This window comes from Polynucleobacter sp. AP-Elch-400A-B2 (assembly GCF_018688355.1).
GTDB lineage: Bacteria > Pseudomonadota > Gammaproteobacteria > Burkholderiales > Burkholderiaceae > Polynucleobacter.
In genome coordinates this window covers 283,273-340,943 of record NZ_CP061317.1, presented here as the reverse complement: position 1 = coordinate 340,943, position 57,671 = coordinate 283,273, and the positions used below count along the sequence as shown (strand labels likewise).

Genomic DNA, 57,671 nt, shown 5'->3' with positions numbered 1-57,671 from the left:
CGACATCGGGCCAGAGCGCTTAAGCACGTACTCCATACCAATTAATAGCTTGCCAAGCAAGGAGTTCGCTTTGGTATTGAGAGTCTTGATACCATTCACTTTGTAGATCATGCGCAATTGCAAATGGTCTTGTAAATTTTCACCAACACCTGGTAAATCTGCAATGACGGGGATACCCAGTTTATTCAGATGCGCAGCTGATCCAACGCCCGAGCGTTCTAGAACCTGCACACTACCAATGGCACCTGCACTCAAAATCACTTCACCTTGATTGGCGGTACCAAGAGCAGTGCAATGCACATCGATGGTTTTGCCATCTTGAATATATTGAACGCCGTAGCAATTTTTAGAGTTTGGATCAATCAATAATTTATTGACCATCGCTTGAGTAACTACAGTGAGGTTAGATCGCTTAGCAGCATCACGTAAGAAGGCTTTGGAAGTATTGAGACGCCAACCTTTGCGCTGACTCACATCAAAGTAACCCACTCCAAAATTATCACCTTGGTTAAAGTCATCTGATGCCGGAATACCCGCCTCTACTGCAGCTTCTTTGAAAACATCCATGATGGGCCAACGCAAACGCTGCTGAGACACAGTCCACTCACCACCTTTGCCATGCCACTGATTAGCGGCACCGTGATAGTCCTCAAATGATTTGTAGCGACGCAATGCGTTTTGCCAAGACCAAGAGTCATCACCAGTTGCTTTCACCCAAGAGGCGTAATCGCCCTCTTGGCCGCGCATATAGATCATGCCGTTGATAGATGAGCAGCCACCCAAAACACGGCCGCGTGGATAGAGCAGTGAGCGTCCGTTTAAACCTTTTTCAGCAGCAGTCTTAAAACGCCAATCCGCTCTTGGGTTATCGATGCAATATAGGTAGCCAACTGGTATGTGTATCCAGATGTAGTTATCGTTTTTACCGGCCTCAATCAAAAGCACTCGTTTAGCCGGATTTTCAGTCAAGCGCTTGGCAAGCATGCAGCCTGCGCTGCCAGCGCCGATGATGATGTAGTCGTAGGTGTTTTGATGGCTTGTTGTGCTCATATCTCTAGTTATATAGACGCCCTTTTATAAACTCTATTATTTACCAAATCTTCCAATAAGAAGAAATTGGGCGATTCAGCTAGAAACGGCAAATACCCGTCTAAAATACGCCCATGCATGTCAATGAAAAGAACCGCACTCCCAAGAAAGATGATCTTGATGAGGGGCCCAGCAAATCCGAGCTAAAGCGCTTGATGACTCAGCGCCAGAAACTGGCCGAAGTTTTAGCAGCGCTTAGTAGCGATGCCTTGAAGACCATTCCAATGGATGAGGCTATTAAGGTCTCTATTGCTGAAACCAACAAGATTAAGAGTTTTGAGGCGATTCGTCGTCATAAGCAATACCTTGGCAAACTAATGCGCTTTTTAGATGAGGAAGAATTGGATGCCATTCAGAAACGTTTAGATGCTATTCAAGGCGTTAGCAAGGCAGAGACTGCAAAGCTGCATCATCTGGAGTCGTATCGCGATCGCCTGATTGCCAATGATGAAACCTTTACGAAGATGATTGAGCAATATCCCGATATGGATATTCAGAATATGCGCACCCTCATTCGGAATGCACGTAAAGAAAAGGAAACCAATAAACCTCCTAAGGCTTATCGTGAAATCTTTCGTGTCTTAAAAGAAATGGGGCTTTAAAATTTAATTCTTCTAGATGGTAGCTCTACCCATCGATAGAGATAATTGGCGGCCTGCCAACTTGCCATAATAGAAATAAATATTAGGACGATCGCCATTGCGCCATCATGGTGTTGACTCATGCCCCAGCTGATATAAATCGTATTAGCCAGCAAAATAAAACAGAAGTGCATTAAAAAAACGCAGTACGACCTTCTGCTGCTCCATAAGATGGCATTCACCAACTTGTGCATTTGTGAATTTTTCTTTTCACGCCATCGATCAAGGTACGCCCAATCACCCCAAAAGATCAGCGTAATCGCAACAACATACGCCAAAAGATTGCGAAACCAAATCTGCTGGAAACTACTAATCACAATAGCTGCCCCAATTACTATTATCAGCGTGCTGGCGAGGCGGTTAATCAATCGATCGGGATAATTTTTGCAAAGCTGCGCCAAAACGCCTAAGCCATAAGGACCCATGAAGTAAATAAAATAATTTTCATATTCACTATGTCTATTAAAGTACAGCAAAGATAAAACGCAGAACACAGCCAAAATCCAGATTGCGGATCTAAAGACAGGAAACATTCCTAAGAGGATCGCCAAGATGGCATATAGCTGCCAATCTATTCCCACATACCAGATGCCAGCAGAAATTGAATCTAAACCTAAAATACCCTGAAGGAAAAATAAATGCGCTAGAAATTGCCCCAATGTTTCTGATTCTCCAACAAATTCATCTTGAACCCAAAAACGTGCAAGCCATGCGCAAATGATGGTAATAATTAATGCCACTACATAAGGAGCGAATAATCGTATGTAACGATTGAAAATTGTCCTGAAGAGAATGTGTGGATTTTTTAAATCTTTTGCACGCGTGATTGACTTAGCCGCCAAATAACCACCCAGTACCAAAAAAATCTGCACAGCAAAACGACCATATTCAAACAACCAAGTCAGCATTATTGGAAGAAAGTTTCGAGCATCCTCAGCCAACTGACCATAGTTCAAAAAATGGTGAAGAACAATCGCAAAAGCTGCGAAAGTCTTTAAGAAATCAACTAAAAGATAATGATTTTTGGATTGCAATGCGGCGATCTATTTTGACTTTGTCTTAGTCTTGCCCATCAAAGAGGCGAGCATAGGATTGCTACTAGCAAGCTCCTTTTTGGTTTTAGCAATGCCCTCTGCCGTACCTGGCTTTGGCGTCTTAGCAGCATTTTTCATGCGCTGTGCAGTTGCCAGAGCTAGGTTTTTATAAAGATCTGTTTTTTTCATTGGCATAGCGCTTTAGTGTTTACATACATTCCTACAAAGTATTATCCACTGTATCAATAAAGTCCCTAATGGTGCGGTTAAATGCCTCTGGTTGCTCAATATTAGATAAGTGCGCTGCATCTTCCAATATGACTAACTTTGAGCCATCAATCATGCGATTGAGCACAATGGCTTGGTCCACGGTACAGGCCGGATCCTGACGCCCTGTCAGAATCAATGTTGGGGCCTTAATTTTTAAGAGCATAGTAGTTTGCGCCATATCCCTTACTGCACTTGCGCACCCCAGATAACCCTCAACCCCAGTGCCCAAAATCATCTCGCGCACTTTGGCTATGTCTTGAGGCGCGCGAGAAATAAATGGGGCGGTAAACCAACGCTTAATCGTGCCATCTACCAAGCCGGCAATGCCTTCTTTGCGCGCAAGTTCAAAACGCTCCTCCCACAAACTACGTGGAGGCATTTCACTGGCCGTGTCGCAGAGGGATAGAGAATAAACACGTTCCGGAAAGCGAGCACCTAACTGCTGACCAATCATGCCTCCCATCGACAATCCAATGAAATGTACTTTATCAATCTTTAAGGCATCCAATAAGGCAACCGCATCATCCGCCAATTGAGGAATGCTATAGGGCGCTGGAGTTGTTTCAGAGTCACCGTGCCCACGCTTATCAAAGCGGAGAACTCGATAACGATCACTTAATGCAGGCACGTTCCAATCCCACATACTGCAATCCGACATGAGGCTATTGGCCATCATCACCACATGACCATCACTAGGACCATCAAAACGATAGGCAATATTGACCCCATTGACCTTGATGATCTGTTTTTCTAGTTTTTGGCTCATTTGTCTCTGCTTTCTGGCTGATTTAGCAATTTGTATATATCCCATCTTGATCATGGAGATCTTGAAAGGAGCATGGTAGATTATCCAATGAAACTATAAAAATACTCAGGAGACATGATGCAACAGACATTGCAATCCCCTCGTTTACTTAAGCGCAACTGGATGTTGAGCTTATTCATCAGCTTAGGGCTTAGCCTCAACCTGATTTCTACAACTGCAAACGCGCAAAGCTATCCTAATCGGACCGTAAAGATGATTGTGCCTCTCACTACTGGGTCTGGTGCTGACATTGCGGGACGTATTACTGCCAAAAGCCTTTCTGAAACCTGGAAACAATCCGTCATTATTGAAAATCGTCCTGGTGCTGGTGGCTTAATCGGCACTGGTGCAGTGGTGGGTGCCGAACCTGATGGCTATACCCTGCTCGTGCAATCCGCTTCATACGCGGCCAATCCAGCCATTTATAAAAAGCTGCCTTACGATCCACTCAAGAGCTTAGTGGATGTCGATATTCTTGGGCAAACACCTTATGTCTTAATTACTTCCGCAGACGGTCCGTACCAGTCTGTTCGTGATTTAGTCATTGCGGCCAAGTCTAAACCTGGTGAAGTGACTTTTGCATCTGCAGGTGTTGGCAGCTCGACTCACCTTGCTGCCGAGTACTTCAATCAAATGATGGCCATCAAGCTTATTCATGTTCCTTACAAAGGATCACCAGAAGCCATTCAAGATACGATGGCTGGACGTACCGCTTTTTATATGGCGCCACTCGATACTGCTATCGGGCAACTCAAGGGTGGCAAAGTGAGAGCGCTTGGGGTTACTAGCAAAGCGCGTAATGCTGCCGTGCCAGATATTCCGAGCATTGCCGAGCTGGGTTATGCCAACTTTGAAATTGGTCTGTGGTTTGGTGTTTGGGCGCCGGCTGGCACACCAGCAGCGATTGTGAAAAAGATTAATCAAGATATTAATTTGGCAATGCAATCTCCTGAAGTGAAGACTGCTTATGAGGCTAAAGGTATTAAAGCAACTCCCATGAGCCCGCAAGAGTTCGGTAAGTTTGTGCGCGAAGAAATGGCGAAGTATCAGAAGATTGCTAAAGACGCCAACATTGAACCTCAGTAACTAACTAAAGTAAATTGAACTCCACTCACGCTGCACCACTTTGCCAAGCCCCAGATTCGGAAATTCGATCTCCGAAGATTCAATTTCCTGCTGGGGCGGTAGATTGTCATGCCCATATATGTGGGCCAGCTCTAGATTTTCCTTATGCTGATGAGCGCATCTACACTCCGCCTGATGCCACACTGAGCCAATTTCAATCTTTATTGAGCATGCTGAGTGTTGATCGCGCCGTCTTAGTTCAGCCCAGCGTGTATGGCACAGATAATCGGGCCATGCTCGCAGCACTCTCTACAAACTCCAACAAATTTCGTGGGGTTGCAGTGATCGACCCCAAGATCTCGGATGCGCAATTGGAAACCATGCATCACGCTGGTGTTCGTGGCATTCGTTGCAATGTCGTAGATGTTGCCGATAAATCAAAAGGTTTACCGATTGACGAGTTCACTGCAATCGCCAAACGCATCAAACCCTTTGGGTGGCACTTAGAGCTACTCGCCCACGTCAATGAATACCCCGATCTCGCCACAACATTTGCAAACTTTCCAGTGGACTTGGTATTTGGACACTTTGGCTATTCCCACTCAAGACATGGTGTGAATGACCCCGGATTTCAAGGCTTACTAGAACTACTACGAGAGCAAAAGGCCTGGGTCAAAATGACTGGTCCCTACCGCATTTGTGATGGGGACTTGCCCTATGCGGATATGCGAGCATTCAATGATGAGGTAATCAAGGCCAATAGCAATCGATTAATCTGGGGTAGCGATTGGCCGCATGTCATGGTCAAAAAGCAAATGCCGCACGATGCTGATCTCTGTGATCTATTGGGGTCTTGGGTATCTGATCAAGAACTTAGAAAAACGATTCTCTCGGACAATCCCTGTATGCTATATGACTATCCAACCTTCACCGGCACTCAATAGACATTAGCAAGAAAGAATACAAACCCCATGGATAACACTCTTACTATTATTCTTGGCATTGTTGCCATGCTACTTCCACTGGTGGTGGGTCGCCTGGTATGGAAACGCTTTGACCAATACTTTGGTCGTAATGATGAAGCTTATATGGATACCCTAGAATACTTTCTCAAGAAGCTTGGCTTGACGATCTTGATTGCTTTTATTCTCTTGTGGATTGGTATCAGCCTTGTGTTTAGCGGTAGTGCCAATCCCTAAATATTTCACCAACAAAGACTGCCTGCTGTGAATGATCAATTCAAAACCTTTTTCAATAAAGCGAAACTGAACTTTGCAGTACTTGCCAGCATATTGATGCTGGCCGTCTTAGGAAAGATGACCAACCCTGAGCTCACCAATCAAATTTTTCAGACTGCAGATGAACTGGTTTCTGAACTCATCCTGCTATTTATTGCCATCACGCTTGGCGCTTTTATCCCCAACTTCAAACTAGTAGTCTTCGGAGCGATTGCAGCCTTTATTGCGGCAGCAATAGCCATTCAAACAGATACGTTTACATACCTGACGACTGAATACCTTTTTGCTGCTCTGATCGTGGTTCTAGGCTTCGCATCGATTGCCAATCTGTATCGACACTACAGAGAAGTTCAGTTTTAAGCTTCTGAAGCCTGATGCTTGCAATCAGGAGGCTAAGAATTTTTAGTTATGGGATCTCAGCCAGGCAGCCAACTCAATTTCTGTTTTTCTGTCTGTAGCAACTTCGATAATCCAATCGCCTAAGGCCAGCCCAGAAAACTTTATCGAAATACCGTTACTTTTTAATATCAGAAACAAAATGGTGGCAGCAGTTCTTTTATTGGCATCATTGAAACAGTGCCCCTTAGCTATAAAAACTGCATAGCATGCAGCCAAATCACAGTAGTCAGATATAAATCCATATTGCAAACGATTGTGAACCCTGGCTAATACTGCGTCTAAGGACTTATCTTTTGCCAAGCCCTGCAACTCGTTTGCGCCGATGATAGAGTCATGAATAGCGATCACTTGCGTCGTACTGAGAACGTTGAACTGAGTCATCTCTTTACTTATCCTTCAGATACTCCAGTACATGACTGATTTCATGTAAATCATTCTGCAGGAATGCACTTACCTGCTCATCGCTAATTTGCTTGAGCTCAATGTCCGAAACAGCACTTTTAGGTACAAAGTATCCAATGGCCTCATTGCGATTGAGAATTGCAACGGGACTATTTCCGGCCCTAGCAATTACCTTATTTGGCTCCCGTAACTCAGTCAAAGAAGCCGTTAAGGATGTTAGTAAGATTTCCATGATCTCTCCACGATTAAATATATATTTAATTATATATTTAAGTATTCATAATTACAAATTAAGTAGGATTTAGCCATAAAAATCCTTAAATTAGGGGGTCACCCACCCCCCCCTCCCTCTAAATCACCACCAGCTGTAATTCGCATCATGCCGATGGTATACCTCAAAAACTGGGTCAAATTCCGGATCCTGAAGCCACTTTCTCATTTGTCGGTCATTTCGGGTACGTAGTCGATGATCATATGCCTTGCGATACGAGCGCGGTGCAGTACTACCCATCGTTACCTGACTGTCAGAGTGATAGCGTGCAATCGCTTTTTGACCTAAGGCTGATCTTGAATCATGGCGTGGATATTGCACTCCCGGGATACGAGATCTCCAGTCAATTAAGACCCAACCATAATCATGCTGCTGATTTTTTCTTCTTAATGTACGTGACATAACAAACTCCTTTTTGATAGTTACGTCATGTCAATCTCCTTAATTAGATGCGGTACAAAATACTGATAGCGAAATTTTAGTTCTTAGCAAAAACCATTAAATAGAAAAGGTTGGTAGCGACTCAGCAATCCCGAAGCTGACCATTGTCATAAAAAGTAAATATTAATTAGGGTATCTACTCATCAATACTGAAAAGATGATGCTGCCGAGGGATTTGTTGCGCCTTACCTAATTACAGATGTGCCAAATCTTCCACAATCATTTAAAGTGATTCAAAACAGTAGAGGAGATCCTTATGCAGCTATCAGTTAATGGCAAGATTCACAATATTGATGTCGAGCCAACTATGCCCTTGCTATGGGCTATTCGCGAAGTAGTTGGCCTTACCGGAACGAAGTATGGATGTGGCGTGGCTCAGTGTGGTGCTTGTACGGTTTACCTCAATGGTGAACCCGTGCGCTCTTGCTCATTACCTGTCTCTGCAGTGGGTATAGCAAAAATTACGACCATTGAGGCGCTCTCTAAAAACAATACGCATCCCGTGCAACAAGCCTGGATTGCTCTTGACGTACCCCAGTGCGGTTATTGCCAATCTGGACAGGTGATGGCTGCTGCCGCTCTACTAAAAAGAATTCCGAAACCTACTGATGCTGATATTGATAGTGCCATGGGCAATCTCTGTCGCTGCGGTACCTATCAAAAGATTCGCGATGGAATTCATGTTGCCTCTGGTCAGAAGAAATTGGCAGAAGTACTGGCTCAGTACGACGCATCTCCTTCAACACGCGGCTAAGGAAATCGATATGACACTCAATACATTAGACACTCCATTAGTTAATATCTCACGTCGCGACTTCATTATTAAAGGCACCCTAGTAGGTGGAGGCTTAATGCTAGGCGTAGGCGTCCTACCTGAGGCATTTGCGCAAGCTGGCGCTAGCTATGATCCCAATACCCCTACCCAATTTGGTGATGCAGAGGTAAATGCATGGGTCAGCATTAAACCCGATGACACTGTGTTCATTCGGGTTGCTCGCTCTGAGATGGGACAAGGCACACGCACTGGCTTAGCTCAACTGGTGACAGAGGAGCTGGAGTGCAATTGGAGAAAAGTAAAAACACAATCCGCAACCCCGGGGCAGAGTTTGGCTCGTAAACGCGTGTGGGGAGAGCATGGTACTGGCGGTAGTCGTGGTATCCGGATATCAGAAGATTATGTGCGCCGAGGCGCAGCAGCAGCTCGCATCATGCTCGTACAAGCTGCCGCTAATCAGTGGAACGTTCCCGTTACGGAATTAAAGGTAGATAAAGGTGTCATTACGCATCTTCCGACAGGACGCAAGACTACCTACGGCAACGTTGCCGAGCTAGCATCCACCCTCACCCCACCCGATCCAAAATCAATTACCCTAAAAGATCCACGAACTTGGAAGGTTGCCGGCCAGCCCTATGCCCGGTTAGACACGGCCAATAAAGTCAACGGCAGCAAGGTATATGGTATCGACTTACAGCTCCCTGGAATGCTTTGTGCATCAGTTAAGTCTTGCCCTGTATTTGGGGGTAAGTTAGTGAGTTATGACGAAGCCAAGATCAGCAATCTGCGAGGAGTAAAGGGTGTTGTCAAAATTGATGACAGCACTCTAGCAGTAGTAGCCGATACCTGGTGGCATGCTAATGCCGCACTCAATGCTTTACCGATTGTTTGGGATGAAGGCAAAGGAGCCAACACCTCACAAGCTGGCATTAATCAGATGCTCAGAGATGGATTAGACGAACAAGGTGATTTCTGGCAACGTAAGGTTGGTGATGCCCCTGAAGTCATTCAGTCTTCCGCCAAGAAAGTCGAGGCAATTTATTTCACGCCATTTAGAGCCCACGTCACGATGGAGCCCATGAATGCAACAGTCAAGATTTCTGGTGACCGTGCGGAGGCTTGGGTACCTACACAAAACGGTGAAGGCTCTCATGCAGCCCTGTCTGAGGCAACTGGTTTACCGCTGGCCAATTGTGAAGTCTACAAACTAGATTCTGGCTGTGGATTAGGTCGCCGTGGATCGACTCAAGACTTTACGACTTACGCAGCAAAAGTGGCACAGAAGTTTCCTGGAGTTCCAGTGAAGGTGATTTGGAGTCGTGAAGAGGATATGACTCATGATTTTTATCATCCCATTGCTATGGCAAAGATGACTGCAGGCTTAGATGCCACTGGCAATCTGACCGGCATGCATATTAAGGTTGCAGGTCAATCCATTAATGCCACAGCTGCGCCGCAAAATATTAAAAATGGTAAAGATGAGCGTCAGTTACAAGGTTTTTATGAGAAAGGTCCAGATGCCCAATTAGGCTACACCTTCCCAAGCCTGCTCACTGAATATGTCATGAAAAATACGCACATACCAGTCGGTCCCTGGCGCGGCGTAAATACCAATCAAAATGGTATGTTCATGGAATGCTTTATGGATGAATGTGCCCAGGCTGCAGGCAAAGATCCAGTGCAATTTAGGCGTGCATTAATGCAAAACCATCCCAAGCATCTGGGTGTTTTAAATGCAGTAGCCAAAAAGGCGGAGTGGGATAAGCCATTGCCAGCGGGAACCTATCGTGGCGTGGCGCAATTTATGGGGTATGCCAGCTACTCTGCTTGCGTCGCTGAAGTCACGGTTCAAAACAACGTGGTTAAGGTCAATCGTTTGGTGTTTGCATTAGATGCCGGTCACATTGCGAATCCGTATTTAGCTCGTGAGCAAATTGAAGGGTCGGTAGCAATGGCACTTGGAGCGATCTTTCTTCCAGAAATTACGGTTGAAAAAGGTCGCATCAAACAACAGAACTTGGATACCTATCCACTGCTGAAATTGAGCTCCACACCTAGAATCGAAACCGTACTAGTTCCAACCTATGACTTTTGGGGTGGCGTTGGCGAGCCCACCATTTGCGTAGTAGGTCCTGCTGTAGCAAATGCTATTTCTGCAGCAATCGGCAGACCTGTGCGCAACTTCCCGCTATCCAAGGAGAATCTGAGCCTAGCTTAATAAGTGGCTTATCCCAAAATATTGCCGTAATACAAACTAAGCGAATCAAAAGCCCCTCAGTTAGACATGATGTTCAACTGAGGGGCTTTTTTTATTGGTGATCAGCAATCACTAGCATTAACTTACTTCTCAAGCGCTCCATAAATTAATGCATTGAGCTTCTCACGATGCACCTTACGGATCTCGCCTGGCGCAACACCCATCATGACAACGACCATTTGTTCTTTTGGATCAACAAAAAAGATGGTGCCGTAAGCGCCATTCCAGGAGTAGTCGCCAACGTTACCGTTGTTAGCTGATAGTCCTCGCTCTGTTCTCACGGCCACTCCTAAGCCAAAGCCATAACCAACTCGGGCAGGCTCAGTACCGCTCACATTATTTTTAATATCTTTATTTAAATGGTTGGCCGTCATGAATGCCACAGTTTGCGGTCCTAAGACACGCTTACCATCAATGCTGCCACCATTGAGCAACATTTGACCAAAGCGCAAATAATCGCCTGCTGTTGAGTAAGCGCATGAACCGCCACAATCAAACTTGACTTGCTTGGTATGAATATCAACCTTTTGCGGTTTCCCTGTTAAGGGATCTAATGGCAACGGTTGGGCCAAACGCGGGCGATCTTTTTCAGCTAACTGAAAGGATGTATTTGGCATGCCTACTTTGCTCCAAACACGCTCTTGCAAAACACCGCCAAGAGACTTACCTGCAATTTTCTCCTCGATGATGCCGAGCACATCTAGACCGAAGCCATAGTCCCAAACAGTGCCAGGTTCATATAACAATGGCGCCGCAGCCAACTTATCGATGAATTCTTCAGTCGAGAGATTGATTGCAGCGGGAGCCGAACCTGCAGGGTAGAACTGGTGAATTGGGGTTGCACCACGACCACCATATGTAAGGCCATTGGTGTGGCGCATCAAATCTTGTACGGTGATTGGATTTTTTGCAGGACTTGTAGTGAGCTTACCATCTGCATCCACCTGGCCGACTTTCATATTCTTGAATTGGGGCAACCAATCAGAGATTGGTGCATTGAGGGGCAGCTTTCCTTCCTCATAAAAGGTTAAGGCACCTACGGTTGCCATCACCTTAGTCATCGATGCCAAATTAAAAATGGCATCGGTTGTCATAGGTTTTTGATCATCTTTATCGAGATAGCCATAAGACTTATAAATACTCAACTTACCATTTTTGGAAACTGCCAATACAGCGCCCGGCATCTGATTGCTAGCAATCTGGTCTGCAAAGAAAGTATCAATACGCTTGAGACCTTCCTGCGTAAAGCCCTGACCTGATGCTGGCGGCAAGGGGGATTTACTAGTCTGCGCCATTAGCAATCCCGGGATAGCCAATATCGCAACAACGCTACTAGCTAAAAGTAATTTTTTCATTTGTTCTCCGATATCTATTTTTTATATACAACTGAGCCATCTTAAGCTCCGAGATGGGGTAAATTAGCCCTGATGAGCTAGGATTTACCCATCCCAATCTATATATACTTTTAGTTATATAGATTCAATATTTAAGTATTTGTAGTTATGTTCATAGCCCCAGACAATACAGGGCTATGTACAAATATGACCATATTGACCAAACCCTTGTAGATCAACGGGTTATCCAATTCCGAGACCAGGTTGAACGACGCCTGAACGGCACCCTAGCCGAAGAAGAATTCCGCCCTCTCCGTCTACAGAATGGTCTCTATCATCAGCGCCATGCGTATATGCTGCGCGTTGCCATTCCTTATGGCTTATTGAGTGCCAAGCAGCTTCGTACGCTCGCCTTCATTGCTGATAAATACGATCGTGGTTACGGACACTTCACAACCCGTCAAAATATTCAGTTCAACTGGGTAGAGCTAGAACAGACACCGGACATCTTGGCTGAATTAGCCAAAGTAGAGATGCATGCCATCCAAACATCAGGTAACTGTATTCGGAACATTACAAGTGATGCTTTTGCAGGTGTTGCTGCAGATGAATACATCGACCCAAGGCCCATCTGTGAGTTACTCCGCCAATGGTCAACATTACACCCAGAGTTTGCACACCTACCACGCAAATTTAAGTTTGCGATCAATGGCGCCAAAGAAGATCGCACAGTATTGTTGTGCCATGACGTTGGTATTGAACTCAAGAAAGATCCAAATATTAATAATGGAGAATTGACTGCTGATATTTATGCTGGTGGTGGTATGGGTCGCACACCCATACTGGGATCCTTAATTAAGCAAGGCTTACCATGGCAAGTTCTACCAAGTTACTTAACTGCATTACTGCGCGTGTACAACCGCTTTGGTAGAAGAGACAATCTATACAAAGCTCGTATCAAGATATTAGTAAAGGCGTTAGGTCCTGAAGAATTTGCACGCCAAGTTGAAGGTGAATGGGTGCATCTTCACAATGAAGTAAAACAGAGTAAAGATAATTTCACAAAGTCTGAGTGGGAGCGTGTTGCTAAACACTTTACTAAGCCTGCATATCAACGGTTGAATGCATTAAGTGATGAAGTCATTCTTGCAGCTGCTACCGAGGCCGAGAGAGGTGCTTTTGCTCGTTGGCTGGAGCGTAACGTCAAGCCCCATCAAGTACCAGGCTATGCCAGCGTCATCCTATCGCTCAAGCCTCACGGCACAGTTGCCCCGGGTGATGCTACTAGCGCACAGATGAATGCTATTGCAGATTTAGCTGATCAATATAGCTTTGGTGAATTACGGGTAACCCACGAACAAAACTTAGTGCTAGCTGATGTAGAGCAATCTAAACTATTGGAGCTCTGGCAAGCCGCTAAGCAACAGCATGTGGCACTTCCTAATATTGGATTACTCACTGACATCATCGCTTGCCCTGGTGGCGATTTCTGTTCACTAGCCAATGCCAAATCACTCCCCATTGCTAAAGCGATTCAGGAGCGCTTTGATGATTTGGACTACCTGTTTGACTTAGGTGATATTAGTCTGAATATTTCTGGATGTATTAATTCTTGTGGCCATCATCACGTTGGCAATATTGGTGTGCTTGGCGTGGATAAAGATGGTGAAGAGTGGTATCAAATCACTTTGGGTGGAGAACAAGGCAATGATGCCTCTATTGGCAAGGTAATTGGGCCCTCTTTCTATGCCAATGAAATCCCCGATGTAATGACTAGTCTCATCAATACCTACGTAGAGCAAAGATCTGCAGATGAGCCCTTTATCGAGACCTACCGCCGTCTAGGTGTGAACCCCTTTAAAGAAGCAGCCTACAAGAACAATGGCAAGTACTCTAAAGGGGCGAAAGCCTAATCCTGTAAAAACTATGAACAAGCAAATTATTTCTTTTCCAAAAGATGGCAAGCCAACCCTCATTGCCAATGAATGGCAGGTCTGGGATGGAGAGCGTGATGAGGGTGGCATCCCTGATTTAGAGCATGGATTCCACAAGGTATTGGTGCCATTTTATTGGTGGATTGCGCACTATAAAAATTCTGAAATTATTAAACGTGCCAATAAAGGTGAGATTGGGTTTTGGTTTGCTACTGATGATGACATCCTCAAGCATGCTGACATCATTGAGGAAAGCAAAAGCCTCCGGCCAGTGGTTGGTGCGCACTTCCCTATTTTTAGAGATGGGAGAAGCTTTAGTACTGCAGCGCTACTCCGAGGTCGCTTTGATTGGCAGGGTGAAGTTCGTGCGATTGGCGATGTCTTGATTGACCAACTCTTGCAAGGTACTCGAGTCGGCTTTGATGCTTTTGAATTGCGACCCGATCAAAATCTTGATGTCGCTCTTAAGCAGTTTGACCTCTTCTCAGTAGCCACGCAAAACAGCTGGCGCGATCAACGCAGCACTCAAAAGCCAGAGATAGCATAGACAGATCATGAGTAATCAAAGCAAGCTCGGAAAAGTATATTTAGTTGGCGCAGGCCCAGGGGCAGCTGATCTCATTACCGTGCGTGGTGCTAATTTATTAGCTAAAGCAGATATTGTGTTTCATGATGCCTTGGTAGATCCAGCTATGCTGGAACTCTGCCCCCAAGCCATCAAAGAGCCTGTTGGTAAGCGTTGTGGAAAGCTATCTTCCGCGCAATGCTTTATCAATAAGCGGCTGGGTGACGCAGCTCATAAATATCAAATCGTCGTGCGCCTTAAAGGTGGCGATCCCATGATGTTTGGCCGTGCTGATGAAGAAATCCAAGCCCTAAAAGATCGTCAGATTGAAGTGGAAGTAGTGCCCGGTATTACAGCCGCTTTAGCAGGTGCTGCTGCTATTCAGCAATCACTCACCCTGCGAGGCATTAGTAGAAGTGTAGCTTTTATGACTTTGGCCCAAGCAAATGAGGCTACAGAAAATATAGCAGGTGAAATAGAGAAAAATCATAATGTCCCTTTGAAAAATCCAAGTGCTGATACTTTGGTTTATTACATGGGTCGCAAAGATGCTAGCAATATTGCCAAACAATTAATTGAAGGTAACTCTCAACATACTAGCGAAACCCCGGTTCATATACTGGAAGCGGTCAGCACTAAGAATGAGCGCCATTGGTCTAGCACCTTAGGCGAACTGGCGATTAGTAGGTCAAATGATTGGTTTGATAGTACTTCTCCAGCATTGATTATGGTTGGTGAAGCCTTAAGAGAAAAGCGGCAGCCAACAGAGTTACAGAGCTCTACCGCCAAAATCGATGATGGCTTGCAAGACAGCCTCATCTTCGCCAACGGCAGGCGTAGCGCTTAATTTAACTGCTGGGAATTTCTCCTGGCAGGCTGATAGCAATGCCGGAAAGTCATTACGCAAATGGCCGCCTTGACCAAAAAAGACCGGCACAACCACTACCTCCGTAACACCAGTAGCAACCTGGGATGCAATTGCCTGCCCTAAGCTAGGCTCCATCAACTCTAAAAAGGCTACTTCCACCAAAGTATTGGGATGCTGAGCCCTCCAGAGGGAAGCTAAGCGATCAAAAGGCTCACGCCATCGTGCATCACGAGCGCCATGACCAAATAAAACAATTGCCTTCGTATTCATGCAAACCTTTTAAACTATCAATATTAATATGCAAGCTTACCCTGAAATTCAAGCTCAACATCGTTTATAAGCATCAACCCACATGACAAATCTTCTTAGCCAAACCTGGTTCATTATCTTGATGAGCATCACCCTCATTGGAGCAGTGCTTTCTGCCGTCCATCATGCTGAGGTAATCGCCCATAAAACAGGTGAACCTTACGGAACTTTGGTACTATCAATTAGTGTCACCATTATCGAGGTTTCCCTCATTATTGCCATGATGCTAGCTGGGCATGAGGGTTCTGAATTCATTGCTCGTGATGCTGTATTTGCGACAGTCATGATTGTTATTAATGGTGTGGTGGGCTTGTGCATTTTTATGGGGGGCTCAAGCATCATGAAATGGCCTTCCGTAATGAAGGTACTAATTCTGCATTGGGCGTACTTACTGCGATGGCAACCTTTATTTTGGTTATGCCGATGGTCACAGTCAGTACACCAGGACCAGACTTCACCAAGAGTCAACTTGCTTTTGCGGGCATTGCTTCATTTGCCTTGTATGGCGCCTTCCTGTTCTTCCAAACAGTGAGCCATCGTGACTACTACCTGCCTAAGGCCGTTGATAAAAAATTAGATAGCGAGATTCATGCGGAGGAGCCGAGCAATCTCAAAACTACCATCAGCGCCCTTCTATTGCTAGCCTCTTTAGCAATAGTAGTTGGTTTAGCTGAAGCACTAAGCCCAGCTATCGAAGCGGGAGTAAAAGCTGCTGGAGCCCCAAAAATGGTGGTTGGTATAGCGATTGCTATGTTGGTGCTCTTACCTGAGGGCTATGCAGCAGTGAGGGCGGCGAGAGCTAATCGATTGCAAAGCAGCTTGAACTTAGCACTGGGCTCAGCTTTGGCTAGTATTGGACTAACCATTCCGACGGTAGCTGCCATTGCCATCTTCTTTAATCTGCCACTAAGCCTAGGTATTAGCTCACTTAATATGACGCTGATGTATCTCAGCTTCTTTATTGGGGCGCTCACACTGGCTATTGGCAGAACTACCCTATTACAAGGTGTAATACATCTAATTATTTTCTTTGAGTATTTGTTTTTAAGCTTAGTACCTTGAGAGATAAATAATGCCCCAATAATAACCAAGCATTACTGATATGAGCAAAGCTTTTGCATCACTATATGCCCAAAAATAGCATGAAAATCCTCACAAAGTTGCATATCATTTTTATTAATCCAGATTTTATGCTGGGCCATCTCTTTAAGTTTTCCACCCGCATACCCGCATAAACCTAAAGTTTCGCCACCGTTCCTATTGGCATAATCAACTGCACGCAGGACATTCTCCGAATTACCACTGCCGGAAATTGCAATCACCAAATCCCCTGGCTTCATTATATTTTTGAGTTGCTCTACAAAAATATCTTCAAATGAGATGTCGTTTCCATAGGCCATCAATAAACCCATATTATCTACAAGCGTCCGACCATAAAAAGGCCTCCCAGTGCTCAAGAAGATGCTTTTATTCCAATCGGTTATGTAATGAAGCGCAGTCATTGAACTGCCACCATTTCCCAGGGTGATAACTTGAGCACCTCGCTCCCATGCAGCCTGAACTACCTCAACACCATGGTCAAACTCCATCCTATTGACCTCGGCAAGCAATCGACCTAATTTTTCAAAATACCATTCAGATGGCGAGATTCTTGTTGTTGTCATATTTAATTGTTAATTGGTTGGATTATAAAAAATAATTTGACTACCATTTTTTTCGAAATTAAAGTTAATGCACCTAAGATCATTTAATTGTCGAATAATTTCGGGATGCCTTTCTTTTTCCGCATAAAAAATAAGAAATCCTCCAGCCCCAGCGCCTAGAATCTTGCCTCCAACCGCTCCCGCATCAATAGCCCTTTGATACCAATCATCAATATTGCTATTTGATATTTCCGTAACTAATGATTTTTTTAATAGCCAGTTCTCGTGAAGAATCTCTCCAAAAACATGCGTATTATTGTTTTGCAGCTCATCCCTAAGGATGTAGGCCAATGAAACCATAGACTTAAGAGCATCCTGCTTTCGTTTGCTGGAAATAATTTCCTCGTTTTGTTTATGTAAGAGATTTGATGCGCTCCGAGTAATGCCCGTATAAAACATTAGTAAATTGTCTTTTAACGTACTTAAAGTTTCAGATCTTGTTATGAGGGGGCTAACCTTAACTGATTCATCAGAATTAAATTCATAAAAATTAAAGCCACCATAGGCTGCAGCATACTGATCTTGCTTGCCGATCGGCTCTCCACACACATTAATCTCAATATCAGATGCTTCCGCTCCAAGCATTTCATTTGAAACATGACGACCCAGGTAAGCATGGAGACAATGCAAGAATGCAACCGTGAAAGAGCTGGATGAGCCCAACCCAGTACCCTTGGAGGGAATATCCGCAACGGTTGAAATTTCTAAACCGCCATCAATTCCATAGCGAGACAAGCAGGCACGCACTAATTGGTGTTCGATTTCAGATGTAGATTTAACATTTTCTGTCTTTGAGTATGAAAGACGTAGCTCGTCATCAAATTTCTTATTAATGGTGACATAAATGTATTTATCGATTGCCGTACTGAGTACCGCGCCTCCATGCCGGCGGTAGTAGCCAGGCATATCACTACCACCACCAACAAAACTCATCCTTAATGGTGTTCGACTAATAATCATAGAACAATAATATTATTTACATACTTCTTTTGAGCTATCACCCAACTATGCTCGTCAGCCTCCCTTTGAGATACTAGCAGATCAATCTCAGCAGGCGAATGCCCTCTTCTTAAATACTCTCTCATAATGCGTTGACGTCGCTTAACTTCCTCGACCTCAATATATATGGAAAACTCAAGACCTAATTTACTAGCGATTTTGTTCGCTATAACACCCTCCCACAGAACCACATCCCCTCCTGAAATTTTTACACATTCAGGCGAGACTAAAGGACGCTTATGAATTTTAGAATAATTTGGCAGATTGAGGGTAATTACTTGATCAGGACCAAGAGCATTAATTTTTTTAAAGGTCATTAGAATGCCCATCCAATCATATCGCTCCCACACACCGGCTCCACGGTCTTTTTCAGCCAGTAACCATCGGTCAAGAGAAATTACGTGGCATTGGATATCTCTAATTCTCAGTTCACGTTTTATAGTATTAGCTACCGTTGATTTTCCACTTCGCGATAAACCCCCAATAAACCAGTGATTTGACTGAGGTACAAATTGAATGAGGGGGTCAAGTTTTTCAACAAGTCTAGGATAAGTAGTCAATATAAAATGAACTGCATCAGAGAATGTGGGCTCACTAAATTGAGGTTGAAAAGAGTATTTTGCATCAAGCCCCCCGTGGCCAGTTTCAACCGTAATTGAGGTAGCTCCTGCATTAATAGCGGCACCTAAATCTGCAGTGCTGTCACCAATATGCCAACTAGACCGTAAGTCAATATTTAACTCGCTTTTAGCCATCAAAAACATCCCGGGGGCCGGCTTTCTGCATAAACACTCGACTTTAAGGTATTCAATCTCACCCTCAAATCCTTTATCAGGATGATGCGGGCAGACATATATTTTGTCAAAGAAAGCTTTTGACTTAGCAACTTCTGATTCTAGTTTTGCATGAATCGCATCGAGCATAGCAAACGAACAATCGCCTCGAGCAATCACGGGTTGATTCGTTACAAGCACGGTACGCCACCCTGAATCCTTAAGTCGTTTTAACGAAGTACCAATCCCATCGTAAGTATCTAGCAAATCTGGACTTGTAATATAAGCGCCAATTTCTTCGTTTAATGTGCCATCGCGATCAATAAAAACTGCGCTTTGAGTGTGCATGAGATTAGAACGCTCAACCAACCCCGTCTTAACCGCGTCTATAACTCGGTCAAGGCGCTCAGGGGTGCCAGCATCCTTAATGTACTCCGGTGAAGAGTAGCCTAAAAACTTTTCTCCATCAGCAAGCATAGCCGGGAAAAGATTTTTTGCAAAGTCACAAGGAGCTTGAAAAGTCTCAAACCTCTTGAAATGCGAGGTATTAATTAGATATAGGGCAGCATTAACTAGATTGGGGAACAGTGCATCAGGAGGATGCGGATAGGCATGAAACTGCGTAATGTAGCCAGACTGATCCAGTTGAACCAAATCAGAATCAGCAGGATGGTCATTGGGGTGTAGAAATAGGGTTGCCGCTATATTGAGGTCCCTTTGGTGATAACTCTCAAATCGCGATAAATCAATATCAAATATAGTATCGCCATAAACAATCAACACCTGCCCCTGGAGTTGATTCAATATCTTGAGAGTAGCGCCCGCAGTTCCCAAGGGTTCACCATCATCAATAATTGAAATATTAAGGCTTTTAAATTTTTCCTGCTGGAAAAATCTCTCAATAAATTCAGCTTGATAATTCACCAAAATCAATAAATTTGTGTAGCCATATTTTTGTATGGCCCCAATCTGACGCTCTAACAATGGCACGCCTGCAACATCTACTAAGGGCTTTGGTAAACCCCCCAATCTCTCTTGAAGTCGCGTACCTTTTCCACCAGCCAGAATGACCGCTTGCTTCATCTACTCAATTCTTCAAAAATTTCTCGCACTGCCAGCTCGATAGTTTGCTGAGATTTCATTTTTGGAGCCCATCCTAAATCTCTAATTTTTGCAATCGAATAATTAAACCTAGGAACATCCCCAACCCACCCCTTGCTACCTAAGCCATATTTAATTTTTGCATTTGGACAGGCAATGTTTAAAACTGTTTGAGCAATAAATTTAACGGTAACACCGCTGTCTTGATCTGGTCCAATATTAAATACATCATATTTCTTATTAGTATTTTCAACTAAAAATTGCATGGCATCAACAAGCTCGGATACATGAAGATAAGACTTCTGTTGAGAGCCATCCCCAAGTACATCGAGCTCATTAGGGTTAATTTTTAATTTATTAACAAAGTCATATATAACACCGTGAGTTGCGGGAGTGCCCACTACGTTTGGGAACCGAAAAATCAGAGCGCGCCGTAGAAATGATTCGCATGCAGCACAAATTTGAGCCTCTGATGCTAGCTTCATAGCACCATAATTAGAGATGGGGCGCAGAGGGGATGTGAGCTCGGTTAATTCATTATCCCCATGATCACCGTAGACAGCAGAAGTGGAGGCAAAAAAAAGCTCTGGGATCTTGGCCGCCTGCATATAACGCAACACGTTAAATGTAGTCATAAATGTATCTCGAAGATCTACCGCTGCATCCTTGACGCCCGCTGGAATATCTGAATTAGCAGCCAAGTGCCAAACAGCATCAATATACAAATTACCAAATGGTGGAAGAGCGTCAATTAACTCGTCGTAATTATCTAAATTCACCTGATGGAAAGAAAAATTGGGGTCTCCAGAAAACTCGGCAATGTTGCTTAATGATCCTCGGCAAAGATTATCAATAGCAATGACAGAATGGCCGCTTACCAATAGGTTAGAAATAAGGCGATAGCCAATGAACCCTGCTCCACCAGTAACAATGTATTTCATGGCTGGCTACCTTTTGCTTAAATTAGAAAGTGCTTTAGATGTAACCAAATATGCAACCAATCCAAATATGCAAATACTTGTCCATAACATAGCATGCATAATCAAGGCAAAAGATGCGGCACTTTGAGGCGACACCCCAAATGGAGCAAGTGAAAGTGCGGCAAAATAATGGAAGGTACCTACATAGCCTGGAGAGCTTGGAAATAAGGTAGAAATAGTTGCAAAGGTATTGCTAATAAGCATGGCATTGATAGGGAGATGCAAACTTAGTGAAGCCTGTATCGCTCCGTAAACTAACGCCTCTAAAAACCAAGCAAAAAGGCTAATTAACACTAGATAAATAGCCCTGGAAAGCGAAAGTAAATTCTGAATAGCCAAAAGACTATCCATTAAAAATGTGAATAATTTTTTGGGGATTGGAATAAATCTATTTAAAAGTTCAATTAATCCCCTAATAGGGGTGGGCGCAAAAACCATGGCAAGGGCGCCAATCAAACAAGTTATCGTTAAGATCTTGACAGCCTGCTGAATCTCAAGAGGGAAACTCGCAAAAATTGATTTTCCAGCCTCACCGCTAATTCCAAGAAACAAGAGGACCAGCAATGAACAAATGTCATAGACGCGCTCTACCGCAACAGTAGCTAAAACCGTACCAGAAGGTATGCGAGACTTTTCGCTAAATTGGATAATTCGATAAATATCACCAGCACGCAATGGAAGGACATTATTTAAGGCATTTCCAACAAGAAAATATCGCCCACACAACCATAATGGAGGTTTAAAGTCCGTCGATCTAAACATGAGCCACCAGCGAAAAATACGGATCGCGTAATCAAATATCAGTGTAATGATCGAAAAAATGACCCAATTAAGATTTACTTCATTCAACTGAAGCAGCGTCTGATGAAAGTCTAATTTACCCAGGGTTAAATATAAAAAATAAAGCGTAACTCCCCAGCCTAGAGCGAGTTTTAAAAATCTATTCATTACTTTTACTATTAAATGATCCGGCCTCGTAGTCAATTACATATAAAGGCCTATCTAATACCTCCAGAAAAATACGCCCAACATACTCACCAAGAACTCCCATGACAATCAGTTGAGTGCCGCCCATGAGCATCAAAGCTACGAACATCAGCGTCCAACCAGAAACCCAGGAGTCAGACATTAACCTCAGAACTATGGCGTAGATCACTCCAACAAGAGCCAAAAAGAACATTAGCAAGCCAATGCTGATTGCCGCCCTTAAAGGGGCAATCGAAAAAGAAACAAAACCATCAATTGCCACCCAGAAAGAACGCATGAGGTTGTAGTTTGTCTCCCCCGCAACACGCGTACCACGCTCAATTTCAATAGAGGCCGTAGAAAATCCCGGCCAAAGTGTGAGCCCCCTTAAAAACCGAGTTTTTTCTCGAAATGAATTCATAACATTAAGTACCTTCCGATCGACTAATCTGAACTCGCCAACCCCTATTGGAATTTTGATATCGGAAATACTATATAAAAGCTTATAGAACAATGCTGCTCCCAGCTCATAAATAACTGATCTAGCCTCACTTTTTCGCTTGACATAAACAATATGATTTCCCTCTTCCCATTTTTTAATGAGCTGGGGAATAGCTTTCGGGGGGTCCTGCAAATCAGCATCCATCATGATTGCAGCAACACCGGACGCCTTCTCAAGACCAGCTGTTATAGCTACAGCTTGTCCAAATTTTCTGGTTAAGCGAATTAGATTAACTCGCTCATCAGATTCGATGAGGGTGAGAATAATTTGTGGCGTATTGTCAGAGCTATCATCAACAAAAATCAACTCAAAATCAAAGCCTTCTATTTTTTCAAAAACTTGGCAAATCTCAGGATAGAGCAAGCCAATATTTTTCGCTTCATTATGCGTTGGGATAATTATTGAAATAATTTTTATCATTATATTATTACTCTATCGACCTTGTTGAGCCCAATAACTTATTAAAAAATATATTAAAGATCATTCTTGACCAATTGAGCTACTTTTTGTCCATACTGAACCGCATAGTTAGTACCACGATCCTCTGGATAAATTTGAGCCATTGTAGAGAGATAAAGACCTCCAATAGGGGTTACCATCTCGGGAATTTTGGATGAATAAAATTTTTCAACAATAGGTTGCGAATATTCTGCCTTCCAAAGATTAGCCTTTTTAATCCAAGATCTTTCAAAATTAGGAAACATTTTTTGAATGTATGGGGTTGCATAATCTAAAAACTCTTCAACATCCATTTTGTAGATATGGTCAGTAGTTGGTAAATATTTAGAAAGATATACGATATGACTATCGCCATATAAAGCTTTATTAACCAGGTTTGTATGCTCTATGATCCCGACAAATGGAAATGAAGGGTCATTGACATTCAACCAATAGTAGCTCGAAAGACTTCTATCAAGCTCCATAATAAGACAAACATTACCAATGTAATTGATTTGCAAAAGAGAGTTTATGTACTGTTGATCAGCTTGCCCCTCAACCATTTTGGCGAGGATAGGCAATGCTGTAGTTACGATGACTCTATCGCACTCTACAATTCCATTATTGGTTTGTAAGCCCTTTACTTGATTATTCTCAATCAATATTTTTTCGACCTTAACCCCAGTCGTGATCGTTCCACCATTAGATGTAATTTTGGATGCCATTTCATTAGCAAGGCGCATAAATCCGCCCTCGAAATAGACCAATTGCTCCTTACCATTCTTCCCGCGACTACCGCCACGTAGGCATAGTTTTTTCCAAAACCAAACTGCTGACACTTTCTCAGCATAAGGGCCAAACTTTCCCTTGAGCAACGGCTCCCAAACCACTCTGTAAACCTGCTCGCCCGCAATTTGAGTAAGCCACTCCTTTGCAGTAATACTTTCAAGGGCCATCCAATCCTTTACTCTTCGCGCCCAAAGCACAAGGACACCTAATCGTATGCGTGAAATAAAGGTAAGCGCCTTAAACTTGAGTAAATCAATAGGACTTGAGAGTTTAAAAAATGACTGATTAAAGTACATACCCGTCTTACTCTCGAGGAAATCCAATTCATTGGTCAAAGAAAGGCTTTCAACTAACCCCATAATGTATTCATCATTAGTAAACCAATGATGATAAAAGCGCTCTAACTTCTGCCCTGAGGTATTAAATCCTGCTGCCAGACCGCCAACCTCATCCTCCAACTCAAGCAATGCAGGCTTATACTCTAGTAATTCCAGTCCCGCTGCTAATCCAGTAAATCCAGCGCCAATAATACATATTTTCATAATTAATACCAGTTAGTTCATTCTTAGGTTCAATTTGATAATCAGATTGAAATAGCAATTCTCTAGAGCAAAATCAGCAGCACAGAAGCTAACAAAGAAAATTATTAGCCTTCAAATAAGGATTATATTGCTAAATAGTAATGGTTAAGTTATTAAGCTCCTACCCAGCATTTAAAAAGGAAAATACGCTTGAATTATCAACAGATTACATTGCTATGAGATCTGCTCTTATCTAAGTAAACACGCCTAATTGCTCTGAAGTGCTGTATGCTACTGTGCACCACTTTTAACAATGCGGAATTACCAACCACCGACAATAGATTGGGGTGAGATCCAATAAAATTCACTGAATTATCTGTGAAATGAAAACATGGGCTCTATTAATGATTAAAAATTAGGCGCGTCAATAATTAGACCTAGAAATCTTAAAATACTTTGGGAGCCGAAAACGCACTATTGACCAATAAAGCCAAATATAAATCAGAGAAAAGATAATGGCAAAGAATTTTAGAATTAAATGATAGCGCCAAAATAAAACCGCGGGAATAACGGCAAATAAGCACAAAGCCCAAAGATAAGGCGCCACTAAAGAATTATGCTGAACTCTAAGATATTCTTTATCGGAGAAATTTGACCAATTAATAACCCGCCTGTAGATTAATTGATGGAGGTGAGATGCGTCAGGCAATCCCGCACTAACTTTTTTAATTATAAGCCTTCGATAAATAGTGAATAGTGTCTCAAAAATTGGGTACATACATAACAGCAAAGGGAACCATTTTGCTACCTCTGAATGTCTTGCGGTCAAAAGAATAGATAACTCAGCAATCCAAAAACCCACTAAATACGCACCGCCATCCCCCAAGAAAATTAACCCCCTTGGGTAGTTCCATATTAAAAAACCTAGTAAAGCACCAATCATTGCCAATGCTGAGACCATAATGGAATGATCGCCAACTTGAAAAGCAACATATGTAATTCCGCATAAAATTAACACGGCCGCCATGCTTGATAGCCCGTTGTAGCCATCAATAATATTGAAAGCATTTGAAACGCCGGCTACAGCAAAGCAAGTTATTGAAATTGCCATGATAGGATAGGCAATCATGAGATTATCGATGCCCAAAACCTGCACTGAAGAAAGCCATCCCCCAAGCAGATGTCCAGCAAAAATAGCGGATAGGATTGTTGCAATCAATCGAAACTTAACGCCGACTTTTTTTGTTATATCCTCAAGAAAGCCCGATAGGAATGCCGGCAATGAGGCGAGAATCATCAAAAGCCCAAACTCCCCTACATCTCGATTCTGAAAATAGCGAACTGTTAAAGCTATAAAAACCCCAAAAATAACGCAAACACCACCAATTCTTGGCACGGGGCTACTGTGGAATTTTTGAATTCCAAGCAGGTCAGAATCAGCCGTATAACTGATATGTAGGTAGTTATAGCGAACTATCAATACAGCAGCTAAGGTTGAAAATATAAATGACAATGCTAAAACTAACATAGATTCCTAAAAGAACAAATTGCGGAGTAAATCAAAAACTCTATCGGGATTCAAAAGCTTTGAAAAAATACGCCATCATCACAAGTAGTGCACATATATAAATTATCCGCAAACTATATGATAAAAATTCAATATTAAATATCCAAATATTTAACTGAAATTTGGACGCCCCATAGAACAATTCACGCACTTATTTATCAATTTACATCCCCGTCAATCAACTTGCAAAACATACATAAAATTATTTTTACTAAAGCGATCAATTAATCTCGATCCGCTAAGCGAATGAATTAATTCCATTCGACGATTTGAGTCCCATTGACCTGAGATGAACAAAACAGGTCTGGCCGCACTATTCTCAATGCCTTTCAAGGCACTCAAATTAGCAAAATCAGCAAACATAACTTTCCCAGCCAAAGGCTCAATACCCGCACCAGAAAACTCTACTAGGTACCTATAATCTGGATACAGAAATTGATCCATGACTATGGTTCCTTTGCCAGCGGAGGCTTGATTAGCTAATGGAAGGATTTTTATAAGGTTTTCACCTTCGTAGTCTAAGCGAGAATATTTAATCACTCCGCGAGAGACGTATATTGTAGATATTAAAAGAACTACTGCCAACAACAAGAGAGTGTATTTATAAAATCGCTGAAAATAATGCGTAGAAAAAAACTTAAAAATATAGGCAACCCCTAAAAAACTCAACGAACACAGCACAATTTCAGAAAGAGCCCATCGAGTGCCAAATTTCCATGGCATCTTCCCGGTAAGAGAAAGCATCATCCACAGTAGTTCACTAACTACCACATAAATAAATAAACATAAAAGCGTTGAATCTGTGATGCGATTAAATTTACCACGCCTCTTAATCCAATAAAGATAGAAAGGCGAGGATAACAAAAAAAGAGTTTTAAATACGACCTGACGTCCAGAAAGAAATTTTCCATGGCCAAGGTAATTGGTTTTCAATAAGCTCAACGTCTGGCCAAGATCTTTACCCTTTAGTATGAATTCATTGACATAGGATGGAGGAGTACCTCCAGTAGTTTGATAGCGCAACATAAAATAGTACTCACCGAATGCTAGAGCCGCTAACAAAGTAACCCCAAAAATTGTTTTGAGATGTATTTTTCTTTCAAGGAGAAACTGAACAGAAATTATCGTAAAGCAGGAACTAACAACATAAATTAATGCGCTATATCTACTTGACATAAATAGTCCGCATACGAGGGCCCAGCTTAGCAAATTTTTTAATTGAAAATTTTTAATCAGATAGCAAGTAGCCAGCAGTATCGCAGCTACGCCGCAACACTCCATAGAGTACGGCCTAACCTCATGTGCAAAATAAAGGTAGTTGTCATCCGAAAATAAAATTAGCAATGAAAATATGCTGAATCCTATAGATAACTTAAGAGATTTAGCCAGGATAATTAATAGAGCTGCCGGAATCAATGCAAAGATAAATGGAAGGGCGCGCAAGACTAATGGTTGAGTTCCGAAAATATCTATTGCCACTCTCAAGAGAACAGTAAAGCCGCCTGGGTCAAGGCTAAAACTTTTACTATGCCCCCAAGAATCCAGTAGAGATCCATATTCGCTTTGTTGCGGGGCGAAATGAAACTGTCCGATTGCGAGTAAAAATTGTCCGCTTTCATCAAACCATAAATTTGGACTTAGTAAATTGCGCGCAAAAATCAATGCCGCAATCCCAAGAGCAGATCCAGACAACCAAATTAAAGCGTGGATTGAATTTTGTATTTCTGGTGATAATCCGTTATTCTTCAATTTTGATATTCCTTTGTTATCACCCCTACGGCTACATAATTTCTTGTACTTATCTAGCAAAAATTATCCCTAATAATCCATCTAGACCCAAGATATAAAAGTCAAAGCTATTTGTTAAAATAGCTTTGACTATATCGCTTTATCTTCCGCGTGTTATGCATTCGACATACTAGTAGTACGTAATTTCCATTAAGACTGCATGGAATCAATATAGAAGGGAATGCTCCTTGTTACACCCTCTTGAATAGTGAACTCCGGTAAATACCCCAATAATCTTTTGGCCTTATCTATATTTGCCTGGCTATGCAGTACATCTCCAAACCTAAAATCTTGATATAATTTTTCAGAATCTGAATTAACGCCCTCATCCCTAAGTGCACGCTTCAAAATATCAAATAGTTGATTAAGAGATGTGCGGTCGCCTACAGCTATATTGTAAATCTGATTTTTAGCATTAGGTACACTAGAAAGTGCCGCCAGAATATTTGCCTGAATTACATTCCCTACAAAACAAAAGTCTCTACTTGTTTCTCCATCCCCATATATTTGAATCGGAGAACCCTCAATCATTGATGCCGTCCATTTTGGTATAACAGCAGCATATGCTCCAGATGGATCTTGACGTGGCCCAAAAACATTGAAGTATCTCAATCCAATTGAATTTAACCCATAACAACGATGAAAAACTTCTGCGTATAGCTCGTTAACATACTTGGTAACAGCATAGGGACTTAGAGGACGTCCAATATTTTCTTCTTTTTTCGGCAAATCAGGGTGGTCGCCATAGGTGCTACTACTGGCTGCATATACAAAACTATTTACACCTGAATTCTTGGCTGCATTTAGGACATTTAAAAATCCATCCACATTCACGCGATTAGTCTGAATTGGATTTTCTAAGCTCCTAGGGACGCTTCCTAGGGCCGCCTGATGCAAAACATAATCAATGTTTTTGCATATATCAACACAATCCTTGGGATCTGAAATGTCACCCTCAATGAAATTAAATTTTTCCCATTGATCCGAAGATACAAGAAGTTTAACTTGATCTAGATTTGCTTGATAGCCAGTACTAAAATTATCGATACCAACAACAATTTGATTGTGGCTCAATAAAAATTCTAATAAATTGCTACCAATAAAACCTGCAACTCCAGTAATCAACCACCGACTTGGTTTAAGAAAAAGATCGTGACATAAAATATCGTAAGTATTCATTTATTAAATATAATTTTTAGTCAATGCTGGTTTAACGCAAACTTCAAATTAGATGGGGAAGAGCACATCAAATGGTTAATCTGAGCATGATCTCTTTATATCGCGCACCAAGCAGCTTAGGTTTATTTAAAAATTGAAAGTTGATTGCCTGGTCATTTAATGCCAATAACTTAGGAAGTTTTTTCTTTAAGTGGAGCTCAATTAAATAAGATTTACATTTATAGAAAATATTCACTCTCACTTGTGTAAAGCTTATTTTAAGTTGAGATACCAACATGACCTTATTTTGCTAGCATTGAGTTATAAATTTCTATGTATTCTTGGGCTATTTTACAATAAGCATTTTCTTTAACAACGCTTTCTCGTGCTGCTTCACCGATCTTTATCAACTCAGAATTAGATAAAACCCATAAAATTCCATCAGCCAAATCCCCAATATTGAATGCTTTTGCCAGATAACCGGTCGCCTTATGCTGAATTATATCTGACAAACCGCCAACATCAAACGCAACTACTGGGGTTCCACAGGCCTTTGCCTCAATCGCTGTTAATGGTAAATTGTCCTGTCTTGAAGGCACAATCATGACATCGCAAGCACTATAAAGAACTTTAAGGCTTAATTCATCTTGAAGGTGTCCGATATAGCGCACAGGAAACCCTAAATTGGGTGGATTCTTGGGGGTGCGCTCACCAAAAACAACAATCTCTAAATTTTTTATAGACGAATTGTCTCGGATCTGGGCCAACGCACCAAGAAGCAAATCAAATCCCTTGCGCTCGTCTTGACCTCCACCCATCGCCCCAAAAAGTAATAAAGGGCTAGCGCTAGGCAAACCTAATATTTGACGGGCAAGCTTAGGCTCAATAGGTTGCCATACATCAACATTAATAGGATATGAAACACATTTAATGGGCCATTTATTCATAATGCTACTTTCAGCTGCTGATTTCTCCAACCACTTACTTGGTGCAATAATTTGAATTGGTTTATTCCAGCGCCTTTTTTTTTGCCTCCAAACAAATCGATCCAAATCAAACCCCGAGTCACCATCAGGTCTATTTGATTGGCAATATCCAGCTTTCCAGCGATCATCCTTGGTGTAATGCTCCGCACCACAAAATGGCCACATATCATGCAAAGTCCAAACTAGCGGTTTTTTAATGTTTGCTATATCAGCTATAGAAAGCATTTCTCCACCCACCCAATGAAGGTTAACTACATCAAAGTCACTGTTATTTATTAGCGAGACCCATCGTGAATTAAACACCGCTGACGAATGAAGGACTCGATTATTCGTAGTATGCAATTTTTGAACTTGAGCCCCTAAGAAGCTTTTGGCGCGGATCATAAAACGATCCCAATAAGATTGGGGTGAGTGCACGGTCCAATCACCTGAAAATGATTGATTAACCCACATTCGTGAAGTTATTCCAGCTGCTAACAAGCTATCATGAATTCGAAAGGCCGCACGTGCTGCGCCACCCTGAGTATCGGAGTGATTTATATGCAATATTTTCACAAATTTTTACTATGCCACTTCCATGATGTTCTAAGAATATCCTTTAATTCTGGGAAATTTGGCGCCCAACTCAGCATTTCTTTCGCCTTATTTGAGTTGGCTACTAAAATAGGGGCGTCACCTTCTCTTCTGGCGCCAAAGTTGAATTGTATTTTTTTTCCAATTACTGCTTCGGCCTCTCTAATGACCTCAATGACAGAATAGCCTCTTCCACCTCCTAAATTAAAGGACTGGCTTTGCATATTTTCCTCAAGGAATAAGAGTGCCTTTAGATGGGCATCAGCAAGATCAGCTACATGAATGTAATCCCGGATACATGTCCCATCAGATGTTTCGTAATCAGAGCCAAATATTGTTATTGCAGGAGTCCTCCCCAATGCGACATTAAATAATAGCGGAATCAAGTGAGTCTCAGGATTGTGGTCCTCTCCAATTTTTCCAGCAGGATCAGCGCCCGCCGCATTGAAGTAACGCAACGATATGGACTTTATGTCATGCGCCACCTCAAAATCAGAAATAATCCTTTCAATCATCAACTTAGAGGCACCATATGGACTTATTGGGCGCTGGGAATGAACCTCATCTATTGGCGAATATGCAGGGAGTCCATATGTAGCGCAGGTGCTTGAAAATATGATTTTTTTTACCCCATAATCGCGCATAACCTCTAGTAAAGTTAATGAACCTACTACATTGTTTCGATAATACTTTCCAGGATTTATGACTGACTCACCTACATAAGCATACGCTGCAAAATGAAGGACTGCCTCTGGTTGATAAAGCTCAAAAGCTTCAGCCAAACTATTTCTATCACAAATATCACCTTCGTAATATGGCCCCCACTGGACAGCGGATTGATGCCCATAAACAAAATTATCATATGTTATTGGTAAATAACCAGCATCCGCAAGCGCCTTGCAGGCATGAGATCCAATATAACCTCCACCACCAGTTACAAGAATTGTTTTTAAGCCGCTCTTTTTCATAAAAAATTATTAAACTTCAATCTTTCTAACTGTATGCATTAATCCTTTGGCGAATTCTCCACCAAGTCTATTTAGAAAAGCCAAATGATTTTTTACTTTTCCCGCCGTTAATTCGAAGTCCCTATCAAAAACATCCTGAATGTCACCACGATAAACTGTAAGGCCGCCTACTTCAGATCTTAAATTAGAATAAATTTCTCTTATATATATAAGCTGCTTAGAAAAATTTACTACATCAAGTTTTTGTTTGAAAAATTCAGAATATGGTTCATTTATTAGGTCCTCGTATTCTTTTATATTTTTTGGCTTATGGACAGAAAAAGGGCAATAATCATCTAACGTAGTTCCATCGATAACAATGGGTTTTATTCCGAAAGCTGATGCCTCAAGGTGAGATGTTCCAGCATAAGTAATAATCTTTTTTGCATTTTTCAACATCTCAAAATTAGAAGTTTCGGTATCTATCGATACATTATTGGGCAAAGAAATATTACTCCTCCTTAAGATTGAATCTACCCAAACTTTCTGATTCTCCCCCCAACGTCCAGCGCTCGGATGAAATTTAATAACCCAGTTACTCTTTGCTTTTGCAATAATTCCCAGCGTATGATTTATCCAGTCAATATAGTCGGCAAAGATTCTTGATGGTTCAATATAATTAAATGGTGAGTCGCGAAATATGTGAAGCATAATAATATTCTCATTCACATTTATTAAGCTTAGCGGAGGCTTATCCCTTGCGGCGTTAACATCTTCATATGCTGAGTAACCATTTAATCGATTATCCCAATATTGCTTAACAGCATTATCGTCAATTTCACCAAGGGCATTTTCTAAAAAATTAATTTCAAACCTTGTTGCGCTTAAATCATATAGCTTTGGAAGTCGATAAATGTGGTATGCGGAATGAGAAAAAACAGAAATACGCTCCCTCAATACAGCCAATAATGATCGCATATCATAAACTGTATGCCCAAGAAACGCAGCCTGGGTACCGCTTTCTAAAAGCCATCCTGCCTTATCAATTGCAGTAAGGGATTTGATAATTGAACGAAATTTATTAAAAAATGTAGGGTTTAAACATCCATCGGGGCTGTAGTTGACTGAGAGATCCCAAATTCCATGCTCAATCTGCGAGGAATGCCAATCCTGATTCCCTAACAAATCTGCTCTTTTCAAGGCCATTTTTTTGATGATAAATATTGCTACCCGAAGGGGCTTTCTAAATGATCTTAACAAGAAATATGAATCCCTAGGGCAGTAAATTACATTATAGTTTTTAAGTATTGAATTAATTATCTCGTTTTCTTGAATTTTTTTTATATTTTTTCTTTCAAAGTAGATGGTATCAATTTTCTTTTCTTTGCAGTAACCGTCAACAATTGGAATCAAATACAGGAGCTGGCTGTCCATCCACCTACCACCTATGAAAACATTTCTATGTTTTTTTAAAAACATCTTTTTTAGCTCTCAAATTGAAATGATATTCTGCGTCAGACCAATCATTCAGATCATCAATATCAATTGATGAAACTCTATCCATAACATATGGAATTACATGCTCTCCATAAAGACTACCCCTACTTATTACCGAATGCTTTGAAATTAAAATAGCTGGCCCATTTCTAACATAGTAGTTTTTTTTATCTTGTCTCAAAGCTCCATGTCTAGGCATTCCTTCTTTACCAATCAACAATCCATCCTCAATAAACATTATGGATTCTGGATTAAATTTGTGAGGCACAGATTCAACACTGACTAGACTAGATGCATCTGATAGCATAAACATGCTCAATGCTGAATCTATGTCTTGAGTTGTTCTTAATGGGGACGTTGGTTGCAGCAGCACTATCCTTGAATAGCACCTACCTTCGCACATTAAGAAATTTAATGCATGAACGATTGTTTCCAGTATTTGCGAATTATCCCCAGATATTTCCTGAGGCCTCAAGAAGGGTGCTTCTGCACCATAATCAATAGAAATTTTAGCAATCTCAGGACTATCCGTTGAAACCAAAACATCGTCAATAAAGCCCGATTGAAGAGCGGTTTCAATAGTGTGCGCTATTAAGGGCTTCCCAGAAAAAACTTTAATATTTTTTTGGGGAATACCCTTTGACCCACCTCTGGCAGGAATTAATGCTAATGTTTTAATGAGTCAAATCCATTTAATAAGTAATACATTTTTGTATATTGACCGTCTCTGAAGCTAATATTTCAGCAATTTTTACACCTGCAACACCATCTCCATAAATAGTATCTTTATTGTATTTTCCATGATTAACTTGAAATTTAATTGCATCAATGATATTTTCTTTATCACCATCAACATTAAGTACATTCTGACCCATTTCACGAGCATTCTGTCTGGATCCAATATTTACAACCGGGGTTCCAATATATGCGCCCTCTCTGATTCCGCTACTAGAGTTACCTATCAGGCATGATGTCTTATCCATGAGGCTTATATAAAGCTCTGTAGGGAGATTTTTAAAAAAGTGCATATTCTCATCTTTTCCAGCCTCCCTCCACTTTCGGATACCCTTAGCAATATCATCTGATCCCGCATCTGAATTTGGCCACAAAACTATTGCCTGCATGCCAACCTCACTTACCGCCTCCAATGTACGAGTTATCTGCCCTTCCCCAGACCCATACTCAGTGGTAACCGGGTGTTGAGATACCAAAAGAAATGGTGCACTCAGGTTAAGCTTACCTCCTACGCCAAAATTAAAAAGACCATCCTTTAATGCGGCGTGCCCCTGGTTGAGAATACTCTTTACTAGATCGATGCGAGGGCACCCAACCATGTGAACGTGTAATGGCAGCTCCCCCAAACGTAAAATCCTTTTTTTGGCACCATTCGAAGCGGGAAAATGAATATGTGCAAATTTGGTAACGGCATGGCGTATGCTCTCATCAATCGTCCCACTAACTTCTCCGCCCATTGTGTGAGCAATTGGAATATTCATATAAGCAGCAGCTAGCGTAGTAGCCATTGTTTCGAACCTATCACCAATAGTTAAAACAATGTCAGGCGCCAATCTTTCGAAAGCCCCCGGCAAAGAAACCAATGCCAACCCTGTTGACATAGCCATCGTTACAGGTGACTCCCCCTCAATGTGAGTATGCAATCGTTCGTCAATTAAAAACCCATCGCCTTCGATAAGATCGGAAACATTGCCATACTTATCCAATATTGATGAAGCCATAGCTATTATTTGCAGCTTCAATCCTGGATGATTAGTAATGGCTGACATTGCGGATTTAATTGAGCTGTAATTAGCTCGAGAGCCAATGACTACACAAATCTTTCTTTTATGATTTGCCATATTATTCTGTTGATGCCATTCTGACAAAAGAAGCTCTAACCGTTGAAAATGAAATTATAGATAATTTCCCGCTATTTTCTACTACCCGTTGAATTAATAACGGGATATAGCCTGCTCTTGTTAGCACGTGACCCAGACTTTCCACGTCATATAGGTGATGATGCAGGGACCCCAAAATGTTATCTTCGGCTTTACGATAGTTAACTGTCTCTGAATCTGGAACCTCAACATATAAAATGCCAAAATTTGGATCCAAAAATCTCTGAATTCCCTTTAGAAAACTCAATGGAAATTCAATATGTTCGAGGACTTTATTGAGTGTGCAAAGATCAAATTTCTGCTTATCAGGAAAATTTTCGAATCTTCCATCAAATATATTCACCCGATTTAGAGATAACTTCCTTAAATGATCTACAGCCATCAAATCGGGCTCTATTAAAGTTAATGACCAATTAGAATTTAACTGTCGCTTTATAAATTCATCAGCAAATACTCCCAGGCCTGCTCCTATATCAAGGAGATTAAAATTAAGTTTTGAGTGTTGCGCAGTCCAATTATTAAAAAACTCAACAATACGCTCAACCCTAGCTTTATTATCTGACTTATCTCTTGGTAAATTTTGGATTTTATTGAATCGCTCCATCAAATCAATACCACCAAAATCTATATTGTAATAAGAGCTTTCTATTTTCTTTAACTTGGCATTATTGTTGTCTAATCTAATATTGGAAAGAGCCGAGCAATGTGCACATTTAAACCAGGCTCTCTCGCATTCCCCCTTAACAATACCAGCCGCCAATTCAAATCTATCCGGATTGAAGATTGTTAATACTTTTTCTTCTATTGGGTGACTGCAAATATTGCAATCATGTTTAAGACTATTGGTGGGTTTATTCAAAGTCTTCCCCCATTATTTTTTCATCAGTTGCAATATTTCTCTTAGCTTTTAACCCCACCAACGAAGACCAACGAGATGCTGAGGTACCTAAACCTGCTTTTTTAAAAGAAAGCTTATTAAACTCAAGTGTCTCTCCCTCCATAATTTCTTTTTTGGCTAAGATTATTTTTTCAAACACATTCTTCATTTCTTGATACTGTTCATTCGAACTTTTATTAACAGGGTTTTCAAGTATTACCCATGCATCCCTAATTTCCTTGGCCATAAGGATAAATTCTTGCGGCTCCATGGAATGAGGGGCATCACTACCATACATGCCACGCGAAAAGGTTAGATGCTTTTCTATTACAGTTGCACCATGTGCTGCAGCAGAAATTGGGGCCGCATAACCCAATGTATGATCAGAGAAACCTACTTGGACAGAATAGCGCTTTCTAATTTCAGAAATTATATTAATGCCAACGTTACTTGCTCGGCAAGGATACTGAGATGAGCACTGCATAACAACCAAAGGACATGCGCCTTGAATGATGGATACAGCTTCGTCAAGCTCAGACCAATTACTCATCCCCGAGGAGAGAAGTACTGGCTTTTTAAGTTTTGCAACCTCCTCCAAGAGGGGGTGATTTGTAATTTCGCCCGAAGGAATCTTATAAGCCTTAATGTCAATATCTTCAAGTAATTCAATGGCCTCCAAAGAAAATGGTGAGGAAAGAAAGAGTAAATTCAAATCTTCAGCATATGCCTTTAGTTCTATCCATTGAGCCTTTGAAAAACTGGTCCTAATAAAATACTCGTATCTGGATTCTGAATTGAAATAAGAGGGAGATGGAGCATTCACTACCGTTTCAGCGCTTGCAATGTGAGTTTGAAATTTTACGGAGTTAGCTCCACATTTAGCAGCTAAATCAATTAACTTTAGCGCATTCCCAAAGGACCCATCATGTACTGAACCAATTTCAGCAATTATTAAATTTTTAAGCAAAGTATTAATGATATTCCTCCATTAATTCACATAACTCTTCCCCCACAACTTCAGCCGAAAAATATTGCTCAAAAGTATTTCTAGCATTTACTTGAAGTCTCCGCCTCAATAAGGGGTTCTTAAATATTTCCAGGCAATGCTCCGCCAATTCGGCGCCTGAATTGCCCAGCATGCAGTTGAATCCATGCACTAATTCAGGTATTCCCTTTGCATTGGCAACATGCGCAACTATGCATGAGCCGAAAGAAAATGCAGTAATTATCCGAACTCTAATGCCAAGCTCAATAGGCGTTGCAACAAGCAAGCAGTGGCTAGAGGTAAATTCTGCATCAGGTGGATATATTTCACCTTTAAATTTGATGTGATCGCCACCCAATTTTTTCTTAATTATCTCTGGTAGTCTTTCTGAAAAAGCGCCAACGAAATGCATCTCATAATCTAAATTACTCTTGTTCAAGACGGGTATGACCTCGTCACCAATTAGCTGAATGCCAGCTATAGTTGCCGTACCCTGCAAATGTCCAATATGCAATATTTTCAATACCTGACTTTTATTCTCGCATCCAACTTGATTGGGCGAAGGATCCGCCACAGGGGTATGAATATATTGGCAACCGGAGATGCTTGATTGACTTAATTTATCGGCATGATGAGCAGCAAATGCACCGCAGGCATTGACTGCATTCATAATTTCAGACATCAATTTAATCAATCTCTTTGAAAGGAGGTAATTTATTGCCTCCTTTACATAGAATCGCATCAATTGTTTTTTGTCATCAACCAATAGCTTTGAGCCATATAGAATGGGTAAATGCAATGGGTCGCCAACTACTAAATACCTCTTAACATCAATAGATTTAATGGCAAGGCCCGCGTTCCAGTGATAGGCAACAACCTTATCAGGACTAATATGGCGAATAAAGTCATTAATATTTTTTTTTGCAATCACCCCAAGCGGAAGATATTTTTCTGGCCAAATGATAATCGCAAGTTTATTTATCAAGCCTTTCAAGCCCGAAAAATTATTAGCAATTAGTTTATCAAAATTTAATATGCTGGACTTAACTCCCAGTAGATCCCAAGCCTCAATAAGATTCGAATCTACAACCTTTGATTCATAAGCATTGCAAGACAAAGCCAGAATATGGACAGTATGACCCTTTTTTAGTAGCGCATGAATTGCTGCGCTTGAAGTCACCCCGGAACCACTAAAATTTGAACTAGGTAGATAGTCGGTAACGAATAATATTTTTGACAAGCTACCTACCCTCAGATACGGCTTCTGCAATCTCTTTTATTATTCTTTCTATGCTGTAGTTATAGCTCCAACCTGGGTAATGATTTTGAAATTTACGAGTATCACTGATCCACCATACATGATCACCAGATCTATTGCCCTCAACATACTGGTAATTTAAGGGTCTGCTTAATGATTCCTCAAACATGCTAATTGCCTCTAACATTGAGCAATTCGAAAATCTCCCGCCTCCAGCGTTATAAACCTCACCGGAGCGTGGGTTGGAAAAAAAATGCCAGAACATGTTTACCAAATCAAAACTATGAATATTATCTCGCACCTGCTTACCTTTGTAACCCAAGATCGAATAATTTTCACCCGTAAACACACACTTTCCTAAATATGATAGAAAACCATGTAACTTTGTCCCCGAATGTGCCGGCCCAGTTAAACACCCCCCCCTAAATACGCCCGTTTTCATATCAAAATATCGACCATATTCTTGCACCAAAATATCTGCGGCAACTTTAGAGGCCCCAAATAAGCTATGTTTTGACTGGTCAATCGACATAGATTCATCTACTCCATGAAGTGCGTACTCATGGTTTTCGAGCTCCCACCTTGTCTCCTTCTCGATCAGGGGCAGATAATTTGGGGTATCTCCATATACCTTATTTGTAGATGTAAACATAAATACCGCATCAGGACAAAAACGTCTAGTTGATTCCAGCATATTGAGCGTGCCGTTTGCATTGACTGTGAAATCCATTTCTGGATCCCTGGCGGCCCAGTCATGCGAAGGCTGTGCTGCAGTATGAATTATTGCCTCAATATTTTTACCATACCGAGAAAATATATTCTTTAATGCTTCATGATCCCGAATATCACAATCATAATGTTTATAACCGTGCAGATTCTTTTCTAAAAGCTCTCTATTCCAGGCGGTAGAGGCCTCGTTACCAAAAAATTTGGCCCGCATGTCATTATCTATGCCGACAACATCAAAACCCTTAGATGTGAAAAATTTAGCGGTCTCGGAACCAATTAGCCCAGCAGATCCAGTAACAATTGCGATACTCATTCGATAGTCCTTCTGCTAGCTAACCTTGGGGCTAAATATAGGAGCCAGCAAGTCTCTATTTTCATCGAGCCATTCATATATATCCTCCAGGATTTGATTAACTGATTTTTTTGGCCTCCATCCTGAAATGGCTTCAATTCTTGATGTATCGGTGACATACCACGGTAAATCTCCAGGCCTTACATCTAAATTGGGAATGATTTCCAATGTATTTCCAGTGATGTCAGAGCAAATAGAGGTGAGCTCGCACAAGCTAATGCTTCCACTCAACCCCCCCCCAACATTAAACGTTTGGCCTTTGTAAAGCTCAGGTGTAGATAGCTGGATTATCACCAAATCAACCAAATCTTGTACATGCAAAACATCTCTCAACTGAAGACCTTTGCCACCATAATTTATATAAGAAAGGTTCCCTCCAAAAAGATGACGCGCCATCCAGAGGGCCATGAAACCCTGATCAACCTTACCCATCTGCCATGGACCAGCGAGGACTCCACATCTATTTACAATCGTACGCAAATCAAAATTCTGCGAGTATTCAGTTATAAGTAATTCTGAAGCAAGCTTTGAGGCTCCATATAACGTTTTGGGTCCTTGAGTTGAAAACTCCTCACTAACTCCTTTGTGGGTCAAACCAATAGCTTCAGAATTAGGAGACAAATTGAAGCGAGTATTACTGATGTGATAATCCAAATGCTCAAACGACTTGTAAGGGTAAACTCGGCTTGTTGAAAGAAAAAGGAATCCAGCTTTATTTTTTCTAGCCATTTCAAGACAATTATAGGTACCCATTAAATTTGTATTAATTAAATACCCGGTATCACCATTCACACCGGAGAGCGCAGATGGTTCAGCAGAGCACTCAATGACCCAATCAACATCTTTAAATATTAAGTCTTCGCTGCACCTAACATCCGCATGTTGGAAATAAATGCCAGCCGATACTAAGCGAGATAAATTAAGCTCAGAACCTCTCCGCTTCAGATTATCAAGCGCAATTATTTTGCATTTTGGGAATGCCTGTTTTAGCCTGATGCATAAGGATGATCCTACAAAACCAGCGCCACCAGTCACAATAATAGACATCTAATAAACCATAATAAAATTAGAGACGAAATACCTTAAATCCATTTTCCTCAAAAATATTTCGATCAAAAATAGATTTTAAATCTGCCAAGAATGGTTTTTGATTGATAGCAAAAAGAGGGGATAAAAGGTGGGGTGATAATGAGTAATAATTTTCATGAGGAACTGCAATAACTAAGGCACTCAAGTTAGCCCAGGATGAAAAATCACCAAGCTCAATACCGTAAGAGTTTTTCACCTCGCGGAACTCTGCCAAAGGATCACTAACTAATACATTAATTCCCCATGTTTTAAGCTCTTGAACTAATTCAATTGACTTGCTATTTCTAATATCAGAGCAATCTTCTTTGAAAGTAATACCAAGCACCCCGACAGAAGACTTAGACAAATTATAACCACTAGTCACTAACCCCTTGGCAATCTTGGATGCTACATATGCAGGCATATTGTCATTTATTCTTCTGCCAGATAATATAATTTCAGACTTATAGCCCAACTCTTGAGCCTTGTGCGTTAGATAATATGGATCTACACCAATGCAATGGCCGCCCACCAAACCAGGAGTAAAAGGTAAAAAATTCCATTTTGTTGACGCGGCCTGCAAAACCTCTTTGGTATCTATGTCAAGCAAGTTAAAAATAATAGACAGCTCATTCATAAACGCAATATTTATATCACGCTGACTATTCTCAATTACCTTGGCTGCCTCAGCTACTTTAATGCTTGAGGCTTTGTAAGTGCCAGCCTTAATAATACTCAAATATAAGTTATTTATCAAATCAGCAATTTCTGCAGTGGAGCCGCTTGTAATCTTACGTATAGATATTAGGGTGTGATTTTTATCTCCAGGATTAATTCTCTCGGGGCTATAACCACAAAAAAAATCTTGGTTGTATTTTAAATTTTGACTATTATTACTCTCCAATACTGGAACACAAACTTCTTCTGTACAGCCGGGATATACAGTCGATTCATAAATAACAATATCATTTTTCTTTAAATATTTAGCCACCAAAGCTGAAGCCTTCGTAAGCAGGGATAAATCTGGACGATTAAACTTATCAACAGGGGTTGGTACGGTAATGATATAGATATTAGCCGAGGACAAATCATTTTCAGAAGACGTAAATTTAAGAAATTTTGAATCTAATATCTCACTACTAGACGTCTGATTATTTTTATCGTTCAATAAAATTAGCTGCCCTATTCTTTCAGGGTCGATATCAAAGCCAACTGTAATAATCTTCTTGCCAAACTCAACAGCCAAGGGAAGCCCAACGTATCCCAAACCTATAATTGCTATTTTGATATTATCCATAACTTAAGATATGATCATTCCATTATTATCCAAACGATAAATTCTGTCGAATTCCGTAAGATTATCATTGTTATGGGTGACCATAATAACTGAAATTACACCTTTCAATGCAATTAACTGATTCAAAATATCTTGCTCAGAGAGATCATCTAAAGCGCTTGTAGACTCATCCATTATCAAGAAATTTCTTTTGTAATAAAAAGCTCTCGCAAGAGCAACTCTTTGGCGTTGACCTCCAGAAAGCCTCGTGCCATCATCACCAACTCTAGTATTTACTCCAAGAGGTAAGCTAGAAATTAAATCATTTAAACCAGCCATTTGTAGAGACAAATTAAATAAATTTTCATCAAATTTTTCAATACTATCTGAAAGAATAATATTCATTTTAATTGAATCATCGATCAAAAAAGGCTTTTGGGGTAGATAGGCTATCTGTCCAATCCAATCCTCTAGACATGAAGAAATATTCTGTCCATTAAAATTAATACAACCGCTCTCGGGCTTTATAAATCCTATTATTGAATCTATTAATGTAGTTTTACCAGAACCAGATGGCCCTACTAACCCTATAAATTCCCCCTTATTTAGAGTTAAATTAATATTTTTTAGAACGCATTCTTTTGCACCTCTATGTTTAATATAAACATTTATAAATTCCAGACTTAAAAAGTCTTGAGGCATTTTTGATTTTTTATTAATGCCCCTATAAATATAATCATTACCTTTAATATCGTTATAGAGTACATCTATAGAAGAACGACTGTATCTTATTTTATTTATGGTGATAATTAATGAATTAGAAATAGGTAGCAATCTCAAAGATGCAGCAGTAAATACTGCGAGCGTTGAAATGAGCGAATAAGAATCATCTATAAAAAATGTAGAATACAGTATCAGACCGACAATAAATACCACAACTAAAAACTCAAGGTAATATTTTGGTGATGTTGATATTATTTGCGCATTACTAAAATTTTCAGCGTACTCCCGACAACTAATATCTACCCGAGATTTAAAAAAATCTTCAATCCCAAGCGTCCTAATTTCCCTAAAACCTCTGATTGATTCATAAACACTAGTTATCATCTTAGATAATCCATTGTTTGCGCCAATCCCATAATTTCTCAGATTTTTTCTATTTAATAAATCATAAATCACTGATGAAAAAACTACTATCGTCAATAGGAACAGTAAAGCAAAGATATTCGTATAAGCCAATAAAAAGAGTACAAATAAAGCTATGATGAGATCACCCAGTGTTTTTAGAGTCGATTGAATTAAGGCGGAAAACTGATCGGTCAAATTTTGTATTGACTGTATATAGTGCGCCCCATCCCTCTCCTGCAATTCAGAAAAGGGCATAGTTAGAAAACTTGTAATCAATCTCTTTCTCAAGAAAAGTTGACTATTCTGGCAAAATATTATTAAGTCTTTATTTATTTTTATTGACACTATGGATTTAATTAAAAATATCAAACTGATTGTGATTCCAGTCCACATAATTAAGTAATCCCGACTTAAATCAAAATAGAAATTTAAGAAATTAGAGTAACGATTAAATAAATTCGGATCCAATACGATAGTAATGTATGGCCCTATTAATCCAATGCCGATCAAATCTATGCTTGAATTAATAACCATTAATACCAATAAAATTATTAATTTTTTTTTATCACTTATTAATTCAATTATCTGCTTAAAATAATTTTTCACTTGTTTTTATCTGCGAGATATTTAAAATATTTTTAGGATTCATTAGCTTAAAAAATAACTGCTAATGAATTAATTATGGGAAAAGACTTTGATCACTGGAAATTGTAAATATCAAAATAAAAATAGCTAGGGCCTCTTATAAAACCAATGGGAAGTTCACCCACATCGCCTAACCTACTTGGAACAATGATTAGATCACATCTGGCAACTTGATCCCTTCCTTTGTATTTCGAGATATCCTGTATATAACTTTTACCTGTTGAGGTTCCGTTAACTTCAAAATCTATAAAGTATTCAACTAAAGCTTTTGCCCATTCGTCAAGAGCATTTGTAAGTGGACCAGCATTCAGATCAAAACTCTTATTGGTAAAAAAGCAGACTTCCCTATTCGCAATAGATTTGATGAAATTTGCATCATTTTTCCTGGAGGTTTGTATCATGGATACTTGGGAGTAGAAAAAAGCAGGGGCCCTTAAATAAGGAAATGCAAATATTAAGCCAAATACAATGGTTGCCACTAATAATTTTATTTTTCTTGTTTTATAAACAAGGTATGAGCTATGTAAGAGGAATGGCAGCAAGAAAATATAGGCTGGAAGCAAATAAGAAAACTGATCCATCCGAAGTATTACAAAAGATAAAGCGTAAGCTGCCCCCGCTAATCCAATTAAATCAAACAAACCTAAGGATGATTTCTTTAAGAACGCCAATCCAAATCGCAAACCTAAAACCAGAAAGCCCAATAAAATAACCGAATGGCTTGTCATGATAGAGATAAAAATTTGAAAATATCCTCTCCCCTGAGCCGAGCCTGTGCCATAGAATCCAGAAAAATTAGAAAATACAAAAATTGTTAAGCAATAGAGAGTAAGAAATAAAATTGCACTTGCCATTAGAGAAATACGAAACCATCTAAAACAGCGCTGAGATAATGGAGGGAACCACCCCCCAAAAAATCCAATAGTAAATAAAATCAGAAAAGTCGGTTCCTTAACATAGCATGCAAGGGTGCCAAAAATTAGCGCTAAATACCCAATTAGAATATTTCGCCCTTCGATATACCTCACTAAAAAAAGCAAGAAAAGTGAAAGAAGCGGTAAGAGCAAGCCCTCATTAAATATCACATCAGCGAACATTTCATAAACATGTGGCGTAATCATAAATAGGCAAATTGCTATTATTGCCATCAAACCTCGACCAGTAGGCACCAGCAAATCACCAATCTTTAATTTGCCTTCTTGTTCAGCCATAGCTGAAAATGAAACCTCTAAAATTGCAATCACTGTTATTAACGCTTTAAATACAGAAATTACATAAAAGGCTAATGGGATATTGTGTAACTTAAATAATCGAAGTGGTTCAAAGTCAATATAAAGGAGAGGGAAGAACCGTCCACTTTCATTTTGATAACTCATTGGCCATGATTTATTGGAGGCAATTGTTCGAAGAATTTGGTGATCATCACCTAATCGCCAATTAGCATTAGCAATTACAGCAGTGAAAAATATAGCTAAAAAAATTAGACAAGATATGAGAATGGGCCAATATAAAAAAACTATGATTGAGGATAGCTTCTTAGAGCAAAGCTCTCCACTTAATTTTTTGTAAAAAAATTTCATTTAATATTTATTTCTTAAACAAACGCGGCTGCGCATTCATAAGTCACCTCAAGCACTTAATCTTAGCTTGATAAGTGTATACAAATACCCGAGCGCAAATAGAAACAAGTTCCGCTTTGACTCACCAAACATACGCTTTGAGAAGCTTGCAGGAACTTCGATGTATTGAAAACCAATATTTTTACGCTTAGTTTTATAGAGAATTTCTTCAATGATATCGAAATTCATTGATGTTAGGGTTAGACTTCTAAGATTGTCGATGTGATACATCTTAAAACTATTGGAAACATCCTTACATGAAAGCCCAAGCACTATTCTAAAAGTATGATTGACAATTTGACTTAGAATAATCAAAAGTAAATTATTATCCGTACGCCCCCCATCAATATATCTGGATGCAATAACAACATCAACTTTTTCAATGTGTTTTGCCATTACTAATATGTCCTCTGGATTATGAGATCCATCGGCATCCATAAAGACCACCACACGTCCCCTTGCAGTAGCAATTCCCGTACGAACTGCATCTCCATATGCATTGCCGCCCAGCCTAACTTCATGACGAATCCCGTAACTTTTACATACTACCGGAGTATTATCCAAAGTTGGATTTGCATCCAAAACAATCACTTCCGAAGGCTTTCCAAGTCCTGGCAATATCTTTAGTATTCGAGGCAATAGTACCTCAAGATTTCTAGCCTCAAGATATGAGGGGATAACTACGGAATAAAAGATTTCTTCTGACATGCGCTGCTCGCTCATATAATTAAATTAATTACTAACTTGGGTGATATTAATTTTCCATATAAGCATCGAGATCTCCATGCTTACTGCGGATAATGAAGTATATATAGCTAATTAATATTAGAGGTAGTTTTAATATTAAAAATATTGAAGCAATAAACATCCAATAAAATTCAGCGCTTCCTACGACTCCCTCATGAGAGTCAATAAAATTTCCTAAATTTACAATTTTTCTAGTAAAGATACAGTCTTTAATCCAGTATTTAAGAATGAATTTAGCCCATAATATTTTTTTATTGCTTAGATATAAAAACCAGCATATTGATGACGAATAGCCGTGATTAACTGCATTTTCACTATTTGTGATGGTAAAAGAGCCTTCATGAGATCGGAAAAAAATTAATGGCTTGTCTACGTAATAAATATATTGATAGTTACTCGCCGTTAGTATCGAGAGCATCACATCAGGGCCGGCACCATTTTTTGCATAGTCTCTTTTTTCCCTAGAATCAAAATTCATGTGCAAATTTCTCTCGAAATCTTTGCGCCTATAAAGCATTGCGCAAGGACTCACTGGCATTGCTTTATACAAGAGTTTTTCATATATAGAGCGCGCTAAAAAACGTGGTCCAAATAAATTCCTATACTTAAGAGATGCACTATGTAGGGATCCTCCAATAAGCACCGAGGAATAAACGAATCCAACTTCAGGATCCTGAATCGCAGGGACCATCCTCTCAATACAATCCTTCGATAAGAGATCGTCGCTAAAAAGTAACTTTATATATTGGCCAGAGGAATTGTTAAAACAATTTAACCAATTTGCAACTGGTCCAAAATTGGCGAGCGTTGAAACAACTTTAATTCTAGGATCTTTTTTGCTTGCGGCCTTACTAATTTCCAAAGTCTGATCAGTGCTGCAATTATCAGAAATGATAATTTCAATATTTTTGTATGTCTGATTAAGTGCGGAGTTAATGCACTCCAATATAAAATCTTGTCTGTTATAGGTTGGTATTAATACACTTACTAATGGATTTTGCATTTAATGATTACTAAAGCCTTTATTGGATTTGATCCACTCTAACATCAGTTTCACGCCTGATCTAGAGCTAACCTGCGGATCCCAACCCACGCATGAAGTGATCTTCCCATGGTTGGCAATGAAAACTTTTTGGTCGCTCTCTCTAGGTGAAAGTTTGGTGTAATTTAGCTTAACCCCCAACTCATCTTCCAATATTGAAAATAATTCCAATAAGGACAGGCTATTTCTTTCGCCGCCACCAATATTAAAAGCCTTGCCTGAAATAGCATCAAAGTTTATTAGAGACAATTGATAGAGTTTTTTCATATCTTCCGCATGCAATAAATCCCTAACCTGCTTTCCATTTCCGGAAATAGTGAAAGGCTTGGCATTGAGCTCATGCTTTTGCTCTAGAGCTTGCTGGCAAAACCAGCCAATCCACCCCTGATCGTAAGACGAAAATTGCCTGCCTCCATACATAGAGGAATGTCTGAATACAGCTGTTCTCAGACCAAAAATTCTGGCGTAATCTAACATGTATTGATCGGCCGCCCCCTTTGAACAACCATAAGGAGAGTGAAACTCTAGCGGGATATCCTCAGTAAAACCATTTGGATACTCCTTACAGAGATAGCGCGTCGCCATTTCCATATATTTGTACTGCTCTAAATCACCATATACTTTGTTGGTTGATGAGTAGATAACCATGGCCTCGGGGCAATATTGACGCACCGCTTCCAGAACATTAATGCTACCCATAGCGTTGATTTCAAAATCTTTTAAGGGATTCTCAATGGAAGTGGTCATAGCCACCTGACCGGCCAAGTGAAATATGGCGTCTGGCTTAAATTTACCTACTACCTTGTTTACATCATCTGCCGATCTTATGTCACCATGGTTAAAAATAAATTTTCCTTGATCGCGCAACCAATCTAAATTCAAGGCTGTTCCCATCCTTGATAAATTATCAAAGATGATCAACTCATGACCATTTTGAATTGCATCACTAGCCAAATTGCTTCCCAAGAATCCACACCCACCCGTAATTAATATTTTCATTACTTTTTCATATCAAGTATTTTAGAAATCCCAGATTCAATCGTATGCATTGGCATCCACCCAAGAGATTTCAAAGTAGCAATATCTGCAACACAATTCATCACCTCATTTTTACGATAAGGATGAAAACCAAATTTCAAGTTTATTTTTGACTGCGTTAATTTCCTAATATTTTCAGCCAAATCTTTTATTGTCAAACCAAGTCCTGAGCCAACTTCAATTAGGGCGTATGGACTAAATTTATGTCGATTTTCGATCACCGCCATTATTGCTGATATAGCATCATCTATATATATAAAATCTCTTACCTGATCGCCCGCCGTTAATGGTAACTCGCCTCGATCAGATAGGCATGCACCAATTAAATAAGATACAAACTTTTGGTTATCATCTCCTGGTCCGTAAATATGCTGAAACTTTAAATCAATAAAGGCCAAATCTGATGTAACTTCGGCCACATACTGCTTACCCCATTCTGAAAAAAAATTTTTGGTTCGGGCATAAAGACTATGGTCGCTAGGCAATGCACTGCCTATATTAATAAATATTGATGCATTCCCAATTTCTTTTAATGAATCTAAAATTATCGCGCCGAACTCAATATTTGCATTAATTAAAGTTGGTAATACCTCATTTTTACGACCATAGCAACATGCCGTATGAATAACAATATCGGGCTTAAAACCCCAAACCACTTCATATATTTCATCAGCTTCTTCAAATCGGTAAATAGATAATTTACTGACATCTCTAGATAGCGCCTCTAAATTTGACGTTTTCCTTACTAATACCGCCAGCTCATCAGCGCCCTTGGCGAAGGCTCGCACTAATTCGCCCCCTAGAAATCCACTGCCACCCGTCAGGAGTATCTTCACTTTTTAATCAAATCCTATGCCAAAAAATAGCTCTATTTTCTCAGCAACGTAATTGAGGTGATCCTCTGTAAGCTCGGGGTACACGCCAAGCCAAAATGTTTGATTCATAACAATATCTGTATTTTTGAGTTCGCCACTTACTCTAAATTTTTGATCTACCATATATGGCTGTCTTGTTAGATTTCCGGCAAATAGCAATCGAGTACCGATTTTGTTCTCAGTAAGATACTCCAATAAATCAACTCGATTTACGCCGGATGTTTCCTTGATAACCAATGGAAAACCAAACCAGGATGGATCTGAATTTGGAGTTGCTTGAGGTAGCTCTAAAAATTCTGCGCAACTTTGTAATCTATTCTTCAAATACGAAAAATTTTCTTTACGCTTTTTAATAAACTCTTCAAGGCGGTCTAATTGAGCAAGCGCGCATGCAGCCTGCATATCAGTTATCTTTAGGTTATATCCTAAATGACTATAAGTATATTTATGGTCATACCCATACGGCAGCTGACCCAATTTCCAACAGAATCTTTTACCACAGGTATTATCTTTTCCGGGTGCACAATAACAATCTCGACCCCAGTCTCTAAACGATTCTGCTATTTGCTTTAATTCAAAGTTATTGGTAAATACCGCGCCGCCCTCACCCATAGTAATGTGGTGCGCAGGATAAAAACTCAAAGTTGATATATCGCCAAAGGTTCCAACTTTTTGGCCGTTGTAGGTTGCCCCCAATGCATCACAACAATCCTCAACCAACCAAAGGTCATATTTTTTACAAAGTGCCGTAACCACCTCTAAATTAAATGGATTGCCAAGAGAGTGAGCTAGCATAATCGCTCTTGTCTTCGGCGAAATTGCGGCTTCAATTTTGCTAGCGTCTATGTTGTGTGTTTTCAAATCCACATCAACAAATACTGGAACAGCGCCAAATTGAATAATTGGATTAACTGTTGTTGGAAATCCGCATGCCACACCAATAACCTCATCCCCTTTTTTAATTGCTCGCTCCCCCAACTTTGGCGAAGTTAGGGTCGAAAATGCAACCAGATTTGCGGATGACCCTGAGTTAACGGTAATTAGGTACTTCACCCCTAAATAGTCAGCCAGCCTTTTCTCAAATTGCTCGTTAAAACGCCCAGTCGTTAACCAACCGTCCAGACTGGCTTCAACCATGTTTTTTAATTCGGGAGCGCCGATAACCTTACCAGATACCGGAACGGCTGTTTCACCCGCAACAAATGGTTGTGGGGCATATTGAATATTGGCGTATTGCTCAACCAGTCCTGCGATCTCGTCTCTAATTGATTCAAGTGTCTTACTCATCAAATAATCTTTCTATAAATATTCTTAATGTAAATTAGTCAGCGCGCATGAAATCATCAATTTGATTTAGGCAAACTGTGTTCATATTCTCTTTATTGAGCCAGGCTCGATGCCAGGCGGAAATTCCTTCTAACGCCCTTGCTAGATCCCATCTAGGATGCCACTGTAATCTACTCTTTGCTTTCGAGATATCCAGCTTTAAATAGCTTGCCTCATGCGGGTGCTCTGAATTATCAGCATGCCATGTTGCATGACCGCCCCACTCCTTGGCCATTTTTTCCACAATCCATTGCACAGGCTTAGCATCGTTCTCTCCGGGGCCAAAATTCCAAGCTTCTGCGTATGCTTGCCCATTAACAAAAAGCTGCTCAGCAAGAGCTAGATATCCTGAAAGCGGCTCTAGTACATGCTGCCAAGGTCTTATAGCTTGTGGGTTGCGTATAAGCGCCGCCTCATTTTTTTCAAAAGCTCGCAAAATATCCGGAATCAATCTATCAATCGCCCAATCTCCACCGCCTATGACATTTCCGGCTCGAGCAGTCGCCACGGCAATACCGCCACTTGAAAAATAGGATGAGCGATACGCACTAGTGACCAATTCAGAGCAGCCCTTGCTATTACTGTAAGGATCATGCCCGCCCATTCTCTCATTCTCTCTATATCCCCATAGCCACTCTTTATTTTCATAACATTTATCAGTCGTGACATTAACAATGGCTTTTGATAAATTAAGCTCCCTGGCGGCCTCTAGCAAATGCACCGTACCCATTACATTTGTTGCATAAGTTTCTATCGGCTGACTGTAGGATAGTCTTACTAATGGCTGGGCTGCCATATGAAAAATAATTTCAGGCTTTGCAATTTTTAGAGCACTAAGCAAGGCGCTATAGTCCCGTACATCACCAATGGTACTAACCATCTCAGCCCCAACGTGAGCCTCTTCAAAAAGAGAGGGTTTGGTTGGAGGAGGCAATGCGTATCCATGGACTGTTGAACCCATCGACTGAAGCCACAGACTAAGCCACCCTCCCTTGAAACCAGTATGGCCAGTGATAAAAACTCTTTTACCCTTCCAAAATTGAGAATTAATAGTCTTCATATCCCTAATCCCACTTTTTCCACGGGGCGGCACCGCTTGACCATAATTTTTCAAGATAATTTTTATCGAACAATGTATCCATTGGCTGCCAAAAACCATGGTGAGGGTATGCCATTAGCTCCCCCTCTTTAGCAAGATTCATTAAGGGCTCTTGCTCCCAAATTGTTTTGTCATCAACGAGATAATTCAGAGCCTGAGGAGATAGCACAAAAAATCCACCATTAATCATAGATCCATCGCCCTTAGGCTTTTCCTTAAAAGTCAATACTTTTCCAGATTCAATCTCAAGTGAACCAAATCGACCGGGTGGATAGGTGGCTGTTAAAGTTGCAATCTTTCCATGTTTATGATGAAAATCAATTGCAGCAGCTATATCCACATCACCTACACCATCGCCATAGGTAAAGCAAAAAGACTTTTCATCCTTAATGTGAGGGGCCACTCGCAGTAAGCGCCCACCAGTCATTGAGTCCTCTCCAGTATCAATCAGCGTTACCTTCCAAGGCTCAGCTCTAGCTCCATGAACCTGCATTTGATTTGACTGCATATCAAAGGTGACATCTGACATATGCAAAAAATAGTTAGCAAAATATTCTTTAATTAAGTACCCCTTGTAGCCGCAGCAAATAATAAAGTCGTTTACTCCATAGTAGGAGTACATTTTCATAATGTGCCAAAGAATTGGTTTGCCACCTATTTCAACCATTGGCTTAGGCTTTAGCGAGGTTTCCTCGCTTAGCCTAGTCCCCAGTCCGCCCGCTAAAATCACCGCTTTCATATTTCTGCTTTCCCGCTATTTTTGATTAGATCTATTTTTAATGAAAATAGATCATTAATTCGACTTTTCAATGTGTACAGGTAGATTTTACAATTAAGTTAAATATCTGCTGAACATATTATGCATTCGAGCTCGTATTTCAAAGACATTAAATATAAACAATAAAGTCACATACATAACCGTACCGACAACAAACTTACCTATTAATAAATAGAGTAGATTAATATCAGGATTATAGAAAAAAAGTCCTAAAAATGGGGTACATATTAAGAAAATCTTTCCTAAAAACAAAATTGGGAAATAAAATTTAAACAGCCGAGATGCGTAATAGTAGGTTAATAAAACATAAAAAATAGAAGTCACAAGCAATATCCAAGACGCTAACATTGGATGGCCCGCTAAATTGGCTATCAAGTTCATTATTACGTTAAATAAAAATGCTGAACCAATTGTTTTGAAATAGGTAAAACCTTGATCATTCAAAATATATGAATGATGAAATATTGCATGCGCAAAACCGATTATAAATGTGGCAGTCACAACTACAGGAAAAATTATTTTAGCTATTTCATAATAATCCGAACTAAAATATAACCTACTAATTTCTGGCGATAAAACTAAAAACAAAAATACTAGTGGAGTTAGTATAAATAAATAAGTTTTAATATTTAATACAAACTGTTCTGCTATGTTAGCTTTACTAATCCTAGCCCTTAAAAGCGCTGGCAACATCGACAATTCCAAAGAAAATACTATCGTGTATACCAACTTCATTGCTAGATCATAGGGTGATGAGTATAAACCTGCGTCTTTAGGGCCAGTGAAATGATAAATAATCAATCTATCAACGCTAAATATCCCCGTATTAACCACTAAACCCATGGCAAAAAAGAATCCATAGCTATAAATCTCATGAATAGTATTTTTGAGCCCTTTGATTTGATGACGGCGAAATATAGTAAGCATGAAGGGTGTAACAGAAAATCCAATTCCCAGCAAAGTTGCATCGACAATTGGGCTGTATATAAACGAAAAATCGTAGCGGATAAACAACCAAGACAACAATAAAATCAAAACGCTTCTCGTTGCGGCTATCAAAAGGTAATTTTTTGATTGGTCTATTGCTCGCCTTTTCTCAAGGCTAACTTGAAAAAATCCAAACATGGCAATCATTATAAGAATGGCGCCAATTTTTTGCGACTCTGGCTTTAGAAGAAGGGCATAATTGACATAAATAAATAGAGAAAGAATGGCTCCAATGATAAAAACTACCAATCCAACTTTATCCTCAATCTCAACACCTTTCTCAAGTCGAAATCTCACTAAAAAATACCAAATCGGCGCGAACAAAATAGGGTATACCAAACTAGCAACAGAAATGATGTAGGAATACTTACCATACTCCAGTGGATCAACATTATTTGTATAAAGATAGAGCGTGAATAAAGTCAGGCCCGCTGGAATAAATCGGGCAAACATATATAGCAATGTTCGCAAGGTCATTTAGACCTCAGAAAAAAAGTAAAGCGCAAGTATGGGTATAAAAAATAAATCGGCCAAAATTGGTTGCATGTCGATTGAACGAAATAGCACCAAGAGCGGACGGGGAAATATTTTTTACTAACAAGTGCTTGGCAGCGCCCAAAGAAATTCATTTTCTTTAAATTAAGTGTCAGGTCATTTTCTTCGCATAAACCCACGACTTTTTGTGAGGTAACTATTTTTACACCTTGCCTTGATATACGAACTCCATACTCTATATCCCCCATTGAGTGCTCAAATGCAGGGTCTAAAAATCCCACCTCATTTAAGATGGGCTTTGGTAGCAGTACGCAATTGAAATTCATGGAATCTGCAACCGCACCAAACTCCAAAAGTAATTCATATTTAATTTGACCCGTTCGACGCAGTCCGCCATAGGTTATCGCCCCAGCCGAATCTTCGCAATATCCGACGTGTACTGCTGGAGCGCTAATCAGCGCGCTCATTTTTTGGTGCTCCTCAACAAGCCCCTCTAAAGCTCCTGGGTAAAGCACAATGTCATCATTAACACACAGCAAAAAATCAGCCTCGCTCAAATTATTTTTAATTGCCCCATAAGCCAGGCACATTGAACGACACCAAAAATAATTTCCATCGCCATTAATCACATTGACTTGTGGAAATTGGCTTTGAACTGCTTGCACTGTTCCATCCACGCTACCATCATCAAACAAAGTTATGGTGCATTGAAAATTGGGACTTTTTTGCCGCACCAATGAAGTGATGCAAGCGATTGTTTTCTTGCTACGATTATGACTACAAAGAATTATATGAATTTTAGGAGTCATACGGGATGCGAGAAGATAGAAGCGCTATAAAAAAAGCACAGGGCAACAATGCAAAAGAAGATAAGGCAAAAGTGGAAAACATTGCTGAAATAGCGTAGCCGCATAGTGGAATTAAGGCGTAAGCCTTGAGGTGATTGTCCAACGCTTTTGTTTTTCTTAATTGCGTAACCAATAAAGCCAAAAAAATGAGCAGGCCTAAGATACCGTTGTAGGTAAAAATCGTCACCAATGCATTATGGGAATCTCTTAGAATAAAACTAGTTTCATTTGAATCGACCGGGCATTTCGCATTTAATGCACCCCCGCCAGGATGAGCGGCTCCATAAGTCGGAAGATAAGGATTTGAGCATGCAATCTGAAGAACTTTGGATCCATATGGGGCGCCCACAATCCACATGTTCTCCCTAATTAAGTATTCAATAATAATTTTCCAAGTTGCCAATCTTGCAACTCCAGTTCCATTGCTATAAATTACCCTCTCAAGAGTCTCTGGCAGTTTAAGGGGCACAAAATAATCGCCTTTAATGTCATCTAAATCCTCTTTTACTGTCAAAGCAGAGGGCCTAGAATCGCTCATGCTTTGGCTACGAATAAATTTTGCTATCCAGAACATCGGCTGACTATCAGGCACTCTTATCAACTGAAAATTAAGATTTGAGGAATAAACAGGCACCCCAAAATAGGATTTAGGCGGCATTAAAGCCAAACCAAGACCTAACAAAACTCCCATTAAAATAATTTTTAATTCCGACTTCCATTGATTTCGCATAATCAGAAGCAATGTTAGCGCGACAATAGAAAATAAAGCCAAGCTCCCTCCGCGACTATTATTAATAACCAACGGAGCAATTGCTAGAGCTTTAATTAGAGTGAATTTTGCGTCATTTTTTTTGACGTCAGACCAATATAAATAGGTTATCCCACAAATAACCCCAACAAGATCCCCCCCAAATTCAAATATTCTGACATTGCCACCACCCAGCGCTACCGAATGAAAAGGCACAATCATTCCTAGATAAGTGGCAATAAATAGAATCACATAGAGCAACCCAGACCACTGTATTGCAGTCTTTATTTTTTCATTGCTAATTGCCCGCAAAGCAATCGAAGCCAAAGGGGTGCTGACTAGAAATACTAAGATCGCAGCATCTCTTTGGGCATATGAGAATGATTCATGAAAAATAAAATAGCTTGCGTATAACTTCACAGCCATCCAGGCTATTGCTACGAGAGTTATACACCGCTCCACTGATGTTTGATTTTTAACCCAAGTCTTAACATTGTTAATATTGAGAAAAACTATGCTGATTGAAAGAAAATATAAAAAATCAGGCAGGTACATTCCTGGTAAGGGTGAGCGTATATAGGCCGCCCAACGTCCACCCATTAGATCCATGCTCACCGCCAATAATAGTAGGCAGCCAGCGAAATGATTATTTACTCTGAGCAAAGTAATCTTTCAATATAAATAACAGGAAGCATAGGTTCGTATAAAAATACCGCCCAATTAATCTGCGGGGCTCCCGATATAACCTGTAGGCCCACTCCAAAGAATGCTCTCTCATCCACTGCGGCGCCCTAGGTATCTCACCAGCTATCAAGGGGAAGGCTGCTCCAACTGCAAGCATTGCGCAGTTAATTTTATCTTTATGGAGTGCCAGCCACAGCTCTTGCTTTGGGCAACCTAAGCTGACCCATAGCGTGTTCGCTTTAGAGTTATTAATTTCAGCAATCCACTTATTCTCTTCTTGCTGTGCAACAGCGCAATAGGGTGGTGCGTAATGCCCCACAATCTCTATCCAAGGGAAATCCTTATGAATTTTTTGAATTAATTTTTTTAATACACTTTCCGTATTTCCATATAGATAAATTTTTTCATGCCATTTTTTGGCCGCATGAAAATACTCAACCATAAAATCCGGCCCGCTAATACGCCGCTGCTTTACTCCATATTTCTTTTTAACAAAGCCAGCTATTGGTGCGCCATCAGGAAGATTAAGATCACCTCGATTCAATGCTTGTGAAAACTCTACAGACTCACTTGCAGTAATAATTGAGTGAACATTGCAAAAATTGATAGCTCTACTTTCATGAGCCTGCCCCCATCTAGCCACCTGTGTGATGCTACACGCCATATCAATCACATCAATTTTTGTGCTGTAGACGTTTACCCGCATAATGCATCCGACATCTTCAAAAATAGTCTATTTAATACTTGAGAAAACCCGCGCCTACGACGCAACACTTTTATTAATCTCATCCAGGGGTTGCCAGCATGCCCCTCTAAAAGCATTCGCTCTAAATCATTTTGACTAAGGGCTGCAAGCACCTCAGGATGCTTTACATGTTTATCAAATTGATGAAGGCGCAGGCCGCCCAGCACGCTAATTTGTTTAGTATGAGTCCCCCTTTTATCAAATCCAATGTTACAAATTAGATTTTTACTTGGAAAGACGGATAGCAAATTTTGTGAGGTCGCTAAATAGGTCATCTGGACATCCCAGGTATCTAACGTGCCGCTCTCAATTTTCCTTAAATTCTCACAAAGATTCCAAACAAATGGCTCCGGTAAATCACCATTTATTTTTTTAAATTCGTAAAATTCTTGATAATTGGTAACTTTTTTTGAATACTTTTCCCATCGATTCCGCCATGTTGCCCAGCCCCAAATATGAGGAATCTGTGAAAAGAAATAACTGAATTCATACTGTGCAGGCTCTACGAGCACAGTCCCGCAGGCCATCAATATCTGATCGTTAGCCTCATAGCGCCGCAAAGCCATTTCACAAAAATCAAAAAAGCTATCCGATGGAAGACAATCATCCTCCAAAATGATAGCGGATGGAAATTTCTGAAATACAAAATCCAGCCCAGATACCACCCGCTCTCGGCAACCCAAATTTTTCCGTGAAAATACATAGTCAACTGGACAACCCCAGTCTCTTGAAACCAGGCTTCTCACCAGCGCACAATCCCCTTCATCGGAGGGTGATTTCGGCCCATCGGCAATAAATATCAAATGTGAGAATTGGTGATGTTTAATGCATTCAACAAGGCGTCGCGTGTGATCAGGCCTGTTATAAACAATAACTGCGACCGGCGCTTTTATTATTACACTCATTATTTATTAGTTACCCAGCGATTTAGCGAATTCATAAAAATGTTGCATTTATTTTTTAGAGATTTATTCGCTAAAAAATATTCCCATTTTCTTGCAATAGAACACACTAAAGTGCCTACAATTTATATAATTAATTATCCCACTAACTAAGGCTTCACTCCTTTATGTAATTGCATTTTCAAAGGTATCAATGACCTTTGTGAGTAAAAACGGCAAAAGGTGTGAGGAATAGAATCCTCAAATCGAGCACCAGTGATTGCGTACGTATATATTCAAGATCATACTGGATTCGCTTAAGCATCTTATCAATGGTTTCTGTCTGGCCTCTTGCACCATTAATCTGTGCTAAACCGGTTATTCCTGGCTTAATCCGATGCCGCACCATATATTCATTGATGGCCGGTCCATAATATTCATTAAACTCGATGGGGTGCGGTCTTGGGCCGACTAATGATAGCGTTCCCCATAAAACATTCCAAAACTGAGGAAGCTCGTCAATCGATGTTCGCCGAATAAACTTACCAACCGGCGTAATTC

56 protein-coding genes and 1 pseudogene (2 of these 57 only partly in view) are annotated in these 57,671 nt (G+C 40.4%); 12 read left to right on the top strand and 45 right to left on the bottom strand.

The features are described from left to right. A protein-coding gene (locus FD977_RS01825) for a GMC family oxidoreductase (protein WP_215305889.1) crosses the window boundary here: on the bottom strand, positions 1-1,050 show its 5' portion. It extends 594 nt beyond the left edge of the window; the window shows 1,050 of its 1,644 coding nt (coding positions 1-1,050); it begins with the start codon at positions 1,048-1,050; its stop codon lies off the left edge, out of view. Positions 1,051-1,163: 113 nt separating this feature from the next. Here FD977_RS01825 and yjgA point away from each other — a divergent pair, with 113 nt between their 5' ends. After that, entirely contained in the window at positions 1,164-1,691 is a 528-nt protein-coding gene (gene yjgA, locus FD977_RS01820; RefSeq protein ID WP_215305888.1) for a ribosome biogenesis factor YjgA, read from the top strand. Here yjgA and FD977_RS01815 read toward each other — a convergent pair. Genes FD977_RS01815 through pcaD form a run of 3 tightly spaced genes read right to left on the bottom strand, consistent with a single transcriptional unit; the run spans position 1,688 to position 3,800 of the window. Next, a complete protein-coding gene (locus FD977_RS01815; RefSeq protein WP_215305887.1) occupies positions 1,688-2,764 on the bottom strand; it encodes an acyltransferase in 1,077 nt (358 codons plus the stop codon). The two genes, yjgA and FD977_RS01815, sit on opposite strands and share 4 nt — an antisense overlap. Before the next feature lie 9 nt (positions 2,765-2,773). Further along, the gene (locus FD977_RS01810; protein ID WP_215305886.1) at positions 2,774-2,953 is read right to left on the bottom strand and encodes a hypothetical protein; all 180 of its coding nucleotides are present in this window, start codon (positions 2,951-2,953) and stop codon (positions 2,774-2,776) included. Between the two features lie 31 nt (positions 2,954-2,984). Beyond that, complete coding sequence (gene pcaD / locus FD977_RS01805; RefSeq protein WP_215305885.1) at positions 2,985-3,800, bottom strand: 3-oxoadipate enol-lactonase; 816 nt, start codon at positions 3,798-3,800, stop codon at positions 2,985-2,987. Between the two features lie 114 nt (positions 3,801-3,914). On the opposite strand from pcaD, the gene FD977_RS01800 reads away from it, so the two are divergent. Genes FD977_RS01800 through FD977_RS01785 form a run of 4 tightly spaced genes read left to right on the top strand, consistent with a single transcriptional unit; the run spans position 3,915 to position 6,502 of the window. Further along, positions 3,915-4,925: a tripartite tricarboxylate transporter substrate binding protein gene (locus tag FD977_RS01800; protein WP_215305884.1), complete on the top strand. Its 1,011-nt coding sequence runs from the start codon at positions 3,915-3,917 to the stop codon at positions 4,923-4,925. Positions 4,926-4,939: 14 nt separating this feature from the next. Next, complete coding sequence (locus FD977_RS01795; protein ID WP_215305883.1) at positions 4,940-5,848, top strand: amidohydrolase family protein; 909 nt, start codon at positions 4,940-4,942, stop codon at positions 5,846-5,848. 27 nt (positions 5,849-5,875) lie between these two features. After that, positions 5,876-6,103, top strand: a complete 228-nt coding sequence (locus FD977_RS01790) for a hypothetical protein (protein ID WP_215305882.1) — start codon at positions 5,876-5,878, stop codon at positions 6,101-6,103. Between the two features lie 27 nt (positions 6,104-6,130). Further along, positions 6,131-6,502: a hypothetical protein gene (locus tag FD977_RS01785; protein WP_215305881.1), complete on the top strand. Its 372-nt coding sequence runs from the start codon at positions 6,131-6,133 to the stop codon at positions 6,500-6,502. A 42-nt stretch (positions 6,503-6,544) separates the two neighbouring features. Here the strand turns inward: FD977_RS01785 and FD977_RS01780 are convergent, their stop codons facing one another. From FD977_RS01780 to FD977_RS01770, 3 genes are all read right to left on the bottom strand, one after another. After that, positions 6,545-6,922, bottom strand: coding sequence for a type II toxin-antitoxin system death-on-curing family toxin (locus FD977_RS01780; protein ID WP_215305880.1), 378 nt, complete (start codon positions 6,920-6,922; stop codon positions 6,545-6,547). 4 nt (positions 6,923-6,926) lie between these two features. Continuing rightward, positions 6,927-7,175 carry a hypothetical protein gene (locus tag FD977_RS01775; RefSeq protein ID WP_215305879.1) on the bottom strand — a complete coding sequence of 83 codons (249 nt, stop codon included), beginning with the start codon at positions 7,173-7,175 and terminating at the stop codon, positions 6,927-6,929. A gap of 123 nt (positions 7,176-7,298) precedes the next feature. Next, positions 7,299-7,616 carry a hypothetical protein gene (locus FD977_RS01770; protein ID WP_215305878.1) on the bottom strand — a complete coding sequence of 106 codons (318 nt, stop codon included), beginning with the start codon at positions 7,614-7,616 and terminating at the stop codon, positions 7,299-7,301. A 295-nt stretch (positions 7,617-7,911) separates the two neighbouring features. On the opposite strand from FD977_RS01770, the gene FD977_RS01765 reads away from it, so the two are divergent. Together FD977_RS01765 and FD977_RS01760 are read left to right on the top strand one after the other, a co-directional pair. Then, a complete protein-coding gene (locus FD977_RS01765) occupies positions 7,912-8,409 on the top strand; it encodes a (2Fe-2S)-binding protein (RefSeq protein ID WP_215305877.1) in 498 nt (165 codons plus the stop codon). Positions 8,410-8,419: 10 nt separating this feature from the next. Then, a complete protein-coding gene (locus FD977_RS01760) occupies positions 8,420-10,648 on the top strand; it encodes a xanthine dehydrogenase family protein molybdopterin-binding subunit (RefSeq protein ID WP_215305876.1) in 2,229 nt (742 codons plus the stop codon). A gap of 122 nt (positions 10,649-10,770) precedes the next feature. On the opposite strand, the gene FD977_RS01755 is transcribed toward FD977_RS01760, so the two are convergent. After that, positions 10,771-12,042: a serine hydrolase gene (locus FD977_RS01755; RefSeq protein ID WP_215305875.1), complete on the bottom strand. Its 1,272-nt coding sequence runs from the start codon at positions 12,040-12,042 to the stop codon at positions 10,771-10,773. 176 nt (positions 12,043-12,218) lie between these two features. Here FD977_RS01755 and FD977_RS01750 point away from each other — a divergent pair, with 176 nt between their 5' ends. From FD977_RS01750 to cobA, 3 genes are read left to right on the top strand one after another with little or no spacing between them, the layout of a single operon-like run. Next, positions 12,219-13,934, top strand: coding sequence for a nitrite/sulfite reductase (locus tag FD977_RS01750; RefSeq protein WP_215305874.1), 1,716 nt, complete (start codon positions 12,219-12,221; stop codon positions 13,932-13,934). A gap of 13 nt (positions 13,935-13,947) precedes the next feature. Then, a complete protein-coding gene (locus FD977_RS01745) occupies positions 13,948-14,502 on the top strand; it encodes a DUF934 domain-containing protein (protein ID WP_215305873.1) in 555 nt (184 codons plus the stop codon). Positions 14,503-14,509: 7 nt separating this feature from the next. Further along, positions 14,510-15,367, top strand: coding sequence for a uroporphyrinogen-III C-methyltransferase (gene cobA, locus FD977_RS01740; RefSeq protein ID WP_215305872.1), 858 nt, complete (start codon positions 14,510-14,512; stop codon positions 15,365-15,367). Here the strand turns inward: cobA and FD977_RS01735 are convergent. Beyond that, positions 15,290-15,658, bottom strand: a complete 369-nt coding sequence (locus tag FD977_RS01735) for a sirohydrochlorin chelatase (protein ID WP_215305871.1) — start codon at positions 15,656-15,658, stop codon at positions 15,290-15,292. The genes cobA and FD977_RS01735 overlap by 78 nt on opposite strands. 145 nt (positions 15,659-15,803) lie before the next feature. On the opposite strand from FD977_RS01735, the pseudogene FD977_RS10880 reads away from it, so the two are divergent. Further along, positions 15,804-15,986, top strand: a pseudogene (locus FD977_RS10880) (ionic transporter y4hA); the annotation flags it as partial. 56 nt (positions 15,987-16,042) lie between these two features. Next, positions 16,043-16,759 carry a calcium:proton antiporter gene (locus tag FD977_RS01730; protein ID WP_251369511.1) on the top strand — a complete coding sequence of 239 codons (717 nt, stop codon included), beginning with the start codon at positions 16,043-16,045 and terminating at the stop codon, positions 16,757-16,759. Positions 16,760-16,791: 32 nt separating this feature from the next. Here FD977_RS01730 and FD977_RS01725 read toward each other — a convergent pair whose 3' ends face one another. From FD977_RS01725 to FD977_RS01550, 36 genes are all read right to left on the bottom strand, one after another. Continuing rightward, positions 16,792-17,361 carry an SIS domain-containing protein gene (locus FD977_RS01725; RefSeq protein ID WP_215305869.1) on the bottom strand — a complete coding sequence of 190 codons (570 nt, stop codon included), beginning with the start codon at positions 17,359-17,361 and terminating at the stop codon, positions 16,792-16,794. Between the two features lie 9 nt (positions 17,362-17,370). Continuing rightward, positions 17,371-18,360, bottom strand: a complete 990-nt coding sequence (locus FD977_RS01720; RefSeq protein ID WP_215305868.1) for a GHMP kinase — start codon at positions 18,358-18,360, stop codon at positions 17,371-17,373. Beyond that, complete coding sequence (locus FD977_RS01715) at positions 18,357-20,255, bottom strand: HAD-IIIA family hydrolase (RefSeq protein ID WP_215305867.1); 1,899 nt, start codon at positions 20,253-20,255, stop codon at positions 18,357-18,359. Before FD977_RS01715 ends, FD977_RS01720 begins: the two co-directional genes overlap by 4 nt. Continuing rightward, entirely contained in the window at positions 20,252-21,214 is a 963-nt protein-coding gene (locus tag FD977_RS01710; protein WP_215305866.1) for an NAD-dependent epimerase/dehydratase family protein, read from the bottom strand. Before FD977_RS01710 ends, FD977_RS01715 begins: the two co-directional genes overlap by 4 nt. 6 nt (positions 21,215-21,220) lie before the next feature. Beyond that, positions 21,221-22,201, bottom strand: coding sequence for a lysylphosphatidylglycerol synthase transmembrane domain-containing protein (locus tag FD977_RS01705; protein WP_215305865.1), 981 nt, complete (start codon positions 22,199-22,201; stop codon positions 21,221-21,223). Further along, on the bottom strand, positions 22,194-23,141 hold the full coding sequence (locus FD977_RS01700; protein WP_215305864.1) for a glycosyltransferase family 2 protein: 948 nt from the start codon (positions 23,139-23,141) through the stop codon (positions 22,194-22,196). The genes FD977_RS01705 and FD977_RS01700 overlap by 8 nt, the downstream gene beginning before the upstream one ends. 53 nt (positions 23,142-23,194) lie before the next feature. Next, positions 23,195-24,490 carry an NAD(P)/FAD-dependent oxidoreductase gene (locus FD977_RS01695; RefSeq protein WP_215305863.1) on the bottom strand — a complete coding sequence of 432 codons (1,296 nt, stop codon included), beginning with the start codon at positions 24,488-24,490 and terminating at the stop codon, positions 23,195-23,197. A 403-nt stretch (positions 24,491-24,893) separates the two neighbouring features. Continuing rightward, on the bottom strand, positions 24,894-25,997 hold the full coding sequence (locus FD977_RS01690) for a glycosyltransferase (RefSeq protein WP_215305862.1): 1,104 nt from the start codon (positions 25,995-25,997) through the stop codon (positions 24,894-24,896). 213 nt (positions 25,998-26,210) lie between these two features. After that, on the bottom strand, positions 26,211-27,785 hold the full coding sequence (locus FD977_RS01685; RefSeq protein WP_215305861.1) for a hypothetical protein: 1,575 nt from the start codon (positions 27,783-27,785) through the stop codon (positions 26,211-26,213). 189 nt (positions 27,786-27,974) lie between these two features. Then, positions 27,975-29,003, bottom strand: a complete 1,029-nt coding sequence (locus tag FD977_RS01680; protein WP_215305860.1) for an NAD-dependent epimerase/dehydratase family protein — start codon at positions 29,001-29,003, stop codon at positions 27,975-27,977. Positions 29,004-29,284: 281 nt separating this feature from the next. Beyond that, complete coding sequence (locus FD977_RS01675) at positions 29,285-30,523, bottom strand: glycosyltransferase family 4 protein (RefSeq protein WP_215305859.1); 1,239 nt, start codon at positions 30,521-30,523, stop codon at positions 29,285-29,287. Beyond that, on the bottom strand, positions 30,520-31,509 hold the full coding sequence (galE, locus tag FD977_RS01670; RefSeq protein WP_215305858.1) for a UDP-glucose 4-epimerase GalE: 990 nt from the start codon (positions 31,507-31,509) through the stop codon (positions 30,520-30,522). The genes FD977_RS01675 and galE overlap by 4 nt, the downstream gene beginning before the upstream one ends. Positions 31,510-31,518: 9 nt before the next feature. Next, positions 31,519-32,967 (bottom strand): hypothetical protein, encoded by a 1,449-nt coding sequence (locus tag FD977_RS01665; RefSeq protein ID WP_215305857.1) that lies wholly within the window; start codon positions 32,965-32,967, stop codon positions 31,519-31,521. Next, positions 32,948-33,646, bottom strand: coding sequence for a cytidylyltransferase domain-containing protein (locus FD977_RS01660; protein ID WP_256442658.1), 699 nt, complete (start codon positions 33,644-33,646; stop codon positions 32,948-32,950). Before FD977_RS01660 ends, FD977_RS01665 begins: the two co-directional genes overlap by 20 nt. A gap of 31 nt (positions 33,647-33,677) precedes the next feature. Next, positions 33,678-34,841, bottom strand: coding sequence for a UDP-N-acetylglucosamine 2-epimerase (gene neuC / locus FD977_RS01655; protein WP_215305856.1), 1,164 nt, complete (start codon positions 34,839-34,841; stop codon positions 33,678-33,680). A gap of 1 nt (position 34,842) precedes the next feature. Further along, positions 34,843-35,739 carry a bifunctional 2-polyprenyl-6-hydroxyphenol methylase/3-demethylubiquinol 3-O-methyltransferase UbiG gene (locus tag FD977_RS01650; protein WP_215305855.1) on the bottom strand — a complete coding sequence of 299 codons (897 nt, stop codon included), beginning with the start codon at positions 35,737-35,739 and terminating at the stop codon, positions 34,843-34,845. Then, the gene (locus tag FD977_RS01645) at positions 35,732-36,724 is read right to left on the bottom strand and encodes an N-acetylneuraminate synthase family protein (protein ID WP_215305854.1); all 993 of its coding nucleotides are present in this window, start codon (positions 36,722-36,724) and stop codon (positions 35,732-35,734) included. Before FD977_RS01645 ends, FD977_RS01650 begins: the two co-directional genes overlap by 8 nt. A 4-nt stretch (positions 36,725-36,728) precedes the next feature. After that, positions 36,729-37,982, bottom strand: a complete 1,254-nt coding sequence (locus FD977_RS01640; protein ID WP_215305853.1) for a glycosyltransferase — start codon at positions 37,980-37,982, stop codon at positions 36,729-36,731. Between the two features lies 1 nt (position 37,983). Beyond that, entirely contained in the window at positions 37,984-39,042 is a 1,059-nt protein-coding gene (locus FD977_RS01635) for an NAD-dependent epimerase/dehydratase family protein (RefSeq protein WP_215305852.1), read from the bottom strand. 15 nt (positions 39,043-39,057) lie between these two features. After that, positions 39,058-40,128, bottom strand: coding sequence for an NAD-dependent epimerase/dehydratase family protein (locus FD977_RS01630; RefSeq protein ID WP_215305851.1), 1,071 nt, complete (start codon positions 40,126-40,128; stop codon positions 39,058-39,060). A 19-nt stretch (positions 40,129-40,147) separates the two neighbouring features. Continuing rightward, the gene (locus tag FD977_RS01625; RefSeq protein ID WP_215305850.1) at positions 40,148-41,446 is read right to left on the bottom strand and encodes a nucleotide sugar dehydrogenase; all 1,299 of its coding nucleotides are present in this window, start codon (positions 41,444-41,446) and stop codon (positions 40,148-40,150) included. A 3-nt stretch (positions 41,447-41,449) separates the two neighbouring features. Then, positions 41,450-43,159, bottom strand: coding sequence for an ABC transporter ATP-binding protein (locus tag FD977_RS01620; RefSeq protein WP_215305849.1), 1,710 nt, complete (start codon positions 43,157-43,159; stop codon positions 41,450-41,452). 92 nt (positions 43,160-43,251) lie between these two features. After that, complete coding sequence (locus FD977_RS01615) at positions 43,252-44,778, bottom strand: hypothetical protein (RefSeq protein ID WP_215305848.1); 1,527 nt, start codon at positions 44,776-44,778, stop codon at positions 43,252-43,254. A gap of 48 nt (positions 44,779-44,826) precedes the next feature. Beyond that, positions 44,827-45,525: a glycosyltransferase gene (locus tag FD977_RS01610; protein WP_215305847.1), complete on the bottom strand. Its 699-nt coding sequence runs from the start codon at positions 45,523-45,525 to the stop codon at positions 44,827-44,829. A gap of 46 nt (positions 45,526-45,571) precedes the next feature. Then, on the bottom strand, positions 45,572-46,567 hold the full coding sequence (locus FD977_RS01605; protein WP_215305846.1) for a glycosyltransferase family 2 protein: 996 nt from the start codon (positions 46,565-46,567) through the stop codon (positions 45,572-45,574). After that, complete coding sequence (locus FD977_RS01600) at positions 46,568-47,605, bottom strand: NAD-dependent epimerase/dehydratase family protein (protein WP_215305845.1); 1,038 nt, start codon at positions 47,603-47,605, stop codon at positions 46,568-46,570. Continuing rightward, positions 47,605-48,480, bottom strand: a complete 876-nt coding sequence (locus FD977_RS01595; protein ID WP_215305844.1) for an NAD(P)-dependent oxidoreductase — start codon at positions 48,478-48,480, stop codon at positions 47,605-47,607. The genes FD977_RS01600 and FD977_RS01595 overlap by 1 nt, the downstream gene beginning before the upstream one ends. Before the next feature lie 3 nt (positions 48,481-48,483). Further along, the gene (gene rfbH / locus FD977_RS01590) at positions 48,484-49,806 is read right to left on the bottom strand and encodes a lipopolysaccharide biosynthesis protein RfbH (RefSeq protein WP_215305843.1); all 1,323 of its coding nucleotides are present in this window, start codon (positions 49,804-49,806) and stop codon (positions 48,484-48,486) included. Between the two features lie 34 nt (positions 49,807-49,840). Further along, the gene (gene rfbG / locus FD977_RS01585; RefSeq protein ID WP_215305842.1) at positions 49,841-50,905 is read right to left on the bottom strand and encodes a CDP-glucose 4,6-dehydratase; all 1,065 of its coding nucleotides are present in this window, start codon (positions 50,903-50,905) and stop codon (positions 49,841-49,843) included. 4 nt (positions 50,906-50,909) lie between these two features. Beyond that, positions 50,910-51,683: a glucose-1-phosphate cytidylyltransferase gene (rfbF, locus tag FD977_RS01580; protein ID WP_215305841.1), complete on the bottom strand. Its 774-nt coding sequence runs from the start codon at positions 51,681-51,683 to the stop codon at positions 50,910-50,912. Between the two features lie 93 nt (positions 51,684-51,776). Further along, the gene (locus FD977_RS01575) at positions 51,777-53,186 is read right to left on the bottom strand and encodes an oligosaccharide flippase family protein (RefSeq protein WP_215305840.1); all 1,410 of its coding nucleotides are present in this window, start codon (positions 53,184-53,186) and stop codon (positions 51,777-51,779) included. Next, positions 53,183-54,013: a glycosyltransferase family 2 protein gene (locus FD977_RS01570; protein WP_215305839.1), complete on the bottom strand. Its 831-nt coding sequence runs from the start codon at positions 54,011-54,013 to the stop codon at positions 53,183-53,185. The genes FD977_RS01575 and FD977_RS01570 overlap by 4 nt, the downstream gene beginning before the upstream one ends. Next, positions 54,003-55,409 carry an O-antigen ligase family protein gene (locus FD977_RS01565; RefSeq protein WP_215305838.1) on the bottom strand — a complete coding sequence of 469 codons (1,407 nt, stop codon included), beginning with the start codon at positions 55,407-55,409 and terminating at the stop codon, positions 54,003-54,005. Before FD977_RS01565 ends, FD977_RS01570 begins: the two co-directional genes overlap by 11 nt. 37 nt (positions 55,410-55,446) lie before the next feature. Then, positions 55,447-56,148, bottom strand: coding sequence for a WecB/TagA/CpsF family glycosyltransferase (locus tag FD977_RS01560; protein WP_251369564.1), 702 nt, complete (start codon positions 56,146-56,148; stop codon positions 55,447-55,449). A 32-nt stretch (positions 56,149-56,180) separates the two neighbouring features. Continuing rightward, positions 56,181-57,134 (bottom strand): glycosyltransferase family 2 protein, encoded by a 954-nt coding sequence (locus tag FD977_RS01555; RefSeq protein WP_215305836.1) that lies wholly within the window; start codon positions 57,132-57,134, stop codon positions 56,181-56,183. Positions 57,135-57,321: 187 nt separating this feature from the next. Continuing rightward, positions 57,322-57,671, bottom strand: partial view of an exopolysaccharide biosynthesis polyprenyl glycosylphosphotransferase gene (locus FD977_RS01550; RefSeq protein WP_215305835.1) — the 3' end only. Its footprint extends 1,024 nt past the window's final position; 350 of the gene's 1,374 nt are visible here — the last part of the coding sequence; its start codon lies beyond the right edge, outside the window; it ends in the stop codon at positions 57,322-57,324.

Excerpts from the sequence above, each read along its gene's own strand:
- neuC (WP_215305856.1), bottom strand. The coding sequence starts at position 34,841 with ATGGCAAATCATAAAAGAAAGATTTGTGTAGTCATTGGCTCTCGAGCT.
- FD977_RS01690 (WP_215305862.1), bottom strand. The coding sequence starts at position 25,997 with ATGTTAGTTTTAGCATTGTCATTTATATTTTCAACCTTAGCTGCTGTA.
- FD977_RS01555 (WP_215305836.1), bottom strand. The coding sequence starts at position 57,134 with ATGAGTGTAATAATAAAAGCGCCGGTCGCAGTTATTGTTTATAACAGG.
- FD977_RS01630 (WP_215305851.1), bottom strand. The coding sequence starts at position 40,128 with ATGTCTATTATTGTGACTGGTGGCGCTGGTTTTGTAGGATCATCCTTA.
- FD977_RS01710 (WP_215305866.1), bottom strand. The coding sequence starts at position 21,214 with ATGAAATACATTGTTACTGGTGGAGCAGGGTTCATTGGCTATCGCCTT.
- FD977_RS01770 (WP_215305878.1), bottom strand. The coding sequence starts at position 7,616 with ATGTCACGTACATTAAGAAGAAAAAATCAGCAGCATGATTATGGTTGG.
- FD977_RS01755 (WP_215305875.1), bottom strand. The coding sequence starts at position 12,042 with ATGAAAAAATTACTTTTAGCTAGTAGCGTTGTTGCGATATTGGCTATC.
- FD977_RS01775 (WP_215305879.1), bottom strand. The coding sequence starts at position 7,175 with ATGGAAATCTTACTAACATCCTTAACGGCTTCTTTGACTGAGTTACGG.
- FD977_RS01680 (WP_215305860.1), bottom strand. The coding sequence starts at position 29,003 with ATGAATACTTACGATATTTTATGTCACGATCTTTTTCTTAAACCAAGT.
- FD977_RS01790 (WP_215305882.1), top strand. The coding sequence starts at position 5,876 with ATGGATAACACTCTTACTATTATTCTTGGCATTGTTGCCATGCTACTT.
- galE (WP_215305858.1), bottom strand. The coding sequence starts at position 31,509 with ATGAAAAAGAGCGGCTTAAAAACAATTCTTGTAACTGGTGGTGGAGGT.
- FD977_RS01760 (WP_215305876.1), top strand. The coding sequence starts at position 8,420 with ATGACACTCAATACATTAGACACTCCATTAGTTAATATCTCACGTCGC.
- FD977_RS01665 (WP_215305857.1), bottom strand. The coding sequence starts at position 32,967 with ATGTTTTTAAAAAAACATAGAAATGTTTTCATAGGTGGTAGGTGGATG.
- FD977_RS01560 (WP_251369564.1), bottom strand. The coding sequence starts at position 56,148 with ATGGCGTGTAGCATCACACAGGTGGCTAGATGGGGGCAGGCTCATGAA.
- FD977_RS01575 (WP_215305840.1), bottom strand. The coding sequence starts at position 53,186 with ATGACCTTGCGAACATTGCTATATATGTTTGCCCGATTTATTCCAGCG.
- FD977_RS01735 (WP_215305871.1), bottom strand. The coding sequence starts at position 15,658 with ATGAATACGAAGGCAATTGTTTTATTTGGTCATGGCGCTCGTGATGCA.
- FD977_RS01600 (WP_215305845.1), bottom strand. The coding sequence starts at position 47,605 with ATGAAAATATTAATTACGGGTGGGTGTGGATTCTTGGGAAGCAATTTG.
- FD977_RS01705 (WP_215305865.1), bottom strand. The coding sequence starts at position 22,201 with ATGAATAGATTTTTAAAACTCGCTCTAGGCTGGGGAGTTACGCTTTAT.
- rfbG (WP_215305842.1), bottom strand. The coding sequence starts at position 50,905 with ATGAAGACTATTAATTCTCAATTTTGGAAGGGTAAAAGAGTTTTTATC.
- FD977_RS01565 (WP_215305838.1), bottom strand. The coding sequence starts at position 55,409 with ATGGATCTAATGGGTGGACGTTGGGCGGCCTATATACGCTCACCCTTA.
- FD977_RS01730 (WP_251369511.1), top strand. The coding sequence starts at position 16,043 with ATGGCCTTCCGTAATGAAGGTACTAATTCTGCATTGGGCGTACTTACT.
- FD977_RS01605 (WP_215305846.1), bottom strand. The coding sequence starts at position 46,567 with ATGCAAAATCCATTAGTAAGTGTATTAATACCAACCTATAACAGACAA.
- cobA (WP_215305872.1), top strand. The coding sequence starts at position 14,510 with ATGAGTAATCAAAGCAAGCTCGGAAAAGTATATTTAGTTGGCGCAGGC.
- FD977_RS01715 (WP_215305867.1), bottom strand. The coding sequence starts at position 20,255 with ATGAAGCAAGCGGTCATTCTGGCTGGTGGAAAAGGTACGCGACTTCAA.
- FD977_RS01610 (WP_215305847.1), bottom strand. The coding sequence starts at position 45,525 with ATGTCAGAAGAAATCTTTTATTCCGTAGTTATCCCCTCATATCTTGAG.
- FD977_RS01765 (WP_215305877.1), top strand. The coding sequence starts at position 7,912 with ATGCAGCTATCAGTTAATGGCAAGATTCACAATATTGATGTCGAGCCA.
- yjgA (WP_215305888.1), top strand. The coding sequence starts at position 1,164 with ATGCATGTCAATGAAAAGAACCGCACTCCCAAGAAAGATGATCTTGAT.
- FD977_RS01725 (WP_215305869.1), bottom strand. The coding sequence starts at position 17,361 with ATGACAACAACAAGAATCTCGCCATCTGAATGGTATTTTGAAAAATTA.
- pcaD (WP_215305885.1), bottom strand. The coding sequence starts at position 3,800 with ATGAGCCAAAAACTAGAAAAACAGATCATCAAGGTCAATGGGGTCAAT.
- rfbF (WP_215305841.1), bottom strand. The coding sequence starts at position 51,683 with ATGAAAGCGGTGATTTTAGCGGGCGGACTGGGGACTAGGCTAAGCGAG.
- FD977_RS01810 (WP_215305886.1), bottom strand. The coding sequence starts at position 2,953 with ATGAAAAAAACAGATCTTTATAAAAACCTAGCTCTGGCAACTGCACAG.
- FD977_RS01635 (WP_215305852.1), bottom strand. The coding sequence starts at position 39,042 with ATGAGTATCGCAATTGTTACTGGATCTGCTGGGCTAATTGGTTCCGAG.
- FD977_RS01700 (WP_215305864.1), bottom strand. The coding sequence starts at position 23,141 with ATGATAAAAATTATTTCAATAATTATCCCAACGCATAATGAAGCGAAA.
- FD977_RS01745 (WP_215305873.1), top strand. The coding sequence starts at position 13,948 with ATGAACAAGCAAATTATTTCTTTTCCAAAAGATGGCAAGCCAACCCTC.
- FD977_RS01625 (WP_215305850.1), bottom strand. The coding sequence starts at position 41,446 with ATGGATAATATCAAAATAGCAATTATAGGTTTGGGATACGTTGGGCTT.
- FD977_RS01695 (WP_215305863.1), bottom strand. The coding sequence starts at position 24,490 with ATGAAAATATGTATTATTGGCGCTGGATTTACTGGATTAGCAGCGGGA.
- FD977_RS01570 (WP_215305839.1), bottom strand. The coding sequence starts at position 54,013 with ATGACTCCTAAAATTCATATAATTCTTTGTAGTCATAATCGTAGCAAG.
- FD977_RS01780 (WP_215305880.1), bottom strand. The coding sequence starts at position 6,922 with ATGACTCAGTTCAACGTTCTCAGTACGACGCAAGTGATCGCTATTCAT.
- FD977_RS01750 (WP_215305874.1), top strand. The coding sequence starts at position 12,219 with ATGTACAAATATGACCATATTGACCAAACCCTTGTAGATCAACGGGTT.
- FD977_RS01800 (WP_215305884.1), top strand. The coding sequence starts at position 3,915 with ATGATGCAACAGACATTGCAATCCCCTCGTTTACTTAAGCGCAACTGG.
- FD977_RS01615 (WP_215305848.1), bottom strand. The coding sequence starts at position 44,778 with ATGAAATTTTTTTACAAAAAATTAAGTGGAGAGCTTTGCTCTAAGAAG.
- rfbH (WP_215305843.1), bottom strand. The coding sequence starts at position 49,806 with ATGAGTAAGACACTTGAATCAATTAGAGACGAGATCGCAGGACTGGTT.
- FD977_RS01720 (WP_215305868.1), bottom strand. The coding sequence starts at position 18,360 with ATGATTATTAGTCGAACACCATTAAGGATGAGTTTTGTTGGTGGTGGT.